The 57,671-nt window shown below is 39.5% G+C and carries 62 protein-coding genes (1 of these 62 only partly in view); 40 read left to right on the top strand and 22 right to left on the bottom strand.

Going from position 1 to position 57,671, the window contains the following annotated elements; all coding sequences use genetic code 11:
* On the bottom strand, positions 1-62 hold the 5' portion of the coding sequence (locus tag FAX86_RS10410) for an SDR family oxidoreductase (RefSeq protein WP_144393356.1). The gene continues 625 nt to the left of window position 1, outside the view; the window shows 62 of its 687 coding nt (coding positions 1-62); the start codon lies at positions 60-62; the stop codon falls past the left edge of the window.
* A gap of 457 nt (positions 63-519) precedes the next feature.
* Between FAX86_RS10410 and FAX86_RS10405 the strand changes: the two genes are divergently transcribed.
* The 3 genes from FAX86_RS10405 to FAX86_RS10395 all read left to right on the top strand — a co-directional run bounded on the left by FAX86_RS10405 (position 520) and on the right by FAX86_RS10395 (position 1,975).
* Complete coding sequence (locus FAX86_RS10405) at positions 520-813, top strand: hypothetical protein (RefSeq protein ID WP_144393355.1); 294 nt, start codon at positions 520-522, stop codon at positions 811-813.
* A gap of 327 nt (positions 814-1,140) precedes the next feature.
* On the top strand, positions 1,141-1,584 hold the full coding sequence (locus tag FAX86_RS10400) for a thiol-disulfide oxidoreductase DCC family protein (protein WP_144393354.1): 444 nt from the start codon (positions 1,141-1,143) through the stop codon (positions 1,582-1,584).
* Positions 1,574-1,975, top strand: coding sequence for a DoxX-like family protein (locus tag FAX86_RS10395; RefSeq protein ID WP_144393353.1), 402 nt, complete (start codon positions 1,574-1,576; stop codon positions 1,973-1,975). Before FAX86_RS10400 ends, FAX86_RS10395 begins: the two co-directional genes overlap by 11 nt.
* Before the next feature lie 53 nt (positions 1,976-2,028).
* On the opposite strand, the gene FAX86_RS10390 is transcribed toward FAX86_RS10395, so the two are convergent.
* From FAX86_RS10390 to FAX86_RS10375, 4 genes are all read right to left on the bottom strand, one after another.
* Positions 2,029-3,969 carry a hypothetical protein gene (locus tag FAX86_RS10390; RefSeq protein WP_144393352.1) on the bottom strand — a complete coding sequence of 647 codons (1,941 nt, stop codon included), beginning with the start codon at positions 3,967-3,969 and terminating at the stop codon, positions 2,029-2,031.
* A 167-nt stretch (positions 3,970-4,136) separates the two neighbouring features.
* Positions 4,137-6,128, bottom strand: coding sequence for a PAS domain-containing hybrid sensor histidine kinase/response regulator (locus FAX86_RS10385; protein WP_144393351.1), 1,992 nt, complete (start codon positions 6,126-6,128; stop codon positions 4,137-4,139).
* A gap of 314 nt (positions 6,129-6,442) precedes the next feature.
* Positions 6,443-6,916 (bottom strand): type III secretion system chaperone, encoded by a 474-nt coding sequence (locus FAX86_RS10380; RefSeq protein WP_144393350.1) that lies wholly within the window; start codon positions 6,914-6,916, stop codon positions 6,443-6,445.
* A gap of 12 nt (positions 6,917-6,928) precedes the next feature.
* On the bottom strand, positions 6,929-8,011 hold the full coding sequence (locus FAX86_RS10375) for a hypothetical protein (protein WP_144393349.1): 1,083 nt from the start codon (positions 8,009-8,011) through the stop codon (positions 6,929-6,931).
* 269 nt (positions 8,012-8,280) lie between these two features.
* Between FAX86_RS10375 and FAX86_RS10370 the strand changes: the two genes are divergently transcribed.
* Genes FAX86_RS10370 through FAX86_RS10355 form a run of 4 tightly spaced genes read left to right on the top strand, consistent with a single transcriptional unit; the run spans position 8,281 to position 12,422 of the window.
* Positions 8,281-10,314: a marine proteobacterial sortase target protein gene (locus tag FAX86_RS10370; RefSeq protein ID WP_164503540.1), complete on the top strand. Its 2,034-nt coding sequence runs from the start codon at positions 8,281-8,283 to the stop codon at positions 10,312-10,314.
* Positions 10,307-11,029, top strand: coding sequence for a sortase domain-containing protein (locus tag FAX86_RS10365; RefSeq protein ID WP_144393347.1), 723 nt, complete (start codon positions 10,307-10,309; stop codon positions 11,027-11,029). The genes FAX86_RS10370 and FAX86_RS10365 overlap by 8 nt, the downstream gene beginning before the upstream one ends.
* Positions 11,030-11,088: 59 nt before the next feature.
* A complete protein-coding gene (locus FAX86_RS10360) occupies positions 11,089-11,472 on the top strand; it encodes a PA2779 family protein (RefSeq protein WP_144393346.1) in 384 nt (127 codons plus the stop codon).
* 53 nt (positions 11,473-11,525) lie between these two features.
* Positions 11,526-12,422, top strand: a complete 897-nt coding sequence (locus FAX86_RS10355) for a PA2778 family cysteine peptidase (protein WP_144393345.1) — start codon at positions 11,526-11,528, stop codon at positions 12,420-12,422.
* 32 nt (positions 12,423-12,454) lie between these two features.
* Here FAX86_RS10355 and FAX86_RS10350 read toward each other — a convergent pair whose 3' ends face one another.
* From FAX86_RS10350 to FAX86_RS10300, 11 genes are all read right to left on the bottom strand, one after another.
* The gene (locus tag FAX86_RS10350; RefSeq protein ID WP_144393344.1) at positions 12,455-13,168 is read right to left on the bottom strand and encodes a helix-turn-helix domain-containing protein; all 714 of its coding nucleotides are present in this window, start codon (positions 13,166-13,168) and stop codon (positions 12,455-12,457) included.
* Between the two features lie 19 nt (positions 13,169-13,187).
* Entirely contained in the window at positions 13,188-13,802 is a 615-nt protein-coding gene (sctL, locus tag FAX86_RS10345) for a type III secretion system stator protein SctL (RefSeq protein ID WP_144393343.1), read from the bottom strand.
* Positions 13,796-14,512, bottom strand: coding sequence for a SctK family type III secretion system sorting platform protein (locus tag FAX86_RS10340; RefSeq protein ID WP_164503539.1), 717 nt, complete (start codon positions 14,510-14,512; stop codon positions 13,796-13,798). Before FAX86_RS10340 ends, sctL begins: the two co-directional genes overlap by 7 nt.
* Before the next feature lie 143 nt (positions 14,513-14,655).
* Positions 14,656-15,261, bottom strand: a complete 606-nt coding sequence (gene sctJ, locus FAX86_RS10335) for a type III secretion system inner membrane ring lipoprotein SctJ (RefSeq protein WP_144393341.1) — start codon at positions 15,259-15,261, stop codon at positions 14,656-14,658.
* Positions 15,261-15,584 carry a type III secretion system inner rod subunit SctI gene (gene sctI / locus FAX86_RS10330; protein ID WP_144393340.1) on the bottom strand — a complete coding sequence of 108 codons (324 nt, stop codon included), beginning with the start codon at positions 15,582-15,584 and terminating at the stop codon, positions 15,261-15,263. The genes sctJ and sctI overlap by 1 nt, the downstream gene beginning before the upstream one ends.
* 22 nt (positions 15,585-15,606) lie before the next feature.
* Complete coding sequence (locus FAX86_RS10325) at positions 15,607-15,966, bottom strand: hypothetical protein (RefSeq protein WP_144393339.1); 360 nt, start codon at positions 15,964-15,966, stop codon at positions 15,607-15,609.
* 7 nt (positions 15,967-15,973) lie between these two features.
* Positions 15,974-16,222: a type III secretion system needle filament subunit SctF gene (gene sctF / locus FAX86_RS10320; protein WP_144393338.1), complete on the bottom strand. Its 249-nt coding sequence runs from the start codon at positions 16,220-16,222 to the stop codon at positions 15,974-15,976.
* A gap of 64 nt (positions 16,223-16,286) precedes the next feature.
* The gene (locus tag FAX86_RS10315) at positions 16,287-16,502 is read right to left on the bottom strand and encodes a hypothetical protein (protein WP_144393337.1); all 216 of its coding nucleotides are present in this window, start codon (positions 16,500-16,502) and stop codon (positions 16,287-16,289) included.
* A gap of 36 nt (positions 16,503-16,538) precedes the next feature.
* A complete protein-coding gene (gene sctD / locus FAX86_RS10310; RefSeq protein WP_164503538.1) occupies positions 16,539-17,933 on the bottom strand; it encodes a type III secretion system inner membrane ring subunit SctD in 1,395 nt (464 codons plus the stop codon).
* The gene (gene sctC, locus FAX86_RS10305; RefSeq protein ID WP_144393335.1) at positions 17,930-19,837 is read right to left on the bottom strand and encodes a type III secretion system outer membrane ring subunit SctC; all 1,908 of its coding nucleotides are present in this window, start codon (positions 19,835-19,837) and stop codon (positions 17,930-17,932) included. Before sctC ends, sctD begins: the two co-directional genes overlap by 4 nt.
* Entirely contained in the window at positions 19,818-20,225 is a 408-nt protein-coding gene (locus tag FAX86_RS10300) for a hypothetical protein (RefSeq protein WP_144393334.1), read from the bottom strand. Before FAX86_RS10300 ends, sctC begins: the two co-directional genes overlap by 20 nt.
* 576 nt (positions 20,226-20,801) lie before the next feature.
* Here FAX86_RS10300 and FAX86_RS10295 point away from each other — a divergent pair.
* From FAX86_RS10295 to FAX86_RS10180, 24 genes are all read left to right on the top strand, one after another.
* A complete protein-coding gene (locus FAX86_RS10295) occupies positions 20,802-21,095 on the top strand; it encodes a hypothetical protein (RefSeq protein ID WP_144393333.1) in 294 nt (97 codons plus the stop codon).
* Between the two features lie 39 nt (positions 21,096-21,134).
* The gene (locus FAX86_RS10290; protein ID WP_144393332.1) at positions 21,135-22,229 is read left to right on the top strand and encodes a hypothetical protein; all 1,095 of its coding nucleotides are present in this window, start codon (positions 21,135-21,137) and stop codon (positions 22,227-22,229) included.
* Positions 22,230-22,277: 48 nt separating this feature from the next.
* Complete coding sequence (locus tag FAX86_RS10285; RefSeq protein ID WP_144393331.1) at positions 22,278-23,483, top strand: hypothetical protein; 1,206 nt, start codon at positions 22,278-22,280, stop codon at positions 23,481-23,483.
* Positions 23,484-23,529: 46 nt separating this feature from the next.
* On the top strand, positions 23,530-24,030 hold the full coding sequence (locus FAX86_RS10280) for a SycD/LcrH family type III secretion system chaperone (RefSeq protein WP_144393330.1): 501 nt from the start codon (positions 23,530-23,532) through the stop codon (positions 24,028-24,030).
* Positions 24,030-25,421 (top strand): type III secretion system translocon subunit SseC family protein, encoded by a 1,392-nt coding sequence (gene sctE / locus FAX86_RS10275; RefSeq protein WP_144393329.1) that lies wholly within the window; start codon positions 24,030-24,032, stop codon positions 25,419-25,421. The genes FAX86_RS10280 and sctE overlap by 1 nt, the downstream gene beginning before the upstream one ends.
* A gap of 65 nt (positions 25,422-25,486) precedes the next feature.
* Positions 25,487-26,227, top strand: a complete 741-nt coding sequence (locus FAX86_RS10270; protein ID WP_144393328.1) for a hypothetical protein — start codon at positions 25,487-25,489, stop codon at positions 26,225-26,227.
* Between the two features lie 119 nt (positions 26,228-26,346).
* Positions 26,347-27,243, top strand: coding sequence for a helix-turn-helix transcriptional regulator (locus FAX86_RS10265; RefSeq protein WP_144393327.1), 897 nt, complete (start codon positions 26,347-26,349; stop codon positions 27,241-27,243).
* Positions 27,243-27,947, top strand: coding sequence for a hypothetical protein (locus tag FAX86_RS10260; protein ID WP_144393326.1), 705 nt, complete (start codon positions 27,243-27,245; stop codon positions 27,945-27,947). The genes FAX86_RS10265 and FAX86_RS10260 overlap by 1 nt, the downstream gene beginning before the upstream one ends.
* 123 nt (positions 27,948-28,070) lie before the next feature.
* Positions 28,071-29,189: a TyeA family type III secretion system gatekeeper subunit gene (locus tag FAX86_RS10255; protein ID WP_144393325.1), complete on the top strand. Its 1,119-nt coding sequence runs from the start codon at positions 28,071-28,073 to the stop codon at positions 29,187-29,189.
* A complete protein-coding gene (locus FAX86_RS10250) occupies positions 29,182-29,559 on the top strand; it encodes a hypothetical protein (RefSeq protein WP_144393324.1) in 378 nt (125 codons plus the stop codon). The genes FAX86_RS10255 and FAX86_RS10250 overlap by 8 nt, the downstream gene beginning before the upstream one ends.
* An 86-nt stretch (positions 29,560-29,645) precedes the next feature.
* The gene (sctX, locus tag FAX86_RS10245) at positions 29,646-30,050 is read left to right on the top strand and encodes a type III secretion apparatus assembly protein SctX (protein ID WP_144393323.1); all 405 of its coding nucleotides are present in this window, start codon (positions 29,646-29,648) and stop codon (positions 30,048-30,050) included.
* Positions 30,051-30,083: 33 nt separating this feature from the next.
* Entirely contained in the window at positions 30,084-30,434 is a 351-nt protein-coding gene (locus FAX86_RS10240; protein WP_144393322.1) for a hypothetical protein, read from the top strand.
* A complete protein-coding gene (gene sctV / locus FAX86_RS10235; RefSeq protein WP_164503537.1) occupies positions 30,412-32,532 on the top strand; it encodes a type III secretion system export apparatus subunit SctV in 2,121 nt (706 codons plus the stop codon). Before FAX86_RS10240 ends, sctV begins: the two co-directional genes overlap by 23 nt.
* A gap of 8 nt (positions 32,533-32,540) precedes the next feature.
* Positions 32,541-33,941: a type III secretion system ATPase SctN gene (sctN, locus tag FAX86_RS10230; RefSeq protein ID WP_281286406.1), complete on the top strand. Its 1,401-nt coding sequence runs from the start codon at positions 32,541-32,543 to the stop codon at positions 33,939-33,941.
* 213 nt (positions 33,942-34,154) lie between these two features.
* A complete protein-coding gene (gene sctO, locus FAX86_RS10225) occupies positions 34,155-34,634 on the top strand; it encodes a type III secretion system stalk subunit SctO (RefSeq protein ID WP_144393320.1) in 480 nt (159 codons plus the stop codon).
* Positions 34,631-36,190 (top strand): hypothetical protein, encoded by a 1,560-nt coding sequence (locus FAX86_RS10220; RefSeq protein WP_144393319.1) that lies wholly within the window; start codon positions 34,631-34,633, stop codon positions 36,188-36,190. The genes sctO and FAX86_RS10220 overlap by 4 nt, the downstream gene beginning before the upstream one ends.
* A complete protein-coding gene (locus FAX86_RS10215) occupies positions 36,187-37,224 on the top strand; it encodes a FliM/FliN family flagellar motor switch protein (RefSeq protein WP_144393318.1) in 1,038 nt (345 codons plus the stop codon). Before FAX86_RS10220 ends, FAX86_RS10215 begins: the two co-directional genes overlap by 4 nt.
* A complete protein-coding gene (sctR, locus tag FAX86_RS10210; RefSeq protein WP_144393317.1) occupies positions 37,214-37,876 on the top strand; it encodes a type III secretion system export apparatus subunit SctR in 663 nt (220 codons plus the stop codon). Before FAX86_RS10215 ends, sctR begins: the two co-directional genes overlap by 11 nt.
* Before the next feature lie 14 nt (positions 37,877-37,890).
* The gene (sctS, locus tag FAX86_RS10205; RefSeq protein ID WP_144393316.1) at positions 37,891-38,151 is read left to right on the top strand and encodes a type III secretion system export apparatus subunit SctS; all 261 of its coding nucleotides are present in this window, start codon (positions 37,891-37,893) and stop codon (positions 38,149-38,151) included.
* 2 nt (positions 38,152-38,153) lie between these two features.
* Positions 38,154-38,951, top strand: coding sequence for a type III secretion system export apparatus subunit SctT (sctT, locus tag FAX86_RS10200; protein WP_144393315.1), 798 nt, complete (start codon positions 38,154-38,156; stop codon positions 38,949-38,951).
* A complete protein-coding gene (gene sctU, locus FAX86_RS10195) occupies positions 38,951-40,000 on the top strand; it encodes a type III secretion system export apparatus subunit SctU (protein ID WP_144393314.1) in 1,050 nt (349 codons plus the stop codon). The genes sctT and sctU overlap by 1 nt, the downstream gene beginning before the upstream one ends.
* Positions 40,000-40,503, top strand: a complete 504-nt coding sequence (locus FAX86_RS10190) for a type III secretion system chaperone (RefSeq protein ID WP_144393313.1) — start codon at positions 40,000-40,002, stop codon at positions 40,501-40,503. The genes sctU and FAX86_RS10190 overlap by 1 nt, the downstream gene beginning before the upstream one ends.
* Positions 40,504-40,558: 55 nt before the next feature.
* Positions 40,559-41,287, top strand: a complete 729-nt coding sequence (locus tag FAX86_RS10185) for a hypothetical protein (protein ID WP_144393312.1) — start codon at positions 40,559-40,561, stop codon at positions 41,285-41,287.
* A 165-nt stretch (positions 41,288-41,452) separates the two neighbouring features.
* A complete protein-coding gene (locus FAX86_RS10180; protein ID WP_144393311.1) occupies positions 41,453-42,124 on the top strand; it encodes a 2OG-Fe(II) oxygenase in 672 nt (223 codons plus the stop codon).
* Between the two features lie 90 nt (positions 42,125-42,214).
* On the opposite strand, the gene FAX86_RS10175 is transcribed toward FAX86_RS10180, so the two are convergent.
* From FAX86_RS10175 to purM, 3 genes are all read right to left on the bottom strand, one after another.
* Positions 42,215-43,039 carry a DUF3108 domain-containing protein gene (locus FAX86_RS10175; protein ID WP_164503536.1) on the bottom strand — a complete coding sequence of 275 codons (825 nt, stop codon included), beginning with the start codon at positions 43,037-43,039 and terminating at the stop codon, positions 42,215-42,217.
* An 82-nt stretch (positions 43,040-43,121) separates the two neighbouring features.
* Positions 43,122-43,769 (bottom strand): phosphoribosylglycinamide formyltransferase, encoded by a 648-nt coding sequence (gene purN, locus FAX86_RS10170; RefSeq protein ID WP_144393309.1) that lies wholly within the window; start codon positions 43,767-43,769, stop codon positions 43,122-43,124.
* A 24-nt stretch (positions 43,770-43,793) separates the two neighbouring features.
* Positions 43,794-44,834: a phosphoribosylformylglycinamidine cyclo-ligase gene (gene purM, locus FAX86_RS10165; RefSeq protein WP_144393308.1), complete on the bottom strand. Its 1,041-nt coding sequence runs from the start codon at positions 44,832-44,834 to the stop codon at positions 43,794-43,796.
* A 263-nt stretch (positions 44,835-45,097) separates the two neighbouring features.
* Between purM and FAX86_RS10160 the strand changes: the two genes are divergently transcribed.
* From FAX86_RS10160 to hda, 5 genes are all read left to right on the top strand, one after another.
* Positions 45,098-46,447 carry a substrate-binding domain-containing protein gene (locus FAX86_RS10160; protein ID WP_144393307.1) on the top strand — a complete coding sequence of 450 codons (1,350 nt, stop codon included), beginning with the start codon at positions 45,098-45,100 and terminating at the stop codon, positions 46,445-46,447.
* A 207-nt stretch (positions 46,448-46,654) separates the two neighbouring features.
* On the top strand, positions 46,655-47,914 hold the full coding sequence (locus FAX86_RS10155; RefSeq protein ID WP_144393306.1) for a DUF2066 domain-containing protein: 1,260 nt from the start codon (positions 46,655-46,657) through the stop codon (positions 47,912-47,914).
* Positions 47,914-48,471 (top strand): CDP-alcohol phosphatidyltransferase family protein, encoded by a 558-nt coding sequence (locus FAX86_RS10150; protein WP_144393305.1) that lies wholly within the window; start codon positions 47,914-47,916, stop codon positions 48,469-48,471. Before FAX86_RS10155 ends, FAX86_RS10150 begins: the two co-directional genes overlap by 1 nt.
* Positions 48,472-49,599, top strand: coding sequence for an AI-2E family transporter (locus FAX86_RS10145; protein WP_144393304.1), 1,128 nt, complete (start codon positions 48,472-48,474; stop codon positions 49,597-49,599).
* An 8-nt stretch (positions 49,600-49,607) separates the two neighbouring features.
* Positions 49,608-50,288, top strand: coding sequence for a DnaA regulatory inactivator Hda (hda, locus tag FAX86_RS10140; RefSeq protein ID WP_164503535.1), 681 nt, complete (start codon positions 49,608-49,610; stop codon positions 50,286-50,288).
* 47 nt (positions 50,289-50,335) lie between these two features.
* On the opposite strand, the gene FAX86_RS10135 is transcribed toward hda, so the two are convergent.
* The 3 genes from FAX86_RS10135 to FAX86_RS10125 form a co-directional block, all read right to left on the bottom strand.
* A complete protein-coding gene (locus FAX86_RS10135; RefSeq protein WP_144393302.1) occupies positions 50,336-50,698 on the bottom strand; it encodes a carboxymuconolactone decarboxylase family protein in 363 nt (120 codons plus the stop codon).
* Between the two features lie 150 nt (positions 50,699-50,848).
* Entirely contained in the window at positions 50,849-51,781 is a 933-nt protein-coding gene (speB, locus tag FAX86_RS10130) for an agmatinase (protein ID WP_144393301.1), read from the bottom strand.
* 176 nt (positions 51,782-51,957) lie between these two features.
* Complete coding sequence (locus tag FAX86_RS10125; protein ID WP_144393300.1) at positions 51,958-52,746, bottom strand: TIGR00266 family protein; 789 nt, start codon at positions 52,744-52,746, stop codon at positions 51,958-51,960.
* Between the two features lie 401 nt (positions 52,747-53,147).
* Here FAX86_RS10125 and speE point away from each other — a divergent pair, with 401 nt between their 5' ends.
* The 4 genes from speE to FAX86_RS10105 all read left to right on the top strand — a co-directional run bounded on the left by speE (position 53,148) and on the right by FAX86_RS10105 (position 57,651).
* A complete protein-coding gene (gene speE, locus FAX86_RS10120) occupies positions 53,148-54,005 on the top strand; it encodes a polyamine aminopropyltransferase (RefSeq protein ID WP_144393299.1) in 858 nt (285 codons plus the stop codon).
* A gap of 21 nt (positions 54,006-54,026) precedes the next feature.
* A complete protein-coding gene (locus tag FAX86_RS10115; protein WP_144393298.1) occupies positions 54,027-55,760 on the top strand; it encodes a pentapeptide repeat-containing protein in 1,734 nt (577 codons plus the stop codon).
* A gap of 39 nt (positions 55,761-55,799) precedes the next feature.
* The gene (locus tag FAX86_RS10110; protein WP_144393297.1) at positions 55,800-56,714 is read left to right on the top strand and encodes a PD40 domain-containing protein; all 915 of its coding nucleotides are present in this window, start codon (positions 55,800-55,802) and stop codon (positions 56,712-56,714) included.
* 103 nt (positions 56,715-56,817) lie between these two features.
* A complete protein-coding gene (locus FAX86_RS10105) occupies positions 56,818-57,651 on the top strand; it encodes an HDOD domain-containing protein (RefSeq protein WP_144393296.1) in 834 nt (277 codons plus the stop codon).
* Positions 57,652-57,671 lie beyond the last annotated feature (20 nt).

Genomic DNA, 57,671 nt, shown 5'->3' with positions numbered 1-57,671 from the left:
GCCTCACCAATCCCGCTGGATGCACCGGTAATTAACATAATTTTCGACGAGTGTTCTGACATTATGATTTCCCTTACTGATGTTGTTGAGTACTATTGTAGAGCGCTCAGTCGTATGTATAAATCTTTTTTCGAGTTCTGTATCTTTAGAGTGTTTATACAGAATTAAAACATCTGTTTAAATTATTTAACGCGGTTGGCGTTCTTTTATCTCTTTTTCTTTTCGACGCGTTGCAGCAAGTTGACCTTTAAACGATAAAAAGTTAGTACGAATAAATATCAATGTGTTGAGTTATGCCATGGAGATTGACGTCTAAAATACCTTATAAATAGTGATGCTTTGTGACTTTAATTTTATTCGTATTTTATGAAGAGATATTTAAGGCGTGCTAAAAGTTCTGCTTCAGTTCTTCCGTTGAATTTAAAACTAGTATTGTCAACCGACTATGATATGTTCGGATAGCAATCAAGTTAGCAGTCTGATGTATCTATAATAATTTCAATAAAAAGAGGCTTAATCATGCGCGCTAAAATAAAGACCAAATCAGGACAATCGTATGACGTTGGAGTAGCCAAGCTTTTTTCTTCTAAAGCAGAGGAAGAAAAAAATTACCCATCCAAAGGCGAACTCATCATCGATCAACACTTGCGTGAAAAATTTAAAGAAGAAGCTCGGCATTATGGCGCTTGGGATGAAGTTATGAACGTTGATATGAGTGTTGAAATGAATGGTGAAACGCATGATATTGAAATTTTATTTAAGGATATGCCGATTAGCGAATCGGTAGATTTTGAAACTATTGGTAAAAAGTAAATCAAGTTAAAAGACGTTCGACTTTTAAAATTTCAGTTGTGCATCTAAAAAGCTTTACGCTATTAAAAGTTGATTTTTATTGGAAGGGTCAATTTTAATTGGCCTTTTCCATACCCTTCATATTAATTACACTTTAAATCTTCTGGTGCAATGCAGAATGGTTAAGTTACTTGTCCATACAAGCTGATCAGCACGATTTTTAAAAGAGACTCAGTCGAGTTCATTTCCTCATGATCAAAACTTGACTTTTAGCTAGATGCTATATTGATATTTGAGTTAGAATGGGTAGTAAGCCTATTACTTTATTAGCGACTCTGTCCCGAGTACATGAATAGAAAGTCAGCAACAAAGCCTCCATTACTTACGGAAAACGACAGCGTTATTTTATTTGATGGCGTCTGCAAGCTTTGTAACGCTTGGAGTCATTTTATTATCAAGCATGACAAGCAGTATAGGTTTAAATTAGCCAGTGTCCAGTCACCGGAAGGCAGGCAGTTGCTTCAGCATTTTGACTATTCCCTTGACGAGTATGAAACGATGCTAGTGATTGATAAGAAAACTTGTCTAGAAAAGTCAGACGCATTTTTTTACGTGATGAGCCAACTGGGTTCTCCATGGCGGGCGTTATTGCTGTTTAAAGTGATCCCTAAAAGGTTAAGGGACTGGCTATACGATAGAATTGCATTAAATCGATACCAGTTGTTTGGCAAATATGACCAATGTTTATTGCCTACACCAGACCATAATAAGCGATACCTTAATGGCAAGTAATACACTGGCAAAAATCAATCGCATTTCCCGTTGGACTCTTGCTTTCGTATTTGCCTATCATGGTTTAGTGCCCAAAATTCTATGGTTAAGTCCGACAGAAGTCGAATTAATGCAAGCTCACCATTTAGATGCTTCAATCTTTTCTCCTGTTGCAGGAGTATTTGAGCTACTTTTGGCATTATCTATTGTCACTTTAAAAAAGTCTCTAGTTCCAGTTTATTTAGCGATGTTATTGCTTTTGGTATTGTTACTTGACGTATTGTTGATAAAGCCTGAGTTACTGATAGACGCCTTTAATCCTGTAACAGTTAATGGTGTAACTTTTATTATGGCGTACATAGTATGCATCACACATTCAGCTACTAAAACGCTGAATGTGTCAAAGCTCTAAGAGTTTATGAGACACGTTCCTTGTGTTTTCACGCGTTACTTCTAAGAAATTTTTTATGGTTGAATAGGTATTGTTGGTGTCAGCGGGATTTCATTTCTTAGAATTTTTCCTGCCTCACCAGCGAGCTTTAAATACCAGTCGGAAGGTAACGCTTCGCCATCTTGGTCCAAAGTGACAAAACGGCCTCTTGTGGGTGTTTGAGAGGCATTTTCTGCAACTTTAAAAATGGCTGTTCCTTCATCAACTTCATCAAACATAGCAATGTAGATCATAGAACATCCAGTATCAATGGTATTAAATATCTGTCGCCAGAAAAAACGACCACCATATCTTCTTATATAATTGAACTTTTCTCCTTTTAAATTCCACCATGAGAATCCTGGAAAGACAACTGGCATGTAGTCAATATTAGTATTTCTTAATCGTTCATAGTCAGGTTCTATTCGCGAATTACGAAAGTTATCGGCCTCTCGACTGGTTCTGTATCGTCCGACAGTCCATGGACTTATGATATCCAACTTTTGATAAACATTTTGCCAGGCCGGTGAGTGATCTCGCCATTTGTGGTCGACGCCAAATTTAAGGGTAACGCGATATTTGACAGGGGCATCTCTGGTAAACCAGTTAACTAACTCATTTGCCTGTGAAGGTGAAAATTCAGAACGAACGCCAAATCCCCAAATGGAAAGTACGGGTCGCCCCTTATGTTTAAGATAACGATCGCTCTGAGTTACTTTTAAGGTATCAACCAAGTGCATCCAGTCATTTTTTATATCGTTTACTAGGGTACGGGAGTTCCCCCCCGATATGTCGTACATATTTGCAAAAACTCGACCGTATTTTTCGGAGCCAGAGCGAATGTTATTAAGGACTTTGTCGCGCATATTTCGCATCGCCAGAGCTTCGCCGATAAAACGTTGTACAAAAACACCATCCAGCCCGTAGTCTTGCATCCACTTTACATGACGCTCAACCGTCTTTTTATTGAAAGCACTATAAAGACCAGCGTTTTCACTATTTGAATAATAAAAAGACGTATCAAACAATTCGTCACGATCGTACTCACGGAGATCGGGCCACATATCAATGGTTATATTGTTGGCATCTGGTTTATTACCTGAGCGATTGCTCCAGTGTCGCCATCCTCTGTTTGCGCCATCTCCTTGAGCATTAAACCAACCTTGATAGCCAGCCATTATTTTGTTGTTCAGCGTGGATGAGTCAACAGTATCTTTAGATTGTGCAGTGTAAATTGCTCTTATTACGCTACTGCCATTATAGAGCACTAAAGAGCCACTATTAGTGAGTGATAAATCAGTAACGGTCTGACCGTTGGTTTTACTATCCCATAGTGGAACGTTTTCTGGTGTGTATAGAACAAGATTACCATCACCTTGTAGTGTAAGTCGTATACCATTTGTTTGCTGAGTGGAGGATGACCAAAGTGCTTGTGTTGTGTAAACATTTCTAAGTACCAAGTTTCCATCATTCTGAAGTTGAAGTCGAAAGTTTCCATTTAAGGATTCAATATATTCGTTAGGACTTAGTGATTCATTTACTAAAAGCTGGTTCGCTTGTACCTTGACACCTTCATAAATTGTTTTAATAAGTTGATCGTTGGAGAGGAGAAACAAGGCTCCATTATTCATGATCTTAAATTCAGAAATAGTTAACCCATTCGTTTTACTGTCCCATACTGGTGTTGCCGTTGAGGTGTATAAAACAAGGTTGCCATCTCCTTGCATTACGAGCTGAACGCCGCTTTCTCGGTGAGTGTTCGAAGACCATAATGCGTCGCCAGTGGATAGGCTTCTAACCACTAAATTTCCATCACCTTGGAGATAAATTCGATATTGGTTATTCGATGATTCCAGAAAATGACCTGATTGAAGGGTCTCTCCAGATTTAAGGGATTCTTTTGCCTGTACTTCAGTTACGATTAATGAACAAAATATGAAAGAGGCAAGTAACAATACTTGATGTAACTTTTTCATAACAACCACTCATTATTTTAAGGCGTTACTATGAACATAGTTGAAATCTAATTTATATAGAGACTCTCTTGATATACTTGCTAGGTATATCACACTTTTCTTTTCGCTTATTACTGTATAGCAATAAAGGATGTATTGATGAGCTTTTCTTAGTTATAGAAATTCATTCACTTATCTAGAATATTTCTGATAGCTTGGCCTAGTTCATATAGCTGATAGGGTTTAGGCAATATTGCATCACACTTCCATTGTTTTAAATACTCTTGGGTCGTGAAATTCGTATAACCGGTAAGCATAATTACTGGAGTATCATGAGAAATTTCTTTAATAAACTTTATTACCTCTGGCCCCATCATGTTCGGCATAGAGTAATCTGTAATAACCAAGTTGAAGTTGCTACTATTTTTCTCGAACTCTTTTATAGCATAATTAGGATTTGTGAATGAAGTTACTTCATAGCCCAGCTGTTCCAGTAGTTGGTTACCAAGTTCACAGAGTGCCGTTTCGTCATCGATAAGCATAATTTTTTCGTTTTTATGAGTAAAAATAGTTTCATGATTTTCGACAACATCTAATTTTTCAGAGGGTACTGCTGGCAAATACACTCGAAATAAACTACCGTTACCGAGGGTACTTTCTGCTTCTATTAAACCACGATGTTTTTGTACGATATTTGAGACAATAGCAAGCCCTAATCCCGTTCCTCTTTGCTCTCCCTTTTGCTTTGTTGTAAAAAATGGGTCGTACGCATGAATTAAGGTATCGGTATTCATACCACATCCATTATCTCCAACGCTTAGACAAATGTAAGGACAAGACTGATTAGCACTTGACAGGCTTATAGTTCCTTCTTTAACTTCTTTTAATCGAATGGTTAGTTCACCATTATTTTCCATTGCCTGGAATGCGTTTGTACATAAGTTAAGGACAACTTGATAAATTTCAGAAGTGTCCGCCAATATTGGGGGGATCTTTTTATCAATATGTTTTTTGATAACAATGTTTTTCTCAGAGGAAGCTTGAATTACTATAAGTACTTCATCAATTAGCTTACTTAATGAGACAGATTCTTTTTTTAGTGATGACGAACGATTGATTACCAGTATTTTTTCTGCCAGCTTCCTGGCTCTACTTGCTGATTCAATTATTTTTTCAATATTCTTAGATTCACTGGAGTCGACTGGAAGGTTGAGCTTTATTAGCTCACTATAACCTAGGATAGGCGCCAGTAAATTATTAAAGTCATGAGCTATTCCACTGGCCAATGTACCAAGTGCTTCCATCTTTTGTGTTTGATTAAGAGCGTTTTCCATTTGCTTAATTTGCGTAATGTCTATGTGTGAACCCAGCATTCGACTCGGCTTTCCACTCTCATCTCTGTAGACAGTTGCGTGTGACAATATCCATCTGTAAGTTCCATCTTTGTGTTTAAACCGAAATTCAGATTCATGATCTTTACTGGAGTTTTCAAGGCTTTCGCTTATCGCCGTCATTGTTTTTTCTAGATCATCGGGATGAACTCGACTTTTCCATTCGGAAAAATCATTTTTAACTTCTTCTTCATCGTAACCTATCTGACTTTTCCACTCTTTCGAATACCATACTGTGTTGGTTAATAAGTTCCAGTCCCATAATCCTATGTTAGCGGCTTTAATGCTTTCGGTTAATCTTAAATAAGTATCATACAATTCATTTTGAGTTCTCTTTACATCAGAAATATCCATACCACTGCTGATAAATTGATCATCCAGAGGAATGCTTATCATAAATAACGTTTGGTCTGTCCCCGAAAAATATTCTTCCCACACATGAGGCTTCTTTTCTTTAAATATTTTTTGCACAATCGGCATAAATTTAGTTGTGGCATTGGCTTCCGGAAAGATTTCATCCGTTGTTTTGTCGATGACCTCAGACAAGTTTCTATTCCATGCTTGTAAAGCCGCAGGGTTTGCATCAACTAAACGCCATGTCTTAATAACACCTTGCTCATCTCGAACTAGCTGCCAAATATGAACTTCGTACAGCATATGCATAAATACATTTTTGTATCGCATATAGCTATCTGCATGTTGTTCGCGTTCCTTATACAAACTGGAAACTGTGTTTTCTAGTTCACGAACTTTTTGCTCTAGTTCTTGATAGGAGGGACGTTCAGCCATGATCTTTTAAAAAATAGATAGTGATTAAAGTACGTATCTTAAAATTAGCTTAAAAACCCAAAAATAATATGGTTAATGCTTGAAAATTAGTAAAGATTTAAATGAAAGGTTTCAATTTCAATCGGCAACAATCAGGTAGTAGGCCGAAACGTGAAGGAGGTTTGGTTAAATAAAGTTTTTTAATACAATAAGTTATGTTACTTAAGACTGGATTGATAAATCCTGTTTGAGATAAATCAATCCAGCTAGCTTATCCGTAAGTGAGCTTGGCTCTGCTCCAAATATTACATAAATCGAATATCAGGACACAAACCTTAAATTCTCAACATAGAGGCGTCGTTATTGAATAGGTTAGAGTCATCATTGCACAGAGGAGCTGTTAATAAGTCTTGCTGAAGTTGTGTCGCTTGATTAACAAACGCATCTAAAAAAGCTTCAAGTCCCCCTGAAGTTAATGAATTGATAGGGGTTTGATAACAGTATATAACCTCGCCAGATGACTTTAAACTGAGAGTTCCATTGCTGGTATCTTTCCATAGTAAGTTTGCTTCAAGAATTTTATGCAACCGTTGAAGCTTTTGTTCGCTGGTAGCATTGTCAGTGTATGCTGGTCCAAGATTTACGAAAATTACCAAATTTTTCTGATTTTCGCTTTGCTTTAAGTGAACGGTTAATATCTCATTAAATATTAAGATATTAGGTTGTTCATTGTTATAGCGAAAATTTTCAAATCCCCAATGTTCGCCAAGCTCTTGGAATATAAGTTCAAGTTTATTAATTTCATTCATTTTGTGTAACTTTTAGTTCCAGTTAAGCATGGATAAAATTCTACCTAGCATTCCAGGTGACTCTCCTGTGACGACATCATTATTAGAAGCTACAGAAATCCCTTCTCGTGTTACTAGAGGTTTATCTTGGGAAACTTCATTTAGCTTGTTTCTTCCGACAAATACTTGTGTCGCGCCACCCGTCGTTTTTAGCTTTCCGTGAACTTCTTTGGTTGGGGCGACAGTTGAAGTCCAACCGGTACAATCTTCTTTTACTTCAACCATGTGCATCACGTAAGAGTCTGAACCATCAACACTGCCTACGGGCAAACCAAATGCAGACGCAATAGAGCTGCACTTTCCATCATTAACATCTTTTATAACTTTTTCTAATTCTGACTTAGTTGTAAAGTAAAGGCTGTGTTGACTTAAGTCTTCAGAGGTCGATATTTTAACGAGAATATCGCCTTTGTTAAAAGATACGGGTTTTGGCAATTCATTACCGGACTTTATAAGCTCGAATGCAATCTCCTTACGGAACTCCTTAGAACGAGCGACGCCTTGAAAGTCATGCTCGCCGTCTATGTCGATATAATTGAGCATATCCATAAACTTTATTCCATCCTCACTACTTAGAAACTCTTCAATGTCTTTGTCGGTAATTTGACTTTGAGTTTTAAAGTTTGGCGCGCGTAGATGTACTGCTGCATCTTGCGTGTTAATCGTAGATAAAGAGTCACTTTTTTCGAGCACGTGCTCTTTTTCTTTAATGCTTTCTTTATGTAATTGCGCTATTTTTTGTTCTGACTTTTCGATGGATTCATGAATAACTCTTGGCGTCAAAACGGATTCATCTTTCAAAAGCTCATCAAAAAACTTGTCTTCAACGTTTGAATATTCTGTTTTTAAAGCTTCTTTAAAAAGCTCGATTTGTTCCTTGCGAGCTTTTGCTAATTCCTCTGGTTTTGCAGGCCTTACTAAATTGCCGGATTGGGTTTGGGCAACTCCGGTTACTAACTTATTATTGTGCGTTGCGGAAAGTTCTTTGTCTGGGCTATTTTTATTAGCAATTTGAGCCTCGGTGTAAGCTGTTAAGCTAGGGGCATTAATAGTCATAGGAGCTTCTCTTGTCAGTTTTTGTCAGGGTATCGATTTGTAAACGTTCAAGCTTTAGATTTTGAAGTTAAGTTTTAGAAAAATTAATTAAATTTCAGTTAAATCGATAGCTGGAAATAGAGAGATGTATTTAGGGAAGCTTTTCGAAGAGGGTGATGAAATTAACGCTCGAGTTCAAAACTGCCATAATTCGTCATTTTTCATCCTCTTTTCGGCCAAGTCGACAGTGTTTAATGGATAGCATCTGTTATTCGTTAAGGTGCTTAATTATGTTCAACTACTTGGTCAGCCGATGTTCTATTTTGTTAAGCGTGTTGTGTATCAATTTATACGCAATAGATGAACTAGGAGGTGGAACCCTTCGCTTTACAGGCGAGCACTCAACTCAAGAGGAGGCATTGCTGGTTGATACAAAAGCAGACTTTAGTGTTTCAGGGCTGGTTTTAAGGGCCAAAGTTACTCAGGTTTTCAAGAATGAATCTTCCGATTGGGTAGAAGGTACCTATTTTTTCCCTTTACCAGAAAAGTCAGCTGTCGATGCGCTCACGGTCAAAATGGGAGAGCGTCTAATAGTCGGCGAGATAAGGGAGAAAAAAGAAGCAAAACGTTTATATCAGGAAGCAAAAAAGGCAGGCAAAAAAGCATCACTCGTTGAACAGCATCGTCCGAATGTGTTTTCTAATCGAATTGCCAATATTGGGCCCTATGAACAAATAGAAGTTACAATAGAGTACCAACAGGATATTGAAATCAATGAATTTGGCGAGTTAAGTTTTCGTTTTCCAATGACTATGACCAAGCGCTACACGCCATCAAGTAAACTTATTGAAGACTTTGGTGATTTAAAAAACGGTTTTCAATGGTCTCCCAGCGATGTCAAGAAAATGAACTTTCCGCAAAAAGATGGTCAGTCTGAAGGTGGTAATGTCAGCCTGACTGTGAATTTAGAGGCGGGCTTATCGATCGATTATGTCGAGAGTTCCACACATGAGCTGACTAAACACTATCGCTCGCCCAGTTCTCGTTTAATCACTCTGAGTCATTCCATTAATAAAGCTGACCGAGATTTTATCCTGAAATGGAAGTTTCAATCAGGACAATTACCGCGTGCTGCATTATTCGGCGAAGAATTTGAGGGAGAGCAGTATATTAGTTTGCTCGTGATTCCACCGAAAGTTCAAGACGATTCTCTTCAGTTGGCACGTGAGTTAATTTTTGTCTTAGATACTTCAGGCTCGATGTCTGGAGAGTCGATTCGGCAGGCCAAAGAAGCGTTAGTCGCTGGAGTAAAAACGTTAAAGGCAGGCGATTGGTTTAATGTCATTGAGTTTAATAATAGAACCGATGCATTATATCCGTCGTCCAAAGCTTTTAGTTCGGAGCGATTAAGTGATGCGCTAAGTTACATTGATGGTTTAGACGCGGGTGGTGGAACCGAGATGTATTCGGCAATGAGTAAAGCTTTGTTAGATACAAACTCTAATAACTTGGTGAGGCAGATTGTCTTTTTAACCGATGGAGCTATCAGTAATGAAGCTCAGTTATTCAGGTTAATCCAATCTAAATTAGGGCGAAGTCGATTATTTACAGTCGGTATTGGATCGGCTCCCAATGAATTTTTTATGAAACGAGTGGCTAAGTTTGGCCGAGGAACGTTTACTTTTATTGGTGATCATCAAACAGCCAAGGAAAAGATGGAAGCGTTGTTCTCCAAGATTGAAAAGCCGGTATTAACGAATATCAAAATTAACTGGCCAGCTCATGTCAATGCCGATGTGTGGCCTAAGCGGGTACCTGATTTGTATGCTGGAGAGCCGCTCTGGATCAAAGCAAAGGTTAATGATGTTCAGGGAAGTGTGGATATCCATGGACAACTGGCGGATCAATTATGGCAAACGCATTTAACATTAAACTCTTCAGAATCCAAACCGGGCATTGCAAAGCTCTGGGCCAGACAAAAAATTGCGTCGATTATGAATCAATCATTACATGGAAGACTGAATGATAAAAGCCGACAGGATGCGACACAAACTGCTTTAAAGTTTCATTTAATGAGTCGGTTTACCAGCTTAATTGCTGTAGATAAGACACCGAGTCGAACCTCGGAAATACTTAAAAGCAAACAAGTGGCAGGCGTTGTTCCTAAAGGTAGTGCGAGCAACGCACTAAGATACCCTCAAACCGCTTTAAATATTGTCGTACCACCGAAGTATGCATTATTTATTTTATTGATGGGTTGCGTCATTATTCTTGCTTTGAGAATTAAAAAGCACTCGACACACCAAGGAAAACACGATGCGTAACTTGGCTCTTTTCTTTGGAAGCTTATTGATTCTCGTTGCATTAATTGGTTTGGTGCAGCCCATTTATTATTTGGCTAAAGGCGCCTTATCGCAAGTGTTACTGCAGCAAGCCTGGGAGGAAACGGTATTATCCTGGCAAGAAACTTTAGCTGGCTCAAATCAACCTCAGTTAAAAATAAGTGAAGCTTTAAGTAGTAAGCGTTATGAAAAAGACTTTGATACTTTATCACTAAATAAACAGAAGGGTTCGCAGGTAAAACCCTGGCCCTGGGCAGATACTTGGCCCGTGTTTAAAATGACAGTGCTAAGAAAATCTTTTAGCGATTTTCGTCAACATTATCCTGAATATCTAGCACTTGAGTCTTGGATTGTATTGGCCGATGCGAGTGGAGAGAGCCTGGCGTTTGGCCCAGGGTTGGTGACACCAAATTTTTTACCCGGACAACAAGGAAACAGTCTAATAGCGGCTCATCGTGACTCTCACTTCCGAAATTTGGATACCTTGAGGATTAACGATCGAATTCGCATTGAAATGAGAGACGGCAACGTTTGGAATTTTGATATCGATGATATTCGAGTCGTCGATGCTGTCTCGCGTCCTGACGTTGATACAAACGAATACCGTATCTCATTAATTACTTGCTACCCTTTTGATATGGCAGTGCAAAATCCGTCACAGAGACTTATAGTTTCAGGAAAGCTCTCGATTTGGTAAGATTTGAGCTAAGCTATAGGCAGAGCTTTTTCACAATCGCAAATAATTTGGGGGTATTTATGTTCCATAAGATTGCTAAATGTATCACTGGCTTCTTTTTCTTTTCTGCTGTTAGCTGGTCGTATGCCGATGTAATTTCGTCCGATCAAATAATGGCTAAGCAACAAAGACTCATAAGCCAACAGCAGTTGATAGCGATGGTGGACACCGAACAAGTGCAACAGCAGTTAATGGCATTAGGGGTTAACCCAGAAGACGCTAAAGCTCGTATTGCTAATATGACTCATGCGGAATTAGTTGAGTTTCAGAATCAATTAGAGGACTTGCCTGCGGGGCAAGGTGTTGCAGGAGCGATTGTTACTGTTTTGCTAGTGATAGCAGTGCTCGATTTATTAGGCGTCACCGATGTTTACCCATTTATTCGCCCCATTGATAGTAATTAAACGTACCATTGTTACAGTTGTTTAAAGCCTGCTGTTTGGTGGGCTTTCTTTTAATGATTTGGGGGTGTGCGACGCCCCCACAGACACTTGCACTTCAAACAAATCCTCCGCCAGTTAATCAACGTCATTATATTGAGCGAGTGCCATTTTATGCACAACAGCAGTTTTACTGCGGGCCGACCGTGTTAGCAGAAGCACTATCATTTTACGGTAACACTGTGTCGCCTGAAGAGGTTGCTCCTCTTATGTTCGTACCTGAAAAAGAAGGTACCTTTCAAATTGAACTGGTGGCAGCAGCGCGTTCGAAAGGATATTTAGCCTATCAAACTCGAGGTGAATTGAATGATATTATTCAATTGGTGAGTGATAATAAACCGATTATCGTTTTTCAAAACCTTTCGATATCATGGTTTCCACAATGGCATTATGCACTTGTTGTTGGTTACGACTTAGAAAAGCAATCATTTACTTTATATTCTGGGACGTATAAAGATTATGAAATTCCATTTGATGTGTTTGAACGTACCTGGCAACGAGGTCAATTTTGGTTACTAGCAATCGTTCCTCCTGATAAATCCAGCCGGTATTTTGATTCTTTTGTTTATACGAGTGCGGCGCACGATTTAATATCGACTAATCAGCGAGTTAATGGGGTTAAAGCTCTAAAAACAGCGACAAAACAATGGCCGAACTATTGGCTACCTTACTTTTTGCTCGGTAATCACTATTTGAGCAGTAATCTGAAAGAGTCTCTAAAATGGTACGCATTGGGAATAAAAGGAGGTGTAGAAGAGGCGGCGTACTTTAATAATTATGCTTACGCATTGTTAAAAAGTCAGCAGTTGAGCGATGCTAAATCTGTTATTGCCAAAGCAATAGCTCTAGAGCCGAATAATGAAAATATAAAAGATACGTATCAGAGAATTATTGAGGCTATGGAGAAGCTTTAGCTTAAAAATTTAAAGGGAATTTATGAAGGATTTTAGTAATACAAATTGTTTCGATATTCAGAGGGTGTTTGACCATATTTTTCTTTGAATGCTCGTGCAAAATACGACAAATTGTTGAAACCGCAGCGGTAAGCAATCTCTCCTATACTGTCTGTGAAAGTGGGTTCCGATGTTAAAAGTTTGGCTGCAGCAATTAATCTTTTTCGCAGTATCAACTTTTGAGGAGACTCGTTGTATATTTCATTAACCTTCCGATAAAGCCGACTTCGATCCATATAAAGCCGAGCTGCAAGTTGATGAACTGTGATATTTTGCAGATGGGTATCGATCAACTGTTCAATCTTTCTAGGAAACGTGTCAAATGATATTGGACATTGAGTTTTGTTTTCTAATGTAGAAAGTTCCTTATTTTGATTGATTTTGATGTCGGAAGATATTGATTGAGCGGGAAGATTGAGTGTCAGTAACTCAATATATCCTTCAGGATCGTCAGGCGCTTCGGATTTTTTATTTTTAAAATGAAGACTCGAGTTTGTTTCGGTAGAGATTCGAATACATATATAGTAGTTTTTTGTTTGATAACATACCATATCCGAAGGAAACGTACGAACATCCTGAGTGGCTTTCGTGCTTTTACGATAAATAATAATTTCAGGAGAAGATGTTGAGTCATCTTCGATATCCTGAGTTTTACTTGAGAATTGGGTGAGCAACTGCAAAATTGAACTCACTTCATGTCCATTCATCGTATCGTCTTATCAATATTTATTTTGTGTTGACAGTTTCTTGTTCTAGCATTTTTCTTAAACTGTTTAGTTGAGTATCAATGCTTGACTCTAATGTTCCTACGGGGGTTTTTAACATGCACTGCCCAGGACTCAAGGTATCATCTTTAATAACATCAACAAGATCAAAAAGTGGTGGCTCTGAGTCCATTTGAGTTGATACAGCGTCTAAGTCTTGAGAGTGAACCATTAAACTGCATAGCTCATTGCTTTGTTTTTGATTGATTAAGTGTCTAACCGTGTTACCGACTAAGGATGCTCTATCCATTTTATTAAGAATATGTTCTAGAGCATCATTAATAATTTCAACCAATAAACGTTCTTGACCTTGAATAAAGTTAATACAGTCTTTTTGAGTTTTAAGTAGGAGTTGAATCGCGTCTTCGTGTCCATTTTTTAAACCTTCCTGGTATCCTAATGCGATACTTTTTTCCCTGTCTTCGAAAGCTGATTGTCTTATTTTTTCTGCTTCTGATTTAGCTTCTTTGAGAAGCTCTTCTGCTTGCAACAAACTTTGGAGTTCAGAGTGTTTAATTATGTTCTGAGTCTTTAGATTGACGGAGTCTTTTATTTGAATAGTTTTTGGTATTAACATGGTAAGTCCAATAATCTAGACATTTTGTCCATTAGTAAGGGCAATCCCCGGCTTTTTTCGATATCCATGGATTTATCATCCAGAAGTTTTTCAAGTATTTTGCATAGGTCAGAGCTTGGCTTTGGTAGTCTCAAGCAAAGACAATGAAGCCAGTTTCTTATTACTTCTTTACCTTTTATATTATCGCCAGATTCTTGATGAAGAAGTTCGGCTTTATAGACTAAGGATAAACCTAATAAAGCAAGTACCCTACATAAGTATGATGTATGTTTTTCTTGAGAGATTTTATTTACAAAGTTTTCAGGATCTTGAATCAGGCTTTTCCAAGGAAGTGTATTAGCACATAATGAAAACTCTGCTGGGATTTTTTTTACGAGTAGTGGCAGATTATGAGTAATAATCTTCATCCGCCAGGGGGCAATGAATTCTTGGAGTATCTTTTTTTCCTTTCGTAAAACAATATTCTTAATGTCCTGAAAATAGCAGCAAAGACCATAGGTCATTAATGTTTTCATAAGATCGTCCTGAGTAGCAAAAAGTAAACTATGATATTTAAACGTTAGAACTTCTTCCGGAAGAGCTTTTATACTCAGGTCGTTCTTGAGGGCTATTTGAGCTTTTGGAGTATTTAATATTTTTGTGTTGCATTTGGCATAATTTTCGTTGAACCAACTCGGATGAACCCAGCTCGATGATTGTCCATTCATCATCAGCAATTGCCGGAAAGACGCGTCTTTTAATCTGACTATAAAGTCAGATCGAGACGGTATCGGGTTTGTTGTCATAGGATCATCTCTTTATTTAACGGTAGTAAACGTTAATTAAAACTATAAAAATGTCGCCTAATCTTACATTAGTTTCCTGTACGATAATTTGGCATACTAGGAAAAACAGCAATGGTAATGTTTTCATAGTTCAGCTCAGGAACTGCGTTGGCAACCATCGTTTTAATTTGCGGAATATAGGGCTCTATCGTTGCGCTTTGATTGTGTTTGATGAACACCGACGCTTTAGCGGACTCAGTTTCTTTCATTTGTAATCGCTTGTTACCTTTAGCTTTCTCAGGAATAACTAGATGAACACGAGCAGTAATAACGCCATCAATGTTGGAAATTGTCGCAGCAAGATCTTGCGACATTGCGTAACGATAGCGTGCTTTTTCCGCTTGCTCCGATTGAATTAATCCGCCTTGTGGAAAAACTTCATTAATAGTTGCGTACTGTTGTCTTGGATAGGAGTGTTGTGACAATAACTCCATAGCTTGAGTTAATTGAGACTCTGAAACTTCTAACGTAATAGTATTGCCTTTACCATTGGTTTTTGAGGCACTTATTCCCTCTGATAATAGCAGTGCCAGCATCTCATTACCTTCTTGCTCACCAAGCCCGGTGTAAAGCTCGACTTTGCATGCCGATACAATGAGGGTCACTAATAAGACACTAATACATTTCAGTTTCATTATTGAGCCTTTAATAGTGTATCAACGTTTTGAGTACTTTTAGAAACGCCTTTTGAAATAAGCTCTTGCTGAATAGCAATTTCAGCAAGTTCATATTGTACTTTTAATAGTTCTGCTGGTGAAATGTGCTCAACGGTGAGGGCTTCTTGGATTTCTGCCGATTTCTCGCCAATATGTTGTTTAGTGTCGCCTAGCATTTTTAAGAATCTGTCACCAAGTGAATCAGTTTCTCCATTGATGCTGGCATCGAGAGAGCCACTCGTTTGTTCTCCAAGAGAATCGTTATTAAGTGTAACTTGTGATATTTCGCTTATGGGTTCCATAGTGGTATTCCTGAATTTCTCATTAAGAAAGTTCTTGTAATAGCGAATTTGCCATGCTTTTTACACTATCATCAGCGTTAGAACTTAATAAGTTATTACACATTTGTGCGCAGTCATCTTTTTGTTGTTCTTGCCAATAAGCGAGAGCTAGTAATGCATGAGGTTGTGAAGCTGCATTTTGATTGCACCAAGATTTTAGTAAGTTGATTGCTTTTTTATTATCTCTTGTATTGATTGCTGATAAAGCACTCAGACTCATTAAAACTTCCGGTTCGATAGTTTCGTTATTCAGTGCAGCAATAATATTGTCTGCATCATTTTGCGCGCCTATGAATAGTGCCGTTACGGCGGATTCTGCTAAAGCTTTATGTAATTCAGACATGTTTTACCTACATTTTTTGAACGATAGATGACATAACGTCTTTTAGGTTTTTCTGAATTGAGGAAACCAAGTTCATTATGACCGTCCATTCGGAAACAGCTGCATTAAAGTTCGCGAGTTTTGCGGGATCATCCGGGCTAGTTGCGAGATCTTGGGCTGCTTCGTTTAACTTATTATTCGCTCTTTCTGCTGCTGGCGATAAGTTTTGTGAAGCTGTAGTTATGGTAAAGCCATTGTTAATATCGGTATAAGCCATGGTAATGCTCCTAAATAGAGTTGTGGTTTAATTTTAAAAAATAAAAGTGAGATGCACTTTATATTTAAGAATGCATTTTTATATTTTTAGCTTTTTCGATCACTGAAATTGCTGAGTTGATTGCTGTGATAAGCCGCTGCTGACTCTCAAACTCTGCTTTTTCGAGCGGTTTCCGCAAGGTGTTTTCAATGATTATCTTTTGCTCTGTTAAAAATAGCTCATTGTTTATTGCATGGTCATCAGAAATTAAATGAGCATTGATTGATGTCGTTAATGTCATAGCGCTTACTCTTTTTTTAGATAATAAGTTTAATAATTAGTGTGTATTCGGTTGATGAGCCCATTCTGGTTTGGTCTTATTTAGATATTCAACCGCTATGAGTTTCCCGTCTGATAGTATTGATATTTGGCCGCTTGATATTCTATACAGGCTGTCGCCATTAGGAAGTTTGGCGCCGATCGTGTAGCGACTACCATCCGTTAGAGTGATATAGGGAGTATTGCCAGAACGAACCGCTACAATATCCAAGTCTTTAATGTTAGGAGCCGAGTCTTCAATAATTGGCCTTTGGTATCGAATCGACGGACTATCGCCCATCATATCTCTAAAATTCTTAATCACATCGAGTAATCTTTTCTGCTGATTATTCGTCAGAGTTCCTGTAGCAGTAATTTCACTATCGTTTGATGTTAATGTGAGTAAAGAGAGTAAATTTTCTTCTTTTAGTAAACTAGAAAGTTCGTCGATAGGGTTGAGTTTTTTAGGAATTAATATTCGCCAGCTTTTTAGTCCTGGAATATCTCTTAACATCGTTTTTTTTGCGACTTCCCATTGCTGGGTATAACGGCCGTCAACGATAGCTTTTAAGCTACCTGGTTTTTCATCTTTGGCAATGTCGTTGGCATCAAGGCCGAGGTTTTTTGCGATCAAATGAGCCGAGTTAACCATTTGTTGGTAACTGTAGACTTTGAAATGAATGGGAGCACTTTTCTCTTTAAGTAAGTACTGTAATAATGCACGATCAGCTTCCTGTTCGACATAGCCTTGTATCGTGAAATAACCTCTTGCATCGGGGCCATAGCTCTCAATGGCTGAGAACTGAGTTAGCCCTAAAATTAGTTGATGATCTGGATGAATGTTTTTTTCCTGAATCAAACTGTCGGCGTCGTATGTCAATTTATTCGGAGTGGCTTCATTGTTTGGATGATGAGTTTCCGGTGAGGAGAGTCCAACTGTAACTCCTAACCAGTCGGAAAATTCATTTTCGTAGATACGATCGATAAATAGCACCATAACTAATACACTCAGTACAGGAGCAATGACCCATTGAGACCAGTTTAAGGAGGGGGCACTTTTCCCACTCTGACAGTTGTTAATTTGATTTAAGATTACTTCCGACCAGGTATCTTCAACTTCTGCAAGAGCAAACAGCAAGTCACCGACTTGTATAAGGTGTTGCATGGGTAGCAATTGATCTTCAGTAATAGAGTGACCTAGACAGACCACACAGTAATTTGAATCTAATTGATCTATTCTGATCCCATCATCTGTGAGAGCCAATGTAAAAAAATGCTCAGGAATGGATGGATCATCAATCACTATGTCGTTGTGCTCTTCACCACTTCCGAGGTGCATACTCGAGGTTAAATACACCTCTGCTCCTGCGTGAGCCGTATTTGCGATTATTAATTTCCAGGTAGTGGTATTCATTGACATCGTCCCTCATAAGATGTTGATGTACAACGTTTCGTTAAAACACGGTAGCCAATATCGTCATTAATTGTTTTACAACGACTGATCGCCGCAGCATACCCTTTCTCAATAAACCAGTTACGTCTTTCGCGAGCTTTATAAGCCAACTCACATGGTGTTGATGGTTTTAGTGCTTGCAAATCGGGATTGAAATTCGATAAGTCGGAAACATTAAATATTTGTTGTTCTAATGATAAATCGAGGATATTTTCATTAGCTGCCTTAGATTCGTAAGCATGACGGGTTAATATACGTGGACTCAACATAAATAACCGAACAAGCTGAGAACTGTTTTCTCCTTTGTGCTCAAAGAAGGAACCGACGAGTGGTAATTTATTTAATATTGGAACGGAATCGTTGTTTGCACTACGAGCATCTCGATAATAACCTCCAATTAATAATGATGCGCCATCTGGCACTGCCGTTCTTGTGTTTATTTGTGTTTTTCTTATCGTTGGGAGTGATTCTATGCCACCATCAATTAAACGGTTGGCATCTTCAATATTAACGTCTAAATAAATCGAGGAAGGGCTATTCTGCTCGATGACTCGAGGTGTTACTTGTAATAGAGTACCATAAGTAATTTCTTCCAGTTCAGCGACACGTTCACCTTGAATTCGTACAAAGAAAGTTTCACTGTTATCCAAAATGGCTTCAACACCATTTTCAGTAACAACGGCGGGTCGAGAGGTAACGCGTGCTTTGCCTTGCGATTCCAGTGCGGTAACTCTAGCAAGAAAGTCAATATTGGTTTGTTCGATTAGTTCGCTGCTCGCGGCGTTGGCGCCAGGTAAAATTAATTCTAATAATCCTGTACCACTTTCTACGTTTTGTCGAGAAATCGTCCAGTCGACACCGAGTTCACTGAGTGAATTCGTGCTGAGATCGATAATCAGTAAACTAATTTCCAATTGTTTTCTTGGTACGTCTAAATTTTGAATCAAAGTTTCGTAAAGAGGCATACGTGAACGAAAATCTTGAACAATAACTGTATTGGTCGATGGTTCTGCGAACACGGCTGCTTGAGGATGTGGCAAACTGAATTGAGAGGACCGATTGATTGCAGCATTAAACATAGCGTTAGATTTTATGACGTTTTTAGCCGAGTCTGTTTTTGAAAGTTGTTCTTCTGATGTATTCTCACTGTTCGTTGGGATATCCACTATATTATAGTTAATAGGAGATTCGTTCGACCCTTCAGTCGAACTTCCATTGCTGCGATTGGAAAGAAGAGCTTTTATAATGGTTGCAATACCAGGTAATGTTGTCTCCTGCTTTCTTACTGTGACTCGTCTATCTTCTGCTGAAGCATGGCGAAGCTGAAATACACGTATATCGAGTTGGTCGGCCCGAAGTGATGAGTTTCTTTGCTCGAGCATCGCAATACTTTCTTCTATAAGTTCCAAATAACGTGGTGGACCAGAAACCAAAATCATACTGCCGCCATTCACTTGTCGAAAATCAAAGCGTTTGTCCCATAAGTCAAGTGATGACATGGTTTTTTTCACTTGGTTGGCATCGGTATTCGCTAAACGAAAAATTTTCGACATCTTTTGATTGATTGGATAAACAAATAATGTCGCATTGTCGGAGTACCAGATGAGATCATAAGTTGCGGCTAAAAAATTTAATGCCTCGGTAACATTCTTTCTCTTGATTAGACCATTAAACTCTTGGTCGATGGATTCATCAATCACTACACCTTGTTTTGCATGTGTTGCTATCGCTGTTATTACATCTTTCAGCGGTTGTTTCTCTCCATAGTATTCAAAGGCTTGTTGAGCATGTGAATAGCTTGTTATTTGCCATAGCGCGAAAAGAAGCAAACATAATCGACTAAGATTATGACAATAGCGATGCATGTTTGATGTTTCCTTGCTCAAAATGATTAATGGGTGCAATAAAAGTTTCACAATATTGAATGTGGGCTTCCAAAAGCTCCGTGAATAATTGGTAGGTAATATTACCGTCTGTTAATGTTTGTACACCTAGATAATGTTGATCGAAAGCAATCGATAGAGATTGTCCTCGCCAACCGAATGTTTGAGCGATTAAGTGGGTCAGCGTATCGATACCTTCTGTTGTACTTAAAGATAGGTCGAACTCTGTCCATAGTACGATTTGATCTTGTTGTTCATAGATTCGGATTGATAAACCATGCATTAAGGGCATGAAGTATCCATCATCAACTTCAGAAATTGAGCATTCAAAATCTTTATTAATGCGCTTAGTAAGATATAAAAGATCCATTGAAAGCTGTTAAACCATTATGATTAATTCTTTGTTTCTTTATTGTCTTGAATAAATAAAAGGAAAGTTTTCGAAAATAGTTATCTATTTTTATAAATCGAGTTATTTACTAAAGTTTTATCGATAGAAAATTTTCTAAATTGCATTAAGGCTATTGGCTGAACAGTTTAGTGTGGTCCGACCTAAAAATTCTAGGCGGCGGTATATTGTGGTGACATAATTGCCGCGCTTTGAAATTCAACGTCAGTGTTATCAATGTTCAACATCAGTGTTATTAGAATCTCATGCTCTTCTGCTAACTTATTAAATCCTTTTATAACTATTTAGTGAACAGTCGTATTCTGAATTTGTAAAACGCTTGTTTGATTAGAGCGTTTGATTGTTTCTACATTGAGAATAGTTTTAAAAGATAGTGTTGTTTTCTTTTTAACTCGGTTAACAAGATGAAAGACTGATTTATAAAAAATCGTTGGTAAATTCTACAGCTCACATTGGTGTTATCAATTAAAGATAATTTTTATGTGAAATATTAACATGGCTTTATTCATTCATTGACTACGAAGGTTGGAGGTTGGTTTGAAGGGTTCACGTTCTGAGATACTTGAGGAGTGTCGAAAATTAACAGAAAAGTCGAGTTCAATTTTAAATTCGGTTAAGCGTGACCGAGAACAAGCGGCGAATGAACACGAGAAAACAATCAGTCGGGCTGAGTTTATTCTTACTCAAAAATCTATTGATGAGATGAATGAGGAAGCTAGAAAAGAAATGATGCAAGCAAAGCAAATTTTGGCAGAAAAGTTTGAACCTTTTAATGATGATTCAGCATTAACCAAACAAAAGAAACCTTTCTTTGTTCCTAATGCTGTTTAAATATTTCAATTTGAAATTATTGAACTCGGGAGAGCATTTATGACAAACATAACTCCGGATATGACTCCGTGGCGATTTGGATCGGCTGAGTGGCGTTATGACGAAAATGGTGGAGATATTAGAACTTCACACGAAGCGATTGCTGAAGGGAATAAAGTACGGCCTGATTTTTTGTTAAAGGTATTAGGTCATGGTGCGAATACTCTGAGATTTGAAGCGAATGGTTTTTACGATGACGAGCGAGAAGCTATTGCGGCTATCTATAAAGATTCTAACTTGTCGCAAAAACAAATTACCGAAAAAGTAAATCAGGCGATGGTGGATCTGCGAAATCAAATGCGACGCGATATTGCCAACGGAGTTTTCTTTGTCAATGATTCTGGCCGTGTGGTTCAAAAGATGAGTTCTGGCAATTTAGTTGAACTAGAAAATGAACAAGTTGGTTTTGAGTTAGCGACCTTGTTAATTGAGTCAATGAATTCAAAGGTGGCTGAATTAAACGTCGTGACACAAAAAATTGCATTGCTCGATGAGTGGGCGCAACAAGAGTTCAATAAGACGAATAAATCTGAGTTGATGTTTCATAAAGAGGGTTACCAAGAAAGAGTTAGATACTCGAGACCTTGGAATATATTTGATCAGAATAACGACTGGCAGTCTAGAGTAGATGAGACTCGTCCTGCACCTCCATCATCGCTTGATAAATTTCTGAAAGACCGCATTGACTCTACTGGAAGAAGAGGAACCGGTCTGAGTTATATCAATTCTGTTCATTCTGAATTTAAGAATCTTATGTCTGGTTCTGGTATGCAGATTACAGATTGGGTCAAAAGTAAGGGAAATGATAATAGTAAAGGAGGCTATTATGATCATGGCGATAACATAACGATTGGTGGTTGGGAATGGAAATACCGCGATGAAAATCACTACACCAATCGAAAAGCGGTTGATAGTACAACCTTTACTCAAGCGATGGAGAAAGCTCGTACCCGAGTTAGAACATTAACTTCTTTAACTGAGCAATTAGGTACTGAGTTCAGAAATACTCATTCTCGCTTTAATAATTTGATAGAGGCGATGAATGGCTACAACAAGCAGCTAGCTGCAATGATGACGAAGTTAGCGCAAGTTTAACTAGCTTATATAAAGAAAACAAAAATAAAAAAATAGGAACTCTCGTTTATGACAAATATTACACCGGATATGACCCCATGGCGTTTTGGATCTGCAGAGTGGCGTTATGACGAAAATGGTGGGGATATTCGCACATCGGATCAAGATATTGCTGAGGGTAATAAAGTACGGCCTGACTTTTTGCTAAAAGTATTGGGCCATGGTGCGAATACTTTACGATTCGAGGCCAATGGATTTTATGATGACGAGCGAGAAGCGATAGCAGCAATCTATAAAGATAACAGTTTGACACAAAAGCAAATTACCGAAAGAGTGAATCAGGCAATGGTAAATTTGCGTAATCAAATGCGAGCAGATATTGCTCAAGGTGTTTTTTTTGTCAATGACTCGGGTCGCGTTGTTCAAAAAATGGACTCGGGCAATTTAATTGAGTTAGAAAATGAACAAGTCGGTTTTGAGTTAGCAACTTTATTAATAGAAGCAATGAATGCCAAAGTAGGAATGCTCAACTCTGTGACTCAAAAGGTTGCTTTACTTGATGAATGGGCCGAACAAGAATTTAATAGTACCAATAAGCCAGAGTTATTCTTTTATCAAGAGGGATATCAAAATAAAGTCAAGTATTCCAGACCTGAAAGTTGGTGGACCGATAATGACTGGCAGTCTTCAGTTAAAGAAAAACGTATGGCACCGCCTTCGTCACTTGATTCATTTATTAAAAATCGTCTCCCCCAATTAATAGAAGAGTCTCCATTACCACCTGATTTTGACTTCGATTGGGGTGACTTACTTGGGTTACCTAATTTTGGGGGAAGTGGATATAAGTATATTTCTAATCACAGTGCCGAAAAGGGAGCTGGTCTTGAATACATCAACGAAGTTTATTCTGAGTTTAAAGCTTTGATGTCTGACTCTGGATTTCAAATTACAGAGTGGATAAAAAATAAAGGTAATGATAACAGCAAAGGTAGCTATTATGGGCATGGCGATAATATTGATATTGGCGCCATTGGCGGTTGGGAGTGGAAATATCGAGATGAAAATCACTATACCAATCGGAAAGCGGTCGATAGTACTACGTTTACGCAAGCTATGGAGAAAGCAAGAACTAGAGTTAGGACTTTAACCTCTTTAACAGAACAATTGGGTACTGAATTTAGAAATACGCATTCGCGTTTCAATAATTTGATTGAAGCGATGAATGGCTACAACAAGCAGCTCGCAGCAATGATGACAAAACTGGCTCAGGTGTAACTAATATTACTCATTGTTATTCTAAAATAACTAAGGAAATAAAAATATGGTCAGTTTATTTGACCTGCCTACTGAAATTAAAAGCGAGTGGCATAACTATTTAAATTCTGGTGGAAGTTTAAGTGATGTATTAGGACTTGATGAAGAACAACTAGAGTCGTTTTATACACTGGCGTACCAAATGTATGAGGCCGGCAATTTGTTAGACGCAAAGAAGCTTTTTCAGTTTTTATGTATGGCTGAGCATATGTCAAGTAAGTACTTTATTGGACTTGGTGCCGTGCAAAAAGCATTAGGTGATTTTCGCTCGGCGGGTGAAGCATTTAGTTACGCTCTTGTTGTTGATCCGAAAAAAAATGATGCTATTTATTTTGCGGCTGAGTGCCAGTACGAACTAGGTCAATTAAAAGAAGCTGCTAACGGATATAAATATTATTTAGCAATGTGTAAAGAATCAAACGATTTTGGTCAGTGGCACAAACAAGCTCAAGACCGAATAATTCAATTGAATAATAAGTTATCGAGTATTAAAGAGGTTACAGAATAATGATTGACTTAAGTACTCGCACTGTTGAGGCGTCTAACTATACTTCGCAAGATATACAGACTTTATTCGATGAAACGAAGGAAATTATTACTCGTCAACGTGAAATTTTGCGTAAAGGGAAAAATGACAACCTCGACAACCTGAAAAACACAGGTAGTTTTATTCCCTTGGAAAAGCCAAAGTTTGAGGAGCGTGGTCGATTAAATGAAGTATTGATTATTGCTTTAACCAACTTATCCGAAAATATGGAAGCTTTTGCTGAAAGTATTGAACAGCAACTTGGCACCAAGCGAAAAGCAATGAAAGCATTACTCGAACGAAAACTAAGAGAGTCTAATGAAGTTGAGCAACGTCGACGAGAAGCTTACGAAGCACAACAAGCATTAAAAGAACGGCAAGAAAAAAGTAAGTTTGGTCGAGCGTTGGGATTTATTTTTCCAGCGGTTACAGCAATCGGTGGAGCAATTACTTTAGCCGCTGGTGTATTGACCTGTCAGCCTGCGCTTATCGCGGGTGGAGCGGCATTGGTTGCCAGCGGAGCCTGTGAAATTGCAGCCGAAGTAATCAACATGACCGGTGGTGATGCTCAACTTGAATCAACGCTACGGAATGCTTCGACTGGATTACTCGTAGCCGGCATTGTTTTATCTTCTTATGGCGCCGGAACTGCCGCAGCTGGCGCTGCTGCGGGAGCAAAGAAAGGTGCACAAGAAGCGACAGAACAAGTTGCAAAAAAAGGGTTAATGGGAACCTTAAAAAATGGTGCCAATAAACTTTATCGTGAAACGACCGAGCAGGCTTTTAAAAGTGCAAAATCAATTGATCATCATCTCTCAAATACAGCTCGTTACTTATATAAAAAACTATTTACGAGCTCCAGTAGTCAGCAAGTCAGTCGAGAAATGACAGAGAGCTCGGTGAAAAGAGCGATGAATCAACTACAAAAAGACCCTGAGTTTTTGAAAAAATCAATAGCAGAGCAAGCCGCCGCTGTAGGTAAACGGAGAGCTGATGATGCGGCTGAAGCGACTTTGAAGCAATCGAAGATCGACAAAGTGGATCACATTATGAAGTTGAATCGTTCCTACTTTGGTAAAGCTGCGATAGTGACAGCTTCAGCCAATCAAAGTTATCAGGGCTATTTAAATACGGTAAGAGCGGATGATCACAAACAAGTGGCGGAACTGCAAAAGCAAATAATGGAACTCGAAGCAGAACTGAAAAGTACGATATCGAAGCAAGAATTTATTAATAAGCTGATTGAACTATTACAGGAGTTTATGGTTAATGCGATTGTTCAGCCAGTTAATAACTTAATGAACATAGTTAATCAAATTATTCAAGATAATGGTTCAACCTCTCGAAGAATAGCACAAACTACGATCGCATAGATTGGAGTTGAGTTATCTGTGAATGTCGCATAATGAAAACGAAACAATAAAAAGGCGAAATCGAAATGACAGAATCAATCACGTCCATTAATAGTGGCACAATCCAAAAAAATACATCGATAGAGTCTAGTGACGAAGCTAATTCGGCGAATAAAGTCTTCAATTCTGATGGTTTAACTGATGAAGGAAAGGTCGTAGATGTTCAAGATCCTTATGACTTAACGGCAGCAACTAAAGTGAATCAATCATTACCCGATCCAGAAAAAGCAGTCGATGAGTTTTTGGCATCTTTCGCGAAAAAAAGTCCTTTGTATGAATTAGTCGAACATTTAAATCAATCAATGAGGCAGTTGTTACGGGAAGTTCAGGAGACGGAAGTTGAGATTCGGATTAATAAATATGTCTCTCAGTTAGAAACGGCCATTAAAAAACACGAGCATACCATCGAATATGCACAAAAAATTAAAGAAGCAAAAGATAAGGCTGCAGATGAATTGCGCAATTTGGGGATCACTCAGATGGCCATGGGAATTTTGAGTTCCGATATGTTGTTTGGCAAAGGCATTGAAAGCTTTATGCATTCAAAAGCTCAATACTTAACAAATGAAGCAGAGAAAATGCAGATGGATCATGAAGCTATGAATGCTTTATTTGATGGGATTGCGGGATTTCTTGAAAAGGAAGGAAGCTTAGCTAACTCGCAGTTTAGTGCGTTAGAGAGCATCTATCATAATATCGCTTCACTCGTGGATGGAATGCACCGTGAGCAATCATCAGCTTATGAAGCTATGGCAAGAACAGTTTAGACAAGAGGCATTTAGATAACCGATAGGGGTCGGATATTTAAATAAAGGTTTTGAAAGGCCAATTTATAGTAATAAAACTAGTTGGCGTAATTAATAATTTTTTTGGGGATAAATAAGTTATGAGCGCTGTGAACCTCATGCTGGATCCTGGTGAGTTGACACAAGGTGTTGCTATAGAGCGACATCAATGTGGAAATTTATTTCACTCAACGCATTTTACGTTACATACCAACACTGAAGTCGATATCGATGTCACGTCTCCATTGACTTTACTATTAATTGAGAACGGTAGTATTACCGTATCATTCGAGTCGGGTAATCGAATTCTTGAAGTTGGACAAAGCCTGCTGTTACATGAAGCAGGAACTTTGGTCGTGAAAAATAATCATCGACAATCAGCTTCCATCAATCGAATAACGTTTTCTTTCGATATGATCTCTCGGTTTAATGAACGTTATGGTTCTGTGGTGTCGCGATACAGCAAGAATAAAGAAGCCTTGGCTTATATTTTAGCGCAGAAGAATGACCTAATCGTCTTTCCTGAATGCGATCTTACGCGAATGGCATTTCATACGCTCAATGTGTTTAGTGCTTATGAAGATAATGCCCTTTATGCGTTGAAACTCGAAGAGTTGCTATTGCTTAAATTGACCGGGGGAAAAGGGCATTTATTGGCTTTTATTTTACTAGGAGCCTGTGACCCAGCGAAAGAGCGATTTCGTAAGTTTGTTGAGCAAAATGTATTAAATGATTGGTCTTTAGCGCAATACGCGAAAGAATATGGATTGAGTTTGACTGCATTTAAGCTGACATTCTTAAAAGTATTTGGTGGGACGTCACCCAAAGCCTGGATTAATGATAAGCGGTTGCGTCATGCGGATATTCAATTACGTACGACACAGAAAAAAATAATTGATATTGCGATTGAAGCTGGCTTTTCCAGCCAATCCTATTTCACACAGTCTTATAAGGCGAAATACGGTTGTTCACCATCAGAGGCGAGAAGTCAGAGATAATGCGAAGAATAATTTTGTTGTATAAGTCACTACTAGCCATAGCTTTTTTGATGATTTCCAGTTGTGCGTCGTTTGATAAACCTTACGAAAAACTCGCTCCAACACTTAGGATTGGAGTATTGGCACAAGATGAGCGCGCAAGTCAAGTTGTTGAAAAAGTTTTTGCATCACCCCAGAATCAATTTCTAACGCCGTCACATTTGGTTTCGACGGATAGTGAATCATTATTCCACGGACTGTCTTCCGGAACGTTGGATGTGGTTATTGGACTGCCTTTATCGAATGTTCAGAAAAGGCATGTCAATGTTGTTGAAACCTACGATCGTTTGTTAATGCATTTCTTGATTTGGTCAAAGGAGCAAGGAACAATAATTCCATTGAGCAAAGGCCAACCGATTCAAGAGATTGCTTCCATTGGATTTGTCTCAGAAGGTGAAGGAAGCGATATAAATCGTTGGATAACGTCGCAACATGTTAATCGTTATCTATTTGTTGGATGTGGATCAGTATCAAGTTGTACTGAAGCCCTCAAGAATAATCGTATTGGTGCTTTGTATGGAAAAGCCGAAACTTTCGGGATGAAGTTTAATCGGTTTGGAACACAGAATGACCGTTATGAGATGAGCATTCTGATTAATCGACGTTCACTGACGTCAGAAGAAGAAAGTATTTTGAAGGCTGAAATTCGCCAGCAAACACTCTAATAAGTCGTATTTTTAATACTGTTTTTAAAAAGCTGTAATTGATAATTTGATTATCATTTTTTAAAAGTCCCGGTTCTGAATGTTTATATCATCATTAGTACGATAAATTATCTTAGCGTACTAGTGGTGATTCAAGTTAATCCTTTTGCTGCAGATACGGTAAACTCCGCGTCTTCAGTGCAATCCTCAGCCCAATCCGCCAAAGGTGAAGCGCAGCTTTCAACGCCTGCACAATCGATCCTTCAGCAGGCTCAGTCTGCATTTGAAGAACTCGGCTTTTCGTTAGCTTCCCTGAGACGTCGTAAATCCAAAGAAGTGAAAGGCGGAAGTGAGTTAAATGAATCACGGAACCATGTACTAAGAAAACTTGCAGAAGCGGCATTCGATAATGGGAAATTGGCGGAAATCGAGGGTTGCTTGCATCATCTTCGTCAGGAAAAGGAAATCGGAGGCTATTTAACGGATTGGCTCAAAGGGTTTTCAAAAGATAAAACACAGCAATATATTGCTCTTTTGTGGATGCGACAGGAGTTAGGCCAGCAAGGAGACGCTGTTTCTAAACAGAGCGTACAGCATAAAATAGATGAGTTGCTCGCTGATTACGAGAACAGTCACGAAGTTATTATTGGTACTAATGCTTATCGAATGATCGCGGAAAGCCAGTTAAGCTCGTTGGACAAAACTGAAGCTCGTGAGACTTTTGAATCCAGTGATTCTATTAAGCTAACCAATCTTTCTGACCTGTGGACAAGTCTGTCGGAGTTGTACGGTGAAGAAGGATTAGTCGATGGCATAAAACCATCGATGATGAAATTATCGGCAGAGTATCATGCTGGAGGCCGTGGAATTGAAAAGGCTTATTTGGTAGGCCTTATGAAAGGGATGAGTCTAATGAAAACGCTGATGGCCGTTTACGATCAATGTTTGGAGATCGCGAGCGTTTTAGAAAAGGCACAATCCGAATCAACGTTAAAGCGAGATAGATTAATTAACACGCTCTGTCAAAAAGTGATCTCTTTGCAGATGGCGCAATGGGTCGATAAAAAAGTTGTTAATCAGATTGCTCAAGAATTAGGCATGAACGAAGACGCTTCTAAGGCTGTTTTAGGGGTGCAATTAAAACGAATTTATTCTTTGTTGCCTGAGCATATTTATTCGGATCCTAATCAGCGACAACAGTGTATAACGCTTTTGTCTAATTACGCCGATGTTTCTGCTCGTCGGGAGGCTGATAATGCCTGATTGGGTTTTACAAGAAGTCGCTCTGTTTTTACGAGACATTGGTATTACTTTAACGACGCATCACTTGTCGTCGAATGTTATTGCGGTAACTATTGAAGGTGAACATCAGTTTGAGTTGAGCTATGACCCTCAATCAGAACAAATGTCTGCAGTAATGATGTGTCAGATATTGCCAGTGGAGGAGCAGACATTAGCTATTTGTGGTATTAACTTTGAACAACGAATTGAGCCAATGAAGATTTCTGCTCATCTGTTTCAAGGAAAACCGGTTTTTCGCAAGTTTATTGAACGGCATGATATTTCATTTACGCATATTAATTTAGTTTATGACAGAATGAATCGTCTTAAAGGACACTTGGTCAGCCTATAACAAAGCACGTTTAACCCAGCGTCAATAATAATGATAATTGGTCGATTGTATATGAACATGCGAGCATTAAGAATTGGGGGAAGGAAATGACGAACTTAATACCATCAGGTATTTCACGAGATTCAGATTTCCAATTTGGCTTGAGTCAAATTTCACATTTTGAATCTATCGATACGCCTGAGTATCATGCGCCATTACAGAATCGTCTATTGTTTAATGGCGAAGTGCAACGCTCTCGATTGTCTCAGATATTTGAGCGTGATAAAGGCGAACAATTAGTCAATAAAGTGTGCTGTCCTGATCAGTCGGATTATCGAAAGTTAATGGATGCAAAATCCGATCATCAGGCAGTTGAGGTTTTAACTTGGTTGGAGTCTCTCAAAGAATCGGTTCCTGACGATTTAAAAACATCGGCGAAAAGTATTTTGGAAGAGTTAGCTAGCTTGGCTGTTCAGCAAAGAGTACAAAAAAATTTATTAGTCTCGGCTTGAGTCGTCATCTAAAGAAAGGATTTGATTAGAATAATGCGTGAGTGGTTATTGATGCAAGCCCAATTGCAGCAGGAGTATGCGCAGCCTCAAAAAGCAATTACCTTGTTAGAGTTGGTAGAGTCGGTATTTGGTGAGTCAATCACTAGCGGTTTAATGCTTTGTCAGGCGTGGACCAAAACCGGCGAATTAATAAAACTTGAAGATAAAGTTGATCTGTTATTAGCAAAAGGGGAGTTGACCTGTGAACAGCGTGCGGCAGTTTATTATTGTTTGAGTCAAGCTCGTTGGAAAGCTGACGATAAAGTCGGAGCTCGACGAGCTCATAAGTTGTATCTCTCATTGATTCAAAGTTTGGAAAGTAATGATGAAAAATCTATTAGCTAATTTAAGTCAGCGATCGGATCTTGCGTTAGCTGTTTTATTGATAGCTATTATATTTATGATGGTCTTACCATTACCAACGGAAATGGTTGATGGACTTATAGCCTTTAACTTTGCAATTGCGGTCTTGCTGTTAATGTTATCGGTCTATATGAAGTCTGCTTTAGAGTTTTCCGCTTTTCCCGCGATCTTATTATTAAGCACTTTGTTTCGGTTAGCGCTGTCAGTAACGACAACCCGGCTCATACTCATGGATGGTGATGCTGGCGAAATAATTACCACGTTTGGCAATTTTGTAGTTGGCGGAAACCTTGTTGTCGGAATGATTATATTTCTGATAATTACGATTGTTCAATTTTTAGTAATTACCAAAGGTGCAGAACGAGTCGCTGAGGTGAGTGCACGCTTTTCACTGGATGCTTTACCCGGAAAACAAATGAGTATTGACGGTGATATGCGTGCGGGTGTGCTTGACATTGAAGAAGCTCGAGATAAGCGTGAATCTTTGAATAAAGAAAGTCAGCTTTTTGGCTCCATGGATGGGGCAATGAAATTCGTCAAAGGGGATGCCATTGCCGGTTTGATTATTATCATTATCAATATATTTGGCGGTATATTAATTGGTGTCGCACAATTAGATATGTCAACGGGTGAAGCGTTAGAGGTTTATTCTATTCTGACCATTGGCGATGGATTAATTGCTCAAATTCCAGCGCTTTTCATTTCAATTACCGCAGGAATGATTGTTACGCGGGTGAGTTCGAATGCGGATGATGATGAAAAAGATACTCACCTTGGAAATGACATCGGTAGTCAAATAACTGCTCATCCAAAAGCCATGTATGTGTCATCGGCTTTACTTGCTGGTTTCGCGATCATCCCAGGATTTCCTACAATCGTATTTATTTTCTTGTCATTATTGTTAGGCGTTAGCGGATTTTGGTTGAGTCGAAAAGCCCGAAAGAGTAGCGAGAGTTCACAGTCACTTCCCGAAATTTTGGCCAAGAATAGTGGGTCAGCTGCGGCAGCTTCTAAAGAGTCAAAGAAAGCATCGGCTCGACAAGCTGCGCAAGGGTCGGATGATTTTTCATTAACGATTCCATTATTAGTTGATGTTGCGACTGGGTTAGAGACGGTTTTAGATGCAACTGAATTAAACGCCGCGTTGGCTCAGGTACGAAAGGCTTTATATCTTGACTTGGGCGTTCCTTTTCCCGGCGTTCATTTACGGTTCAATGATAATTTAAAAGAATCGGAATATTGTATTCTTCATCAGGAAATCCCGGTATCGACTGGAAAATTATTAGCCGGATGTGTACTGGTTACAGAAACGGTGGAAGCATTAGAGCTGGCGGAAATTGAATTTACCGAAGAAGACCCCTTTTTACCTGGTACAAAGAGTATTTGGGTTGCCAAAGAATATCTGCATAAACTAGAGGACAACAATCTTTCTTATATGACATTGGATAGAGTTGTTACTTATCATTTGGCGTTTGTTCTACGACGGTACGCTGAAGAATTTATCGGAATTCAAGAAAGTCGATATTTACTCGATAAAGTTGAACCGCATTTTGGTGAATTGGTAAAAGAAGCCCAACGAGTAATTCCTATTCAGCGTATTTCAGAAGTATTTCAAAGATTGGTGTCTGAAGAAGTTTCAATTCGCAATCTAAGAGTGATTCTTGAATCCCTAGTAGAATGGGGACAAAAAGAGAAAGACGTTGTGCAATTAACCGAATATGTACGCGGCGGATTAAAGCGACAAATTTGTTTTAAATATTCTTCTGGAAGTACTGTTTTACCAACTTATTTACTCGAGCAAGGGCTCGAAGAAGAAATTCGTGGCGCGATTCGACAGACTTCGGCGGGATATTATTTAGCTCTTGATCCTGGTATTGCAAAGAAAATGGTCGATCGCATTATGGAGCTTGTTGGTGATTTAAAATTAATGGAAAGACGTCCTGTTTTGCTGGTCGCTATGGATATTCGTCGTTACGTTCGTAAACTGATTGAGTCCGACGTTTACGATTTACCCGTTCTATCTTTTCAAGAATTGACCAAGGACATTAATGTTCAGGCGATCGGACGAATTAGTATTTAGGTGACGTGATGAGTATTGATTATAAACAAGTATTAAGTCAGGTAAATCAATCACTCGATGAATCAATGGTACAGCTTGAGGAGGACTGGGAAAATTCTCACCATCGTATTAATAAATTGATTGCAGAGCAGCCTCATTGCCAAAAGTACGGTAATGTAATAAAAGTCTCGGGTACGATCATTCATGCTACGATCGGAAATGTGAAAGTCGGGGAAATTTGTGAATTGAAATCGCCGAGTGGGGAAGTTTATTGTTTATCGGAAGTGGTCGGGCTGGATGGCTCACAAGTTTTACTTTCTCCTTTGGGGCCGGTACATGGCTTGTCGAATAAAACCATGGTTGTTCCAACTGGGCGGCCTCATTTAATCGATGTCGGTGATCATCTTTTGGGCTCGGTTGTGGATGGGCTAGGAAACATAGTGGATCACGGAAGTGAACCAAACACAACACGACAATCTGTCGAGCAAGTGCCGGTAACCAATGCATCTCCTGATCCATTAACCCGTAAACTCGTCGATCGACCAATCTCTCTTGGAATCAAAGCGATTGATGGTATGTTGACGTGTGGTGAAGGTCAGCGAATGGGTATTTTTGCTGCGGCAGGTGGTGGCAAGAGTACACTTCTGGGAATGATGGTAAGAAACGCATCTGCTGATGTTGTTGTCATTGCGCTTATTGGTGAGCGTGGTCGAGAAGTAAGAGAGTTTTTAGACCATGATCTGGGTGAGGAAGGCCGGAAAAAATCGTGTGTTGTTGTTGCGACGTCCGATAAAACGTCTATGGAGAGAGCAAAAGCTCCCTTAGTGGCAACTTCAATTGCTGAGTATTTTCGAGATCAAGGAAAGAAAGTCTTGTTATTAATGGATTCTGTAACGCGATATGCGCGGGCATTGCGTGAGATCGGATTGGCTGCCGGTGAGCCACCAACTCGACGTGGTTTTCCGCCTTCCGTTTTCGCCGCGCTTCCACAATTAATGGAGCGAGCTGGGCAGTCGGATAAAAGTTCTATTACGGCATTTTATACCGTATTAGTTGAAGGCGACGATATGACCGAGCCGGTCGCCGATGAAACTCGGTCCATTCTTGATGGTCATATTATTTTATCAAGAGATCTTGCTTCTGCAGCACATTATCCTGCGATTGATATTTTGGCCAGTGTGAGTCGTGTGATGGGACAGGTCTCCGAGAAACACCATTCGCAAGCGGCGAATCAAATTCGATCATGGATGGCAAAATATAAAGAAATAGAGTTGCTGGTTCGTATTGGTGAGTATGAAAAAGGGAATGATCCTGAGGCAGATAAAGCCAAAGAGAAAATTGATCAAATAAATGCCTTTTTGAAACAAGGTACTCATGATGTTGAAGCGTTTGAGCAGACATTGAGCCAACTCGTATCGATTACTCAATAATTGATGTGAAAATTCTAAAAATTTAAGACCAAATCTACAAAGGGGCTGCCTAAATTCTGGGTAGACTTCAAACTATCTCTTTAATCGTGCTGTTTGGACGAATAAGTTCAATCTGGTTGTCTTAAATACTCGGAAGTGTTTAGAAGCCAAGTTTGGAAAATTTGCCAAATTTTTTATGTATGTCTATGAGTCATTAATTGAGGTCGCTTTAGATTGAAATCGATTGCTATTATTTTTGATCTGAAAAAACGCCAAAGGGAACAGGCTCAAATTGAACTTCAAAGGGCGACTGAAGCGCTTAAAAATGCACAACTTAAATTGACTCAAGCAGAAGAAAGTCTCGTACAGTTTGAAGCTTGGAAAACTCATGAATTGCAGCAAAAATTCGAAGAGCTGGCTCAGCAGCTAGCCTCTCAGAAAGAGGTGAATGAATACCGAAAGTCTATTGGCGATATACAAAATCAGTGGGCAGACAAAAAGACATTCTTAAGACAATGTGAAATAGAACATTACGAATGCCAGAAACAACGAGAGTTGTGTACAAAGCGCTTAAACCGAGCAGAGAAAGAAGTCGAAAAGTATCAAATAGTTTCGGATGAGTTTAAACGAATAGAGAACATTGAATCTGAAAGGCAGAGTGATGAAGTACTCGATGAATTCGTTCTCTCACAATCGAGCTTACAAAAGATATGAAGATAATACCTAATGCAGTGACTAACAGTGAAACCAAAGAAATTAATGAAAAGACTTCAAGGGCGACTGGTAGTGGCTTAAAAACTGAGCGAAATGACTTTTCATCCAAAAGTGAGCAGCAAAGTGAATTATTAGTTCAATTAATGCAACTAATAGAAGAGCCAAGTTCAAATAAAACTAGGTTGACCGAACAGAATTCTATTCCGGAAAATCTTAGTTCAATGTCAAGTAATGAAAACCCAAGAAATATTAATCACTCGGGGCGTGATGAGGCTTTACAGATGACATGGAGAGGGGGTGCTTTGGAAAGAAGTAACCTTGAATCCAGATCAAGGGATTCAGAAATAGCTCCGTCAATCTATGTTCACCCTTCATCAATTGAGAACCTAACGTTCGAAAACGAGCTATATGATATCGCTCACTCTCGAGTTGAAAAAAGTGAGAAAAAACGTGAAGGAGAATTTCTATCAACCCCGGATAAAAAAGACGTAAGTTATAGAAAGATGTCAGAGTTGAGTGATAGGTTAGTGACTTCTGAAGTTTCTTTCAAACAAATAGAGCTGGATATTCGTGGGTCGAAATCCTTAGAGAGTCAGTCAATACTTGATAGAAAAAGTAGTGGAGATTTTGATGATCGTCAGACTCATGTAAGCCCAAAAAGTAATCGTACTCCTATTGAAAATAATCAAAGAGAATTACCTTTGTTAAAGCCTTTCTCTTTTATGTCGGATAAAAGCCGAGCAGATGATAGTCGAACTGTAGTCGGTGAAAATCCGATAAGTCATCAAGGTATTTCTGATAAAGGTGAACAGTTGAAAGATATTCGTTCTCAAGAAAATGAACGAATAAAAATTTCGGAAAAACCGAACATTCAAGCGAGTGTGTTTTCCCGAGTAATAGAAGAACGAGAGTTAGGACAACGAGTAATAACGAGAAATGGAGTAGAAAAGCATGATAGTAGACCTTTATCGTTAAATAACAGTCGACTCGACAGTCCATATGCCGAAGACTCAAAAGCTCATACTCAACCGAAGATATTAGACGTGTTCGATAATGCCCATGAGTCTGAGGTTCGTATTGTTTTAAGTGTGTATGAGAATCTTGTTCAAAAGGTGTCAGATTTACTTGCGGAACAAAACAGCAAACTAACGAAGAGTAACAATCCTCAAAGTTCAGAAAAAACGACGGGACAAGTAAACGCCTCGTGGACTGTTAATACGGAAGGAGCTTCGAAAGAACCTTCAAAGGTCGCCGTCGATATTAAAACTTTCGACGGTCAACGAATACATGTGCAACTGGAGAATAATCAGTTGCTAGTCGACTTTCAAGCGAGAACGACAGTTGCTGCCTTTCAAGATAATGAGCTTGCCCAACTTGAGCATCTGTTAGAGAAGCGGTTTCCCTCGTTGAAGGTATCGTGTCAACTCATTCAGGATGGCGAAGTAGTGAGTAAGCATGCTGAAGCTAACGAAAAACAGCGAGAAAAAGACGATGAAGATCAGCAAGGAAAGAAGCGTTATCCCTTTGAATATTATTTAGATGAAGAGCTGTTATGATTCCTGATTGTTTACCCACGATTTCTGCGAACGAGCAGATATTGTCTAATTTTATATGTCGAAAGCGGCAGCCTCAGCAATTAGAGATTGAAAATCACCGCTACTCTTTAGACGGACTAAAAGAACAGTCGAATGAGTGTAAAGTCGATTGGTTGATAGAGATAGATGTTAAGGGAGAGCCTATTGAGCTCGGCTTTTCCAACCAATCGCTGCAATATTTGTTGTTCCCATGGATTAATTTAAACTCACCCAAAGATTTACCTCTCGCTTTAGTTGAGGCTGCGTTGGATATTCTACTTGAGGCGGTTGCTGATAATTTAAAAGCTTCAGGTTCTATCAAGTTGGAAAGACTCATATCAAAAATACATACACTGAAAGTCGAAACATCTTCATTTGATTTTTTGGTCGAGATGACTTGTGATGATAAAAAGCTAGAGTTTATTGTTATCAACGCTAGTAACTCTGTATTAAAACTTCTAGATAATGCAATTCCGTTAACGAATCATAGTCTAAGTCTTTATTTATCCACTTTTTTTGAAGTCTCACGAAAGAAAATGTTGCTGCCTGACCTTAGATGTCTAGAAAGAGGTGATGTTATTTTATTATCAGACGCTGCATCAGAACTAAGTCAGTTAAATGTACTTTTAGCTCAGCAGTATATTGGTGTTTCGGTTCTGAATGATAGTCAATATGTATTTAAGCCCCGGAGAAAGCTTGTGAATTCAAAAAGTGATATCAATGAAAATTTAGAAGAAAATACAGAGATAACTAGCGAACATTTGCCTAATACAGACTCTAAAGAACTGAATCTGCAAGATGTTGAGATGGACATCAGTTTCCGCATTGCTGGTAACAAGGAGGCATTGTCGGAGTTGAGTTCTTGGGGAGATGGCATGATCATCAGTCTGCCAGAGCTTGCCGAAGAAAAAATAGAGATTTTTGCTAATCAACAAAAAATCGGCCAAGGAGAGCTGGTACAAGTTAATAATAAACTGGGCGTGAAAGTCGTTAGGTGGAGTGGTGATGGACGTTAATCTTCTTGACGGTGGTTTCGATAATATTTCATTAATCCTGGCGCTGGGAGCTTTAGCGCTTATTCCTTTTTTAGCGGTAATGGGAACATCATTTGTTAAAATTGTCATTGTATTTTCGTTATTAAGGAATGCTCTCGGAATACAACAAATACCTCCCAATATGGCTTTGTATGGTGTGGCTTTAATCTTGACTCTGTATATCATGGCGCCTGTTGGGTTTGATATACAAACATTTGTTGAAGAAAATCCAGAGCTAACTGAGAGTACGGACAAGTATGGCGAGTTATTTTCTGGTGCTTCAGAGCCTTATATTGAGTTCTTGAAAAAAAATACGACGGACGCTGAAAAGTCCTTTTTTATAGATACTGCGATGATTATCTGGCCTGAAAAATACAAGGATAAAGTCAAAAACGATAGTTTGTTAATTTTGCTGCCTGCATTTACCGTGAGTCAGGTGACGGAGGCATTTAAAATAGGATTTCTAATCTATTTACCATTTCTAATTATTGATCTTATCGTTTCGAATATTCTGCTTGCGATGGGTATGATGATGGTTTCTCCTATGACGATATCGTTACCTTTTAAGCTATTGTTGTTTGTCTTACTCGATGGTTGGACAACGCTCACCCACAGTCTTGTGATTACCTATTAAGGACGGCTTCGTTTATGTCAGAAGTTGAACTATTAAAACTAGCAGAAGAAGCGATAATTCTAGTCTTAAAGCTGTCTCTTCCTTCTATTATTGCAGCATCTTTGGTCGGTACTTTAGTAAGTCTATTTCAGGCATTAACTCAGGTACAAGAGCAAACATTATCTTTCGTTGTAAAGCTGGTTACGATTATTATTTGTCTCGTCGTAACGGGAAGTTGGATGGGCGCTGAACTATTACAGTTTAGTCAACGTGTATTCGACTTGATTGCTCAATAGCTATGGTTTCTGACATCAAAGAGCTTGAGTCCATGGTTCAAGCCTACACTATGGCATTACCTCGGCTTTACCTGATATTTACTGTTTTACCAATGATGAATAAGTCTATTATGGGTGGACGATTGGTTAAAAATGGTGTTATTTTGAGTCTCAGTCTCTTTATCTTTCCTGTGACATCTGAGACGGTTCCATTAGATCTTACACAGTTTGATTACTTTATCTTACTCATCAAGGAAAGTGTGATTGGATTGATGATTGGTTTGTTTGTCACGATTCCATTTTGGATTGCTGAGGGAGTAGGTTTTTTTGTCGATAACCAACGTGGTGCGACGATGGCCAGTATGTTAAACCCTGTATTGGGCGATCAGTCTTCTCCATTAGGTGTACTCTTATCTCAGCTGCTAAATATGTTTTTTATTGTTAGTGGATCTTTCTTACTAATGATGACTGTCGTATACCAGAGTTACTTCTATTGGCCTGTTGGTTCTATATTACCTCTTGGATATGATGGACTCGACGTTTTATTACTTAAGCAACTTGATTTTTTAATGTATTCGATTGTTGTTTTTGCCGCTCCTCTAATTATTGCAATGTTTATTGCTGAATTTACATTGGCCTTAGTAAGCCGATTTGCCCCACAGCTGAATGTCTTCTTCATGGCAATGCCGATAAAGAGTGCCGTTGCAATTCTAATACTTATTTTATATATCGGTATTCTTGTCACTGAGCTAGATGATGTATTAGGCGATATGGTAAACGATCTTGGTTTGTTTCTGGAAGCTAACAAAGTGAGTCGTTAATGAGCGAAAAAACAGAGCAACCCACACGAAAAAAAATCAGAGATGCGCGTAACAAAGGCCAGGTCTATAAAAGTAAAGAAATTGTTTCTTTATCGATGCTTATCTCAATAGTACTGTGCTTTGTTGTGTTTGGCGATTATATCCTTGCCCAATTGAAGATGTTGTTTAAGTTACCCGTTAAATATTATGATGTCGAAATGGAATATGGGCTGCTAGCTGCGATATTTGAGTCACTTTTAATTGCCTCAAAAGTCCTAGCTCCTTTTTTAGGGTTCACATTTATTACCGCAATATTTTCTAATGCATTACAAACGGGTTGGGCTTTAAGTTTTGAACCCATAAAGCCGAAACTCGAAAAGGTTAGCGTGATTCAAGGATTTAAAAAGATATTTAGCGCTAATAATGCGTTAGAATTTTTTAAATCTATTGTTAAAATCATTGTTTTAACCGTTACTGCCTGGTATGTCGTAAAAGATTCTCTGTTGGTTATTTTATCGGTTCCAACGTGTGGCGCTCAGTGCGCATTATCGATCACGAGCATGCTTATTTTATATTTGATACTCTATTGTTTGGGTGTCTTCCTAATTCTTGCCATTATTGATTTTGTGTTCGAGAAATATAGTTATTATAAAAAATTGCGAATGTCGAAAGACGAAGTTAAACGAGAGTATAAAGACACCGAAGGAAACCCTGAAATCAAGGGAAAGAGAAAGCAAATCCATCGTGAAATTTCGAGTGAAGAAGCTTTTGTTAACAGTGTAAAGACAGCGAATGTCGTCGTTGCGAATCCTATTCATTACGCTGTCTGTCTACGCTATGAGGATACTATAAGTCAACTTCCTTATGTTTGTATGAAGGGGGAGCATCTATTGGCAAAGCGAATAAGAACTATTGCTGAACAACATGATATTCCCGTGATTGAGAACGTACCATTAGCTCGAGCAATGTATGCTGATCTCGATATTAATGAAAAAATTACTGAACAGTACATTAAACCCGTTGCTGAAATAATTCGTTGGTTAAGAGCAAATGCCAAGGATTGTGATTGATGTTGGATACTGATGATAATAAAAAGGATATTGATCGAGATGATTCGCTTGATGTTTTTCTTTCACTGATGAATGATCTTTTCAAGGTACTTAATATTGACAGCGAGGTGGTTAGTGATGCGGTGGAGTTGCAATGGAATGGCAGATCACTTTCTTTATATTTAGGAAAAAATGGTTTTGGGCAAGATGAGTTGATCGTTAAGTATCCTTTAGGGACTGTTGAATCAGGTGTAGAGCATGATATTTACCCAATGCTCCTGGAGGGTAACTACTTGTGGAGCGCAACGGATGGGGGAACCTTAGCACTAGATTCTCAGCAACGATCCGTGTTTTTATGTCATTCTGTCAAATTGAGAACGTTAAATCCGTCAGCGTTAATTGAGTTTATAGAGCGAATTCACTCCACAGCTTTTGCTTGGCAAGAATTGATTACTTCAAAAAATCAACAAGCAAATAAAAAGAAGTTGCTTTACCGAGAGAGCCAGAACTTATTGAAGGTTTAATTGTGAGTTGTTTTAAGAACATTTTGATTCATTCGGTTATCTGGAGAACACTATAATGACGGGATTATCAGAAGCACTTAACAATAAAATTAATACTAGCAGTGGTGAGGTTAAAGCGCGTTATGAAGAGATAAAAAACTTAGTAACTCCGACTGAGCCAGAAAGAGAAAACTTACAAAGTGTCCGAGAGATTGCGGCGGAAATGAATCGAAGGCTTGCCGAGAATAGTTTTACGCTGCCGGTCTATCATACTGGCGCCGGTCAATTTTTTCCAGCGGGCGCTCAAGGTTCACAGAATAGCACTGAATCACTGAGCACACAGATAGAAAATAGTCAGCAGCGACTAGAAAGGTCTGGGTTGTCGAATACGTTATTTAATGACATTGTAAACGTAGGGGAGCAAGTTTCCAAAGAGGTCGAACATCACTTTAAGGAAAACCACGAAGCTAAGTCGTACGGTCTAAATGATTGGGGTAAGGCTTTTTTGCTATTGATTGCTGATCTTGCTTTAGGCGTGGTGAGTGAGACGATACAGGAGTTTGTTCACTGGCAGATAGAAAGAGCTCAGGAAGTCGAAGCAAGAAATGAAAAAGAAGCCCTTTTGGCTGAAGAGATAGAACTCATGGTTGACAACTTTTCTGAAAATCTAAGCGAAAGGCTCGCTGAAAAAAAACGAGCAGGTGAGCTAGATTCTAATGTTAGTGAGCAGGAAATCACTGATTATGTGAGTAAATTGACAGTGATATACCAGGAAAAACTGGAGGGCTATTTCAATCCAGAATAAAGCTTTATTGTCGATTTCAGGAGTTGAATAAAGTATTTGAGCCTTGTGGAAATCATTGGAAATAATTCTTGCTGTTTTGGTAAGTTGGGAGCATACTCTCGCCCGGCAAAATTTTGCCTTTTTAGATGCAGTTATATCGATCATTTATACGGGCTGGACTAACTATTGGCAGCATTACAAATCCCAACGACTGTGGGTGGGAACACAATCGACGAAACTTTGTTTGGTTTGATTGCAGACGATCTGGTCACACAAGGTTTTAGTATTCGCCCAGGTGCTTTACCTCAAGATATTGCGCATGAGCTTCATTCCTATCAAACTCAAATGAAAGACAATCTTTACACCAACGCTGGCATAGGTCGTGGTGAAGACTATTTGCACAATGAGTTTGTGCGAACCGATGAAATTTGCTGGATTACCGGATCTGCTGAAGCGGGTAAATTGTGGATTGATTGGACTTCTCAGCTGCAAGCCTTTTTAAACAAGCGATTATTTCTCGGTCTTTTTTCCTTTGAAAGTCATTTTGCGCATTATGCTCCTGGTGATTATTACAAGAAGCATTACGATGCATTTCGTGGAGAAACTAACCGAGTTTTGTCGGTCGTTGCCTATTTAAATCCAGGCTGGACTCAAGCTGACGGCGGAGAGTTGGTTCTTTATAAAAGTGATATCGATCAAGAAGGGATTAAGGTTGTTCCTCTTTTTGGAACTCTTGTTGTGTTTTTGAGTGAGGAGTTTCCTCATGAAGTGTTGCCTGCTAATCGTGACCGACATTCCGTCGCAGGCTGGTTTCGTGTCAACACGTCAATTGGTAATAAGATTGATCCTCCCAGATAAAAGAAGTGATTGGGCATCTATCAGGATTTACTTCTAAGGACTTCAAGTTTAGTTCATGGCTAATGGTATTTTGACTGTGTGCCGTTGAGTTTATTCAAACCATTTAATCGACTTTAGACGAATGGTCCCTTCTTTCTCACTACCTCGAAATTGGGATATTTGAACCGGTAAATAATTGAGTGTAGGAGCCAACCATAAATGCATGACTTTGTCGTGTTTAAACTTGGGTTGTTGTGTCCAAAGAATAGTCTCTAGTTTTCCTAACGGTGTTTCGACAGATTCGATGCCTTCGTTAACGAAAATATAGGACTCTAACTCTCCTTTGTAAGTTAGATGGAGTCGCTCTTTACGACTTTTTAATTGAGCTTTATTTCTCAGAAAAAACTGGTAACTCAATTGATCGAATACTTGATTGGGTAATTCGAGAGTCCAGGTTTTATTATTTCGCTCACCTCGCTCTATTTTTTTATCCCAGTCAAATTGACTTATTGTGGTTCGGTTCTCTTTGAATGAGCGGTTGATTTTTGATTCGTATTTCTGTGGGTACAATTTGTTATCTTCGATCGTGAAAGTGGAGGACTCCGTAAAAGAATACTTGTAGTACCAACGTTGAATCTCGGTTTCTTGTTTTAGAATCCAAGCTTCTTGAGAAGGTAAAAGGCTTCGTGATGCAACTCCAACACTTTTATCTCCGTCCAAAATATCGTAAGTTGCGCGATAGGGAAGCAACAATTCTTTCAGTCGTGGATATTGATTTTCTGCATTATCTAACTTTTCTGGCGTTGGGACAGCGTTTGATGAGGATTGGACTGGTTGAGTATTTGTTGTTTCTAGGGTTTTAGTTGAGTCTTTTTCTGTCGTGGAGTCAATTGCCAATACGTGATTGAATATCAAAGAGAGAAAAAAACTTTGCACAAAAAGTTTTCTTATTGATTGACAGGTTGTCAATTTCGGTCGACGTATTAGCAATGTATCGAATATCCTTTTTTAGTAAAATTTATTCGATGATAATTGGATGTTGCAACTTTTCTCCATCAAAGTAAGTTTGGTTATCTCTCAGTGCTAAACGGTTGTCCGCAAACCATTGGATGACATGCGGGTAGAGTTTATGCTCTAAACGTTTAATCTTCTGGATGAGAGTTGTTTCATTATCATCGTTTGTAATATTCAGTTTGGACTGCGCAATTACCGGTCCACCATCAAGCACTTCGGTAACAAAGTGCACGGTTGAACCGTGTTCCGAATCGCCATTTTCGAGGGCTCTTTGGTGTGTTTTCAGTCCCGGGTATTTTGGCAGTAACGACGGGTGAATATTTATCATCCGACCGGAAAATCGATTGACCAAATCTGGCGTCATGATTCTCATGTACCCTGCCAAAATAACTAAATCTGGATTGTATTTAAGTATTGCATCAATAATCTGAATGTCGAATGAATATCGATCGGAAAATTCTGTATGGTCAATGATGTGAGTTGGAATATTGGCTCTTTGCGCTCTTTTGAGTCCTCCAGCATCAGGGCGATTGCTGATAACCGCCTCAATGCTAACCGGAAGTGTCCCTTGTGCTGACTCATCAATCAGAGTTTGTAAATTGGAGCCTTCACCCGAGATCAATACGACGACCCGGCAGTTTTTTTGTGTCATGGTAAAACCTTCAACATCAAATTATCAGGACATCACGACTTGTTGGTCACCTTGCTGTTCATCAATCTGTCCCATAAGAAAGGCCGACTCACCTTGCTCACGTAAAAATTGAATGACAGCATCACTTTGTGATGGATCGACAATTACAATCATTCCTACACCGCAATTGAATGTGCGATACATTTCGTGGGTCTCGACATTGCCTTGTTCTTGTAACCATTGAAATATTGGCGGCATCTTCCAACTATTGGTGTCAATTGTTGCTTGTGTTTTTTCGGGAAGTACTCGTGGAATGTTTTCCCAGAATCCACCACCCGTAATATGCGCAAGGGCATGAACATCAAATTGTTTAAAAGCTTCTAGCAGAGGTTTAACATAAATTCGTGTTGGTTCGAGCAGTGCTTTGCCTAGTGTGGTGCCTTCAAAAGCTTGATTGAGATCGCTGTTGTTAACGTCAATAATTTTGCGAATGAGTGAATAGCCATTGGAATGTGGTCCGCTGGATGGCAAGCCGATAATATGATCGCCTGATTTTACTTTGTTGCCGTCAATTATTTTTTGTTTCTCGACAATACCGACGCAAAATCCTGCTAAATCGTAATCTGAGCCTTCATACATGCCCGGCATTTCTGCTGTTTCGCCACCCACTAATGCACACGCGGAGAGTTCGCAACCTTTGCCAATGCCTTCGACAACATCGGCGGCAATATCAACATCTAATTGGCCAGTAGCGTAATAGTCGAGAAAAAATAATGGCTCTGCACCGCCGACAATTAAATCGTTCACGCACATGGCAACAAGATCAATCCCGATCGTATCGTGAATACCGGCATCCATAGCGAGACGCAACTTAGTGCCAACTCCGTCAGTTCCGGAAACAAGAACCGGCTCTTCATAGCCTTTTGGCAGTTCAAACATTGCCCCAAAGCCACCCAGACCCGCCATTACCTCTGGACGTCGCGTCCGTTTGGCAACACCTTTAATTCTTTCTACCAGACGATTACCTGCGTCAATATCGACACCGGCATCTTTGTAACTTAGAGAGGTTTTTTTGGAATCAGCCACAAGTATTGCTCACATGGAATTAAAATTGCGCGCATTTTATCACGCAATATGAACCTATTCGAGAATTGTCCTTGTTCAATTACGGTTTATTTTTGAATAAAGATTGCCCAAATAACAGCTTTTTTGATTTCGTAAGGAGATAAAGGGGCGGTAATAATGTTATTCATCCTGAATTTATGTAATTGAAATCTGATTGTAATAATTTGTCTTTATAGTCGCGGGCGTTGATTCAAGCCATTGTAGTGTAGATTAGGAGTCGTTTTATGTTGAAGTCAATTGGTCGTGTTGTTGCCATTGGTTGCTTTTTAACATTGATAATTGGGGAAAACTCTCAGGCGACTGAGAACAAAATTTTAGAGACTCAATACGATTTTAAAATTCATGGATCAAATACAGTGGGTGAAAAGTTTGCGCCTATTTTGCTCGAAAAATTTTTAACCACTAAAGGGTATACAAGAGTTCAATTGATAAGACAGCCATCACCGGTTGAAAAGCGCATTTCTGCAACAAATCCTCTAAGAAAAAAAAGCGTCAACGTCGATTTAGCTGCGCACGGTTCGAGTACTGGGTTTGTTGATCTTCTTGCTGGAAATACAGACATCGCAATGTCTTCGCGACCTATAAAACCCGAGGAAATGTCGGCCTTAGGGAAAATATATCCTTCGATAGGTCGGGGGGAAGCAGAAAACATCATTGCTTACGATGCGTTGGCCGTTGTGGTTCATCCGGATAATCCCATCAATAACATCACATTAGGACAGTTAGCCGCCATCTATTCCGGAGAAATTTCGAATTGGCAAGATGTTGGCGGTATTGACGCTCGCATTAATGTATTGGCTCGAGATGATAATTCTGGAACCTACGACACTTTTAAAAAACTGGTCTTAAAAACACACGATAAAACTCTCATTAATAGCTCTCAACGTTTTGAATCATCGCAAAAGTTAACCAAGACCGTTGCTGAAAACCCCGCAGCGATAGGCTTTGTTGGTATTTCTCATACGCAAGGAGCAAAAGTGTTGGCTGTTGCAAATGAGTTAGGAGCAAGGGGCATTCGTCCCGATGAGTACACCATAGGTACCGAAGATTACCCGCTTTCGCGAAAACTGTTTTTGTATTTTCCAACAGAAAACGACAATGTAATGGCTCGAGAATTTGTTCAGTTTGTGACCGGAGAGCAAGGTCAAAGATTGGCTTCGAGGGCTGACTTAATTTCGTTTTTCCCAACCAGCAGTAAACCCAACCTGGCTGGTAAGGAAGTTGAACGAAAGTACGCACATCTGGCTGATTTTGGAAAACGTCTTTCGGTTACTTTGCGTTTGTCAGAAGAGGGCTCGTTAACGTCAAAGCTGAGACGTGATTTGGAACGATTGATTCAATTTAAAAGGGCTAATCCACATAATCGAATTGTGCTGGCTGGATTTTGGGACGATCCAGATATGTCTCAAACCAGTTTGCAGCAAGTTGAATCATGGATGAGCGTGATTAAAGAGGTTTTATTAGCGCAACAAATAGAACCTTGGTCGGTACACGGCGGTTTTTTACCCATTGAAAATAACGAGTTGGATTCTGGCCGGGCGATGAATCGCCGGGTTGAAGTTTGGACCCTTTAAGTTACTTTCACACATCATGACTCGAGGTCGTGGCCTCGAGTTCAATTCAATCCCCTCTATTTTTGCAAATTATCGCTAATTTGTGATTATTGCCTCAATCGATGAGATTATTTGCATTCCCGGTGGTCGAAGTTTGGTAAAAAGTGCGGCCTTCGATTATCATAAGCCGTTATAAGTTAGTGAAAATTCAATTCTTTTGGACGGTCAATGCGCGTAATTTTTAAGTCAATCGCTATTTGGGTTTTATTGTCTGCCTGGATGGTAACCTCGGTGTCTGCAGCAGACTCAGATTTGTACACGGTAATGTGGCCTGTTAAGGATCGCGGTGGAGCTGCTCAGCGTGCTGCAATGCTCTCTTCGTTTAAACAAGTTCTTGTACGTGCCAGTGGAACTCGAGATGCATTAGAGGGATTTTATGTTCAAGAATCTTTCAAGAAAGTTTCGTCATTTATTCGAACATATGCGTATCAGGAAATTGTTGATAGCGAGACCAACGAAAAGCAAATGTATTTGAAAGTTGAATTTGATGGTCGAGCTGTGCAGCGATTACTACAAGACGCAGCGGTACCTATGTGGGGAGGGAGTCGTCCCGTTACTCTAATGTGGTTAGCGTATGAGGAGTCTTTTGCTCGCAAAGTCTTAAGTTCGAGTACTCCTGAAGACAATAGCCTCAAAGATGAGTTTATGCGGCAAATTCATCGACGTGGTTTGCCGACAGTATTGCCTCTTATGGATTTAGAAGATGAGATGCAAGTGTCTGCCTCAGATGTTTGGGCTCGTTTCCCTGAACCTATTGAAGCAGCATCTGCTCGATATGGTAGTGATGCGGTTCTCGCGGGTCGAGTATCTTCACACAACGATTCTTGGCAAGGACGCTTCATGCTTACGATTTCCGGCGATGTCACCTATCAGGACTTTGACGCTGTATCGCAAGAAAACTTATTGAGGGATGTGACCGATTGGCTCGGTGAGCGATTATGTAAGGTGTTTTGTGTCACCGAGTCTTTCAGTGCCAATCAGTGGCAATTGTTAATTGAAGATGTTGGCAGTTTTTATTCGTATCGTGAGTTGATTAGTTATTTGGAGTCTTTGTCGGCAATTCGTAAAGTGGAAGTCGCGCAAACTAAGGGGCGAGCTATGATGGTTAACGTCGATTTAGTCGGCGATGTGGAATCACTCAAGCAGGCGATTCGGCTTGACCAAAAGCTAATTCCCGTGACGGATAGTTTCCGTATTGAATCGGCCATTGAAAATTTAAAAGCAGAAAAAGATCCGGAGCCCATTAATGCAAATGGTGTTCTAGTCATGGAAAATCCTGATCAATCAAAAGCGGAAGACAATAATGACGTTCCAGAATTACCTGAAGCAGAAAAGGGTAATGAAACAGGTGCTGAAGTTGTTGTTGTTCAAGTGGCTTCCGAACCTGAAGAGCCGCAGAAGATTTTAGTTTATCAGTGGCGACCTTAATGTTAAATCAGCTACCAAATTTTATTACGGTATTACGGATTTTACTCGTTGTTCCGTTGGTCGCGCTCTTGTGGCGTGATAACTATTACCATGCCTTATGGATTTTTTTTATTGCGGGTGTGTCTGACGGAATTGATGGATTTTTGGCGCGTCGTTTTAATTGGAAATCCCGCATTGGCGCCATTATGGATCCTCTGGCCGATAAATTATTGCTGGTCTCGACCATGTTGGTATTGTGCTTAAACCATCACATGAGTTGGTGGTTATTTATTGTTGTCAGCTTGCGGGACTTAGTCATTATTTTGGGCGCATTTGTGTATCACAAAGCGTTGGGACCTTATGACATGGATCCCAGTCGGTTATCGAAAAGTAATACCTTTTTTCAAATTCTATTTGTAGTCTCTATATTAGTTTCTTTAGGGTTGTGGGTATTACCCAGCTGGTATTTGCTAACGCTGGAAATTATTGTTTACGTAACCACCTTATCCAGTGGACTCCATTATATTTTGTTGTGGGGTGGGCGTTACCAACGAAATAAAATAACGAGGCAAAAATAAATGAGTAACCTGAAGCGTTGGTGGTGGTTAGGTGTTGTTGTTTTTTTATCTTGGTTCATTTATTTACTGAGTCCTACACTGACGCCTTTTTTTATCGCCGCAACTTTAGCGTATTTAGGTGATCCTCTAGCAGACTGGTTAGAAGAGAGAAAGTTTAATCGAACGATGGCAGTTGTCATTGTCTTTTTACTATTTACGTTGATTGGCTTTTTATTCATTTTAATGATGATTCCAATGCTTAAACAGCAATTTGATTTGTTGGCAGGTAAAACGCCGGTTGTCATCGGGTATTTTAAAACTGAAGTCGTTCCTTGGTTTGCTGAATTACTGGGTAAAGAACAAGCGGAATTTAACTACAAAGAAGTTGAAGAGGCGGTTACCAAAAACCTACCCAATTATGGTGGTGTCATTGGGACCGTTATGAAATCGATTACGTCATCCGGAATTGCGCTGTTTGGTTGGTTGGGTAATTTAGTCTTGATTCCCGTGGTTACTTTTTATTTGTTGCGAGACTGGGATAAGTTAGTGGCTCATATATACGGTTTGTTTCCCAGACGTGCTGCCCCAGTTGTTAAAACCCTGGCGCTAGAGTGTAATGAAGTATTAAGTGCCTTTGTTCGTGGGCAATTGATTGTGATGTTCGCGTTGGGAATGATTTACGCGATTGGCTTGTGGATTGTTGGGTTAGATTTGGCATTGCTGGTTGGCTTAATTGCAGGATTGGCGAGTATTGTTCCTTATTTGGGTTTTATTATTGGAATTATCTTCGCAATAGCGGCCGGGCTTATTCAATTTGGTGAACCTCAAGTACTTATTTGGATTGGGCTTGTTTTTGCAATTGGTCAAATGTTGGAGGGTATGGTGCTTACACCGTTACTCGTGGGTGATAAAATTGGACTGCATCCTGTAGCGGTTATATTTGCCATTCTAGCTGGTGGACAATTGTTTGGCTTTGTTGGTGTTCTTGTCGCTTTGCCCGTTGCTGCAGTGATAATGGTTCTCTTGCGACATGCCCATGATAAATACATTAATAGCGTGCTCTATGGCGGTGAATTGCCCGAAGGTGAAATACCGAAAGAAGTCTTACAATCGGCTAATGTTATTAGTACTGACGAAAAACAAAAATAATGAGTGTTATGCAGCAGTTACCGCTTAATATTAAACTCGATCAAGAAGTCACTTTAAGTTCCTTTTTGGTTGGGAAAAATCAGATTTTAGTTGAATACCTGAAACAGCTGAGTAGTGAACTAAACTGTGAGTTGGTTTATTTGTGGGGTGAGCCCGGAAGTGGAAAATCGCACTTGCTTCAGGCAATGGCAAACCATCAAGAGCCGGGCAGCGTTATTTATTTACCTCTTAATGAACTGGGCGTTGTTCCGGAAATGCTGCAAGGTCTAGAATCGTTTCCAATTATCTGTATTGACGATATTCAAACGATTGCGGGTGATAGAGCCTGGGAAGAGGCTCTTTTCTATTTATACAATCGAGTAAAGGACAATCATGGAAATCTGGTAATTTCTGCATCGAGTGTTCCCGCTGAGCTGGGCTTGAATTTAAAAGATTTAATTTCTCGACTGTCAGCCATGGCGGTTTTCAAAATTCAGTCTCTATCGGATACCGATAAGCAGGTTCTTTTACAGCAGAAAGCGGCAGCAAAAGGGCTCGACTTGGGATCGGAAGTAGCACAGTTTGTTCTGTCGAGAAGTTCGAGAGATTTACGCTTTTTAATGAATGCGCTCGATAAATTAGATAATGCTTCACTGGTTGCCCAGCGCAAAATAACGGTTCCTTTTGTTAAGGATGTTTTGGGGTTGTGAGGCGGTTCAATGTGAGACTGAAGCACTCGCGGTCAGTCTCGGTTAAGTTAGTCAGAATTCTTTTCGTTTTCTTGAAATAAAAACTCTAAGCTTTGGGCCGCATGCCGTAAGTGAGGTATTACAATTGAGCCTCCAACCAATAAGGCAACGCCCATAGCTTCATCAATCTCCGACTTATTGTATCCGGCTTTGACAGCGCCCTCGAGATGATAATCGATACAATCATTGCAACGTAAAACCATTGACGCAGCAAGACCTAGCAGTTCTTTTGTTTTGGCATCTAAAGCACCATCGCCATAGGCCTGCTTATCCAGTGAGAAAAAACGCTTCGTTAACAAGTTATCGGTTTCGAGCGCTTTTTCATTTCCTGCTTTTCGTTTTGCGCGAAATTCTTCAAATGGGTGTGTCATTTTATTTCCTGTCTATCGATACTTATAGGTTCGCAGAATACTGTAATTCATCATTCAGTCAACCATTTGCAAACCATTCATTGAGACAAAAGTAATGCGCGCCATTGCGTTAGTGTGATTTGACTGAAACATTCCAATTTTAAAAGCGTGTTACGTTGTTATTTTTCCTTGAGCAACTGCCCAGACATGGAGGAGATCCAGAGCGATGCTTGCGGCTGCTAATGAGGTAATTTCTGCATTATCATAGGCAGGCGAGACTTCAACAACGTCCATACCAATGAGGTTAACATTGCTAAGTCCTCGAATAACTTGCAGTATTTTATCGGTAGTTAATCCACCACAAACGGGGGTTCCGGTTCCCGGTGCAAAAGCGGGGTCGAGACAATCGATGTCAAAAGAGACGTATACGGGATGATTGCCCACTCGGTTTTTAATTCGCTGGATAATGTCGTCGGCTGAAAGTTGATTAGCAGTGACCGCATCGATAACGTCAAAGGCATGGTTTTCTTTTTCATAGTCGGTACGGATACCAATTTGTATTGAGTGATCTGCATTGATTATGCCTTCTTTAGGAGCATGATAAAACATGGTGCCATGATCATAACGACTGCCTTGGCTGTAGGTGTCGGTATGAGCATCAAAGTGAACAAGCGCAATGTCCTTGTGAACGTTTGAATGAGCTCGGAGCAATGGCAGGGTTATGAAGTGATCGCCGCCAAAGCTTAACAGCGTTTTTTCTGATTGAATTAATTGGCTGACATAAGCTTCAACTTCTTTGGTAAAAGCTTCTGCATCGCCTGGCTCGAAAACAAAGTCACCTGCATCTTCAATTTTAATGCTGTCGCTCAGTGAAAATGACCAAGGCCAACGGGTATCTTCCCAAGCTAGATTCATTGAAGCTTTTCTAATCGCGCCGGGACCCATGCGTGCGCCTGAACGACCTGTTGTTGCCATATCAAATGGAAATCCGATGACAATGACGTCGGCGTCACTGGTGAGCGGTGAAAAATTAAGTGGTTGACGCAAAAAGCCGAAGGCATTGGAGTACAAAGAATAATCTGGCTTATTGTTGAGTGTTGCCATAGCGGTTCAAATAGAGTGATGAATGATTTCGCAAATGTAGCACAGGATATGGAATTATCGAAAGAGAATGTCGTTCTGCAAGTGGTGGATAATAAAACAGAGCCGTCCGCAAGGTATCGGCTCTGTTAATCACCGGAGGTTAATCTGAATAACGAGAGGCTATGAATCTTTTGGCTTTAATCGCCATCGAGCATTCTACCAAGTCCGCCCAGAATGGAGCCTTCACCTTTATCGCTTCCACCATAGCTTGATGCGCTCTGGAAGACACGATCGGCCAGTCGGGAAAAGGGTAAACTTTGTAGCCAAACAGTGCCGTGTCCGCTGAGAGTTGCGAGGAATAATCCCTCACCACCAAAAATCATCGATTTAAGATTGCCAGAACGTTGAATGTCGTAATCGATACCTTGCGTAAAGGCAACCAGACAGCCTGTATCGACACGTAGCGTTTCGCCTTTAAGCTCTTTTTTAATGAGTGTTCCACCAGCATGAATAAAGGCCATCCCATCGCCTTCTAGTTTTTGCAAAATAAAACCTTCACCGCCAAAGAAGCCTGCCCCCAAACGTTTGTTTAATGTTATTGAAACTTTGGTGCCTAATGCTGCAGCCAGAAATGAATCTTTTTGACAGGTTAGGTTTTCACCAATATCTGCCATGTTTATCGGAATGATGCTACCTGGATAGGGAGCAGAAAAAGCGGCTCGAGCTTTTTGACTTCCTTGATTGGTAAAGTGTGTAGTAAATATTGACTCGCCGGTTAGCTTTCGTTTTGCTGCAGAGAAAATTTTTCCCATCATTCCCTCATCAGGCTGCGAGCCATCGCCCATTTTGGCTTCGAAATGAATTCCATTCTCAATATAATTCATCGCTCCTGCTTCGGCGATAACGGTTTCTCCTGGATCCAGCTCGACTTCAACCAGTTGCATATCGTGTCCGATAATTTCATAGTCCACTTCATGACACCGCATAATTTCTCCTTATTCACTCAATAATCGACAGTATTCGTAGTCAAGAGTCATCATTCGGATCAAGTTCTTACTCAATAAATTCAATAAATTTTTCAATTGGATTCCTTGTTTATAAATAGACATAGATTAGAATTTCGACAAAAGAGAGCTTTTGGGCGATAAACGGTCTATTTAGATGAAGTCAGCGCAAATTATTAAGTTCTCAATTTGAGCTTAAGTTATTGATAATTAGGTGTTAAGGGCATTTTTTGTCGGATATCTTTGGGGCTATTGACTAGACTTGTTAGAGAAATAAACCGTTGCAATTTAGTGGCGGTTGTTCTTTCTATAACTGTATTTCGCGATCTTTCTGAATTACAATGTGGCCCGAAATTTGAATCTTTAATTGGGGTGTTACTTTCGTGTCTGATAACTTTTTAGAGCTGCTTTATCCTACCTATGGCCAATACTTTAAAGTTGATGAAATCTTGTTTGAAAATAAAACCGATCACCAGCATTTAGTGATATTCAAGAATGAGCAGTTTGGCTATGTCATGGCTCTGGATGGAATTATTCAAACCACAGAAAAAGATGAATTTGTTTATCATGAAATGTTAACTCACGTCCCTTTGTTTGCGCACCCAAATCCTGAGAGAGTATTAATTATAGGCGGTGGTGATGGTGGTATTTTGCGAGAAACTCTTCGTCACTCTTCTGTTAAGCGAGTAGTACAAGTAGAAATTGATCAGGCGGTGATTGATTTATGCAAAAATTATTTTCCAAAACACTCTGATGGTGCGTTTGAGGACCCGAGAGCAGAAATCGTTATTGCTGATGGTATGGACTATGTCCGTTCAGCAGAAGAGACTTTTGACATTATTATTTCAGACTCTACGGATCCAATGGGGCCGGGTGAGGTTTTGTTCACTAACGACTTTTATCAATTGGCAAAAGCGCGTTTGAATCCAGGTGGAGTTATGGTAACTCAAAATGGTGTGTGCTTTATGCAATTGGATGAGGTGATAAACACGACAAAACGCATGGGACCTCTTTATAAAGACCAAACTTTTTATACTGCGCCGGTACCAACTTATATTGGCGGTGTGATGACTTTGGCTTGGGCAACCGACGATGAGTCGTTAAAACATGAAAGTCGTGAAGTGATTGCTGAGCGATTTAACAAAAGTGGAATTAAAACTCGCTATTACAATCCGGACATTCACGTTGGTGCATTCGCACTACCACAGTATGTTAAAGACGCGATCGACGCGTGTCAGTAAATTAAGAAAGGCTACTCTTATATGAGTTCAGTGGAACAATCGACGTTATTAAAGTTAATTGGCAAAGGTCGCGATAAGTGGAATCGTTGGCGTAGTGATAATCCCAACGTAACGATTGATTTGTCTGGATCGGATTTTTCAGAGCGAGATCTTTCTGGCTACGATTTTTCTCAAGTTAACTTGTCCTATTGTGACTTTACAAAGTCGCAGCTGATTGGAGCTAACTTCATCTCTGCTAATTTGCAGCACGCAAATTTTAGTCATTGTAACTTGGAGCTAGCGAATTTCATTGCTGCAGAAATGGGACACGCCGACTTAACTGTAGCAAAAGTTAAAGGTGCAAAATTCCTCACAGCTCAATTAGCACACGCTAATTTTTCGCAAGTTGACTTTTCTGGACACAGCTTGCAAGGAATGGATTTTCGCAGAGCGAAATTAAATGGCGCAAACTTGAAAGGACAAGATTTAAAGTCGATGGATTTTGCAGAAGCAAATTTAGCGCAGGCAGATTTAAGTAATGCAATACTGGATGAGGCAAACCTTCAGCGTACGGATTTAACCAGAGCTAATTTGAAAGGTACATCTTTAATCGGTGCGCAGTTGAAAGATATATTATTGTCGCACACCGATTTATCAGGCAAAGATCTATCCAATGCAAATTTAAATGGTGCAAACTTGGAAGATTGTGATTTAAGAAGCGCGAATTTAGAAAATGCCTGCCTGAACAATGCTCTGATGAATGGGGTGAAACTGCATGATGTTCGTATTTCTGGTTGGTCTATTAAAAATGTCCGTTGTGAAAATGCCCGCTGGGATAAAAATGCGACATTATTAACCCGTTACCGAGCAAACGAATTTGAAAAACTATATTCAGAGTCCATTGTTATTGAACTGCGTTATGACAAATTTATTGCGCCTCACGAGTTAAGTGCATTACCCATTTTAGTTGAACATCTTGAAGCTGGTTTTTGGGGAGTCAAACTTCGTGTCCGAAGTATTATGGAAGAGGCGGGCGGTAGTCGAGTTCGTGTGTTGGTTGAAGATACAGGTGGACACAATCCAGAGAAATTGGAGCACGATTTAAAAGAAGAAGCTAGCCGATTAATTGCGGCGCAGATTGCGATGCGACAAGATCATCGCTTAGTGTCACAATTAAGAGAGTCGATTGCGCATGTTAAAAATCAATTTTGGCCACAGTTGTTAGAACTTGCTGCTGATCGTGAGAACGGTCAGATGCGAATGTTTACTGTTATGTTGATGGATCTAAAAGGATTCTCTCGTTGGAAAGGTGATGAACTTTCGGAAAAACTCACTTTATTCCGAGGCTTGATTAAGCCCATTTTGAAACGTTGGAAAGCCGATTATCCTAATATGGAAGGGGATTCGTTAAGAGCCAGTTTTCAAAATGCTGCCGTGGGTGTTGCATGTGCTTGCATGATTCGTAATGTACTCGATGGCGCCGGATTTCCTTGCCGAATTGGTATGGATTTAGGAGAGGTTGTCGTGCAACACAATGAAGTGACTGAGATTACTGACTTGTCGGGTGAAGCGGTTAATTTTGCCGCACGACTAGAAAGTTTGGCGGAGTCAGGGGAGATATTGGTTTCTGAGCGTGTTTGGCATCATGTGCGACGACAGGAAGAATATTTTGAGCTTGAACCGCGCTCTGTACGCTTGGAAAAAGGTGTCGGTAATCTAAGAGCAGGAGAACAAGTGCATTGTTACCGAATTTCAATGAGAAAAGCTTTGATATAATCGCTGCTGGATAGTTTGTTTACTTCGATTGGAAAAAAAATGATAAAAACAATAACAATATTTTTCATCTTATTATTTGCACCATACTTAATTGGTGCTGAAATACCGGGAACGGACATTTCTTTATTTGAAATAAAAAAGCACAAGTCTTCCTTTAGTTTGGAATTTAATAAACACTGGGTAGTGCGTGAAGGATATGATAACCAGCCAACTTTTACTGCTGATTCTGAATCTATTTATTTTACTCGAATGTCAGATGACGGAACAACGGATATATGGCAAGCGTTTCTTTCTGATGAGAAGACCTCTCCCATTCAAATTACTAAAACAGTAGAAAGCGAATATTCGCCAACACCGTTAGGTCGAGAAAACGAACTCTCTGCAGTAATCGCGTTTGAAAATAAACAAAGCTTAAAGCGAGTTGAATCGGGAGAGCTTACGGATACTTTAAGTGGAACGATTGAGCCTGTTGGCTATCACGCCTGGGTGTCAGAAAACGATCTTGCGTTGTTTCGTTTGGCTGAACCTCATGAGTTGGTTTGGTATGACAGAAAAAGTGGTAAGTCTCGAGTAGTAGCTGAAGATGTTGGACGTTGTATGATAGCTAAGGGGAATGACGATGAGTTTTTCTTTGCCCAGAATCACAAAGGTAAATACCGATTACAAAGTTATTCATTAAGTAAGCAGCGAGCACAGCCTATTATTGTATTATTAGACGACTCAGAAGACTTTGCCTGGCATTCTGAAATAGGCTTTATACATAGTAACGGTGATGAGCTGTTTATTTCTTATCCCCCCTATCATCGATGGGATTCTTTGGCTTCGGGTATATCTCTTTCCAATATTTCTCGCTTGTCGATAAGCCCAGATGGGCGTTGGCTTGCTGTAGTTCATAATGATTTACTGAATAATAAAGAAGATTTAAACGGTGAGTCGGAAAATGAAACTGACTAGTCAGAACAATGGTTAAATAACTTCTCCAAGTAGCTGTTATATTTACCAATTTTAGTCTATGTTTATTCAAAACTGGATTGCTTTGATCCGGCAGGAGTAAACATTGAGAAACGATTTGAGAAGCCTTCTTAGTAGTATGAAGTTGGCGGTCGAGCAGGGCCGCTTACGATTGCCTTCTTTTCCCGAAAATTTACTGAAAATTCGAGAAGCATTAAATGATCCCGATGTTTCTGTCCGCCATTTAGCGCAGTTAATTCATACTGATCCTGTTTTAGCGAGTCGGATTTACGCTATCGCAAATTCTGCGGCATTCAATATCAATACCGAAAATACATCGCTTCTTCATGTTATGCAAAAGCTTGGTATGAACATGGTGCGCAATGCCATTTACAATTACTGTTTATCTCAACTATTCAGTGATCGACAATTTAGTCGCATCCATGAAGTGGCATCGGTTGTTCGTAATCGAAGTTTGGAAGTTGGTGGAGTATCTTATGCTTTATCGAAGCGATACCGTGTCGAAGATCCCGCTTTAGCGCTTTTGGCGGGATTGTTTCATAATGTTGGTGCATTGGTTATTTTGGGTTGGTTAGCGCAAAATATTTCTCGATGTCCGGATGTTTCTGACCAGAAAGCAATCATTATTATGGGACAATCTGAATTTTCGAAGCTAGTTGTTGAGTCTTGGCAAATCCCCGACTCATTGAAGCGAGTTATTGGTAGTGAGCAGCCCTTAAAAACGAACGACGATAACAATCGTTATGCGCATTTAGTAGAAGTCGGCCGATGGATTATTCGTATATTGAAAAACGCGAAGACTATCGAAGAGCCTCCACTATCATCTTTGGCATTGTTTAATTTGGAAGTTGATCAAATATTGCAAGATAAAGATGAGATTATGTCGGATATGGTAAAAATTATTCAGTCAGTAAGATAGTCTTATTAAAACTTCGATAT

It is taken from the genome of Pleionea sediminis (assembly GCF_007570825.1).
Classification (GTDB): Bacteria; Pseudomonadota; Gammaproteobacteria; order Enterobacterales; family Kangiellaceae; genus Pleionea; species Pleionea sediminis.
This window is presented reverse-complemented; position numbering and strand designations above follow the sequence as displayed.

Coding starts and splice junctions, on each gene's coding strand:
- sctE (WP_144393329.1), top strand. CDS start 24,030: ATGATTGACTTAAGTACTCGCACTGTTGAGGCGTCTAACTATACTTCG.
- sctV (WP_164503537.1), top strand. CDS start 30,412: ATGATGAAAAATCTATTAGCTAATTTAAGTCAGCGATCGGATCTTGCG.
- sctN (WP_281286406.1), top strand. CDS start 32,541: ATGAGTATTGATTATAAACAAGTATTAAGTCAGGTAAATCAATCACTC.
- sctS (WP_144393316.1), top strand. CDS start 37,891: ATGTCAGAAGTTGAACTATTAAAACTAGCAGAAGAAGCGATAATTCTA.
- FAX86_RS10365 (WP_144393347.1), top strand. CDS start 10,307: ATGCGTAACTTGGCTCTTTTCTTTGGAAGCTTATTGATTCTCGTTGCA.
- sctL (WP_144393343.1), bottom strand. CDS start 13,802: ATGTTAATACCAAAAACTATTCAAATAAAAGACTCCGTCAATCTAAAG.
- FAX86_RS10190 (WP_144393313.1), top strand. CDS start 40,000: ATGTTGGATACTGATGATAATAAAAAGGATATTGATCGAGATGATTCG.
- FAX86_RS10380 (WP_144393350.1), bottom strand. CDS start 6,916: ATGAATGAAATTAATAAACTTGAACTTATATTCCAAGAGCTTGGCGAA.
- FAX86_RS10110 (WP_144393297.1), top strand. CDS start 55,800: ATGATAAAAACAATAACAATATTTTTCATCTTATTATTTGCACCATAC.
- FAX86_RS10185 (WP_144393312.1), top strand. CDS start 40,559: ATGACGGGATTATCAGAAGCACTTAACAATAAAATTAATACTAGCAGT.
- sctC (WP_144393335.1), bottom strand. CDS start 19,837: ATGCATCGCTATTGTCATAATCTTAGTCGATTATGTTTGCTTCTTTTC.
- FAX86_RS10405 (WP_144393355.1), top strand. CDS start 520: ATGCGCGCTAAAATAAAGACCAAATCAGGACAATCGTATGACGTTGGA.
- FAX86_RS10355 (WP_144393345.1), top strand. CDS start 11,526: ATGATTTGGGGGTGTGCGACGCCCCCACAGACACTTGCACTTCAAACA.
- FAX86_RS10125 (WP_144393300.1), bottom strand. CDS start 52,746: ATGCGGTGTCATGAAGTGGACTATGAAATTATCGGACACGATATGCAA.
- purN (WP_144393309.1), bottom strand. CDS start 43,769: ATGACACAAAAAAACTGCCGGGTCGTCGTATTGATCTCGGGTGAAGGC.
- FAX86_RS10145 (WP_144393304.1), top strand. CDS start 48,472: ATGAGTAACCTGAAGCGTTGGTGGTGGTTAGGTGTTGTTGTTTTTTTA.
- sctD (WP_164503538.1), bottom strand. CDS start 17,933: ATGAATACCACTACCTGGAAATTAATAATCGCAAATACGGCTCACGCA.
- FAX86_RS10215 (WP_144393318.1), top strand. CDS start 36,187: ATGATTCCTGATTGTTTACCCACGATTTCTGCGAACGAGCAGATATTG.
- FAX86_RS10220 (WP_144393319.1), top strand. CDS start 34,631: ATGAAGATAATACCTAATGCAGTGACTAACAGTGAAACCAAAGAAATT.
- FAX86_RS10135 (WP_144393302.1), bottom strand. CDS start 50,698: ATGACACACCCATTTGAAGAATTTCGCGCAAAACGAAAAGCAGGAAAT.
- FAX86_RS10270 (WP_144393328.1), top strand. CDS start 25,487: ATGACAGAATCAATCACGTCCATTAATAGTGGCACAATCCAAAAAAAT.
- FAX86_RS10155 (WP_144393306.1), top strand. CDS start 46,655: ATGCGCGTAATTTTTAAGTCAATCGCTATTTGGGTTTTATTGTCTGCC.
- sctR (WP_144393317.1), top strand. CDS start 37,214: ATGGACGTTAATCTTCTTGACGGTGGTTTCGATAATATTTCATTAATC.
- FAX86_RS10265 (WP_144393327.1), top strand. CDS start 26,347: ATGAGCGCTGTGAACCTCATGCTGGATCCTGGTGAGTTGACACAAGGT.
- FAX86_RS10260 (WP_144393326.1), top strand. CDS start 27,243: ATGCGAAGAATAATTTTGTTGTATAAGTCACTACTAGCCATAGCTTTT.
- hda (WP_164503535.1), top strand. CDS start 49,608: ATGCAGCAGTTACCGCTTAATATTAAACTCGATCAAGAAGTCACTTTA.
- FAX86_RS10395 (WP_144393353.1), top strand. CDS start 1,574: ATGGCAAGTAATACACTGGCAAAAATCAATCGCATTTCCCGTTGGACT.
- FAX86_RS10160 (WP_144393307.1), top strand. CDS start 45,098: ATGTTGAAGTCAATTGGTCGTGTTGTTGCCATTGGTTGCTTTTTAACA.
- FAX86_RS10115 (WP_144393298.1), top strand. CDS start 54,027: ATGAGTTCAGTGGAACAATCGACGTTATTAAAGTTAATTGGCAAAGGT.
- FAX86_RS10285 (WP_144393331.1), top strand. CDS start 22,278: ATGACAAATATTACACCGGATATGACCCCATGGCGTTTTGGATCTGCA.
- sctX (WP_144393323.1), top strand. CDS start 29,646: ATGACGAACTTAATACCATCAGGTATTTCACGAGATTCAGATTTCCAA.
- sctT (WP_144393315.1), top strand. CDS start 38,154: ATGGTTTCTGACATCAAAGAGCTTGAGTCCATGGTTCAAGCCTACACT.
- FAX86_RS10150 (WP_144393305.1), top strand. CDS start 47,914: ATGTTAAATCAGCTACCAAATTTTATTACGGTATTACGGATTTTACTC.
- FAX86_RS10370 (WP_164503540.1), top strand. CDS start 8,281: ATGTTCAACTACTTGGTCAGCCGATGTTCTATTTTGTTAAGCGTGTTG.
- FAX86_RS10280 (WP_144393330.1), top strand. CDS start 23,530: ATGGTCAGTTTATTTGACCTGCCTACTGAAATTAAAAGCGAGTGGCAT.
- FAX86_RS10250 (WP_144393324.1), top strand. CDS start 29,182: ATGCCTGATTGGGTTTTACAAGAAGTCGCTCTGTTTTTACGAGACATT.
- sctF (WP_144393338.1), bottom strand. CDS start 16,222: ATGGCTTATACCGATATTAACAATGGCTTTACCATAACTACAGCTTCA.
- FAX86_RS10340 (WP_164503539.1), bottom strand. CDS start 14,512: ATGATGAATGGACAATCATCGAGCTGGGTTCATCCGAGTTGGTTCAAC.
- FAX86_RS10315 (WP_144393337.1), bottom strand. CDS start 16,502: ATGACATTAACGACATCAATCAATGCTCATTTAATTTCTGATGACCAT.
- FAX86_RS10375 (WP_144393349.1), bottom strand. CDS start 8,011: ATGACTATTAATGCCCCTAGCTTAACAGCTTACACCGAGGCTCAAATT.
- FAX86_RS10290 (WP_144393332.1), top strand. CDS start 21,135: ATGACAAACATAACTCCGGATATGACTCCGTGGCGATTTGGATCGGCT.
- speB (WP_144393301.1), bottom strand. CDS start 51,781: ATGGCAACACTCAACAATAAGCCAGATTATTCTTTGTACTCCAATGCC.
- FAX86_RS10360 (WP_144393346.1), top strand. CDS start 11,089: ATGTTCCATAAGATTGCTAAATGTATCACTGGCTTCTTTTTCTTTTCT.
- FAX86_RS10350 (WP_144393344.1), bottom strand. CDS start 13,168: ATGAATGGACATGAAGTGAGTTCAATTTTGCAGTTGCTCACCCAATTC.
- sctU (WP_144393314.1), top strand. CDS start 38,951: ATGAGCGAAAAAACAGAGCAACCCACACGAAAAAAAATCAGAGATGCG.
- sctJ (WP_144393341.1), bottom strand. CDS start 15,261: ATGAAACTGAAATGTATTAGTGTCTTATTAGTGACCCTCATTGTATCG.
- FAX86_RS10300 (WP_144393334.1), bottom strand. CDS start 20,225: ATGGATCTTTTATATCTTACTAAGCGCATTAATAAAGATTTTGAATGC.
- FAX86_RS10390 (WP_144393352.1), bottom strand. CDS start 3,969: ATGAAAAAGTTACATCAAGTATTGTTACTTGCCTCTTTCATATTTTGT.
- FAX86_RS10385 (WP_144393351.1), bottom strand. CDS start 6,128: ATGGCTGAACGTCCCTCCTATCAAGAACTAGAGCAAAAAGTTCGTGAA.
- FAX86_RS10325 (WP_144393339.1), bottom strand. CDS start 15,966: ATGTCTGAATTACATAAAGCTTTAGCAGAATCCGCCGTAACGGCACTA.
- FAX86_RS10240 (WP_144393322.1), top strand. CDS start 30,084: ATGCGTGAGTGGTTATTGATGCAAGCCCAATTGCAGCAGGAGTATGCG.
- sctI (WP_144393340.1), bottom strand. CDS start 15,584: ATGGAACCCATAAGCGAAATATCACAAGTTACACTTAATAACGATTCT.
- FAX86_RS10400 (WP_144393354.1), top strand. CDS start 1,141: ATGAATAGAAAGTCAGCAACAAAGCCTCCATTACTTACGGAAAACGAC.